Source organism: Bacillus cereus group sp. BfR-BA-01381 (assembly GCF_022663555.1).
Taxonomy (GTDB): domain Bacteria; phylum Bacillota; class Bacilli; order Bacillales; family Bacillaceae_G; genus Bacillus_A; species Bacillus_A pacificus.
In genome coordinates this window covers 1-49,866 of record NZ_JAKUFR010000035.1, presented here as the reverse complement: position 1 = coordinate 49,866, position 49,866 = coordinate 1, and the positions used below count along the sequence as shown (strand labels likewise).

Below are 49,866 nucleotides of genomic sequence, written 5' to 3'. Positions count from 1 at the left end.
AAAATGAACGATACAGTAAAAGTTGCATAAGAAATAATAGCCATACCAACATGTACGTATACAAGCTCCGAAACTAATTGCTCTGCAAGTACCGGCGACATCTTTCCAAGCGGCGTAAAAATAGAAAAAGCGCTTACGCCAAATGCAACAACATTTGTAAAAAAGACTAAAAAATCGATTCTCATAAATCGATTAATGACTAACGACATCGTAATCAATAGCCAAACATAAAAATAAATGCCCGATAATAAGGTTAAAAGAGGGTTCGTTTCTGAATCTGTAGCTCTAAGCAACATAAAAATAGAATGCAGAACCCATACAATCGAAAGTAACCAAAAAGCAAATCGGTTCGCCTTTCGGTTACTTTGGAAATAATCTATAAAATATAAACTAATGCTACAAGCATATAAAATAATTGCGATATGATAAATAATACTGTTATTTAAAAAACTCATCCGATCATCCTTCCAAATTATAAAGATGGAACGGATGGTGTCCACGCTCTTTTATGTTCTACTTCTTCCGCACGACTCTCTACGTCTTCCATTTCTAAATCGAAAATCTTTGCAAATAACGCTAATTTTTCGTCTGCTCCCTCTTCAGCAGCTATTTCTTTCGCTACTAGAATTGGGTCTTTTAATAATTGATTAATAATACTTTTCGTATGCTTACTAATTACTTTTCTCTCACGATCACTAAGATTTGGTATTTTTCGTTCCAGACTTTCCATCGTTTCACTTTGGATAGCAAGTGCCTTATCACGAAGAGCTGATATTAACGGAACGACACCAAGTGTACTTAACCACGTTTTAAATAAAACAATTTCCTCTTCAATCATAAATTGAATTTTCTCTGCTTCTTTCAAACGCTCAACACGGTTTGCTTCTACTACTCCTTGCAAATCATCAATGTCATACAAGAAAGAACCTTCTAGCTCATCAATTGCTGGATCAATATCACGCGGCACTGCAATATCAACCATAAATAATGGCCGACCAGAGCGCATTTTCTCTACCTTTGTCATCATCTCTTTCGTAATGACATAATCCGATGCACCAGTTGAACTAATTAAAATATCAGCTTCTAATAATGCACATTGTAATTCACTTAAAGGTTTTGCGTGTCCCATATATTTCTCAGCCATTATTTCTGCTTTTGAAAGCGTTCTATTCATGACTGTTACTTTACGAGCACCACTTCCATATAAGTTTTGCAGTGCAAGTTCACCCATTTTACCAGCACCGAGAATAAGCACGTGACAATCTGTTAACTCGCCGAATATTTTTTTCCCTAGCTCAACAGCAGCATAACTAACAGACATCGCACTTTCACCAATTGTCGTTTCTGAGTGAGCACGTTTCGCTAATGTAATGACTTGCTTAAACAATTCATTAAAAATTGTCCCTGTTGCTTTTACTTGCTGCGCTTCTAAAAAGCTATCTTTTATTTGACCTAAAATTTGCGTCTCTCCAACTACCATAGAATCTAAACCGCACGTTACGCGGAATAAATGATCTATTGCACCATCTTGTTCAAAAATAGTTAAATATGGTGCGACTTCTTCTATTTCAAGCTGAAACCAATCAGCTAAAAACTTCTTAATATAATACCGTCCCGTGTGTAATTGATCGACAACAGCGTAAATCTCAGTGCGATTACAAGTTGATACAATGACATTCTCTAACACGCTCTTTTGCTTTTGTAATGTCGTCATTGCTTGCTCTAGTTCTGCTGCCTGAAATGTGAGTTTCTCACGAAATTCTACAGGGGCTGTTCGATAATTTACACTAACAACAAGAATATGCACGCAGCATGTCCCCCTTCACCCGTTTTATCACTTTATCTACTATCATAATACAACTTTCCTCTTATGAATCTGACAATCGTGTGAACAACCGATTATTTTTTTATTTATTCTCCATATGTAAGAAAGGAGATTCTGTAAAATAAATAAAAATTTTCTACTTTATAATGATTATAAAATAATAACTCTATTTGTACGTTACCAAAAAAAGTCCTCATAATCAAGTGATGGAAACTATTCCATATGAATTATAACATCATCTTTCCTATCTTCTTTCATCATGAAGAAAAATATGTATGATTGTTCCAAATTGTAGCACAAACTTTCTCAATACAATGTATTTGACATTGTATTTCTTTTTCGTTATATTGGTTTTACAAAATTAAATTGCGCACAACTTAATTAGAAAGGAGTTATGTATGACAGAGGATTCTTTACATCTAGATAACCAACTTTGTTTTTCTATTTACGCCTGTTCTAGAGAGGTTACACGCTTTTACCGACCATATTTAGAAGAAATGGGCATTACGTATCCACAGTACATTACTTTGCTCGTACTATGGGAGCAAGATGGACTAACAGTAAAAGAAATTGGAGAACGTCTATTTTTAGATTCCGGTACGTTAACACCTATGCTAAAACGAATGGAATCATTAAACCTTGTAAAACGCGTTCGTTCCAAAGAAGATGAACGAAAAGTATGTATTGAATTAACGGAACAAGGTAAAGATTTACAAGACAAGGCTTGTTCGTTGCCGACAACGATGGCAACCAATTTAGGAATTACAGAACGAGAATATCGTTCTTTATTAATTCAATTAAATAAACTAATTGAAACAATGAAAACAATTAATGATAGAAAAGGGGAATAAACATGGATAAATTATATACTGCTTCAGTAACTGCTACAGGTGGAAGAAACGGAAAAGTAGTTTCAGATGATGGCATATTAAATCTTGATGTAAAAATGCCGAAAGCACTAGGTGGTGCAGGCGGAGAGGCAACAAATCCAGAACAACTATTTGCTGCTGGTTATGCTGCTTGTTTTGATAGTGCATTACAACTTGTCATTCGTACAAAACGTGTAAAAGTAGAAAGTACAGAAGTAACTGCTCACGTTTCTATCGGAAAAGATACAGACGGTGGTTTCGGCCTATCCGCTGTACTTGATGTACATGTTGCCGGCATCTCACATAGCGAAGCACAAGAACTTGTAGAAGCCGCTCACGGTGTATGTCCTTACTCTAAAGCAACACGAGGAAATATTGAGGTTACATTAAACGTACGCTAAAAAAATTAATAAATAAAAAAAACGCGCGACATTCGTCACGCGTTTTTTGTTTTTGTCATTTTATGAATAGCCTTCCATGCTTCTTCTTTTCCAAGTCCTGTTTCAGAAGAGAATAGAACAATTTCATCGCCAATTTCAACAGCAAGCGTTTCTTTTACAACTTTTAAATGCTTTTGCCATTTCCCTTTCGGAATTTTATCGGCTTTCGTCGCAATAATAATTGTTGGGATTTCATAATGCTTTAAGAAATCATACATCATCACGTCATCGCTTGTTGGTTTGTGACGTAAATCAACTACTAATACAGCTGCGTCCAATTGTTCACGCGTTGTAAAGTAAGTTTCAATCATCTTGCCCCATGCTGCGCGTTCTGATTTAGATACTTTCGCATATCCATAACCTGGAACGTCAACAAAATGCATCATTTCATTGATTAAGAAAAAGTTCAACGTTTGCGTTTTTCCTGGTTTAGAAGAAATACGCACTAACTTTTTACGATTTAAAATTTTATTAATAAAGGAAGACTTCCCGACATTTGAACGACCTGCTAATGCAATTTCCGGTAAATCACTGTCTGGATATTGTTCTGGTTTAACAGCACTAATTACAATATCTGCTTTTGTTACTTTCATTGTTTCACTCCTACTAATGCGTGCTCCAATACTTCATCTAAATGAGATGCAAGCACAAACGTAAGGTTTTCTTTTACGCTCTCTGGAATATCATCTAAATCTTTCTCATTTTCCGCCGGTAAAATAATCTTTGTTAAACCTGCGCGGTGAGCACTTAATGTTTTTTCTTTTAAACCACCAATCGGTAATACACGACCACGAAGTGTAATTTCACCTGTCATCCCCACTTCTTTACTTACAGGAATACCTGTTAGTGCAGAAATAAGTGCTGTTGCCATCGTAATACCTGCTGACGGTCCATCTTTTGGAACTGCTCCTTCTGGAACATGAATATGAATATCATTTTTCTCATGGAAATCAGGATCAATCTGAAGCTCTTCTGCACGAGAACGAATATAGCTAAACGCTGCTTGTGCAGATTCTTTCATAACATCCCCAAGTTTCCCTGTTAAAATTAATTTCCCTTTACCTGGCGCTACAGACACTTCAATCGCAAGTGTATCGCCACCCGCTGCTGTATACGCTAACCCTGTTGCCATACCAACTTGGTCTGTTTTCTCAGCTTGCCCATAACGGAATATGTGCTTGCCAAGTAAATCAACAACATTTTTCTCTGTTACTACAATACGCTTGCGCTCTGCTGTAACGATAATCTTTGCTGCTTTACGACAAACTTTTGCAATTTGGCGCTCTAGTGTACGAACACCAGCCTCACGTGTATAATAGCGAATCATTTCAAGAAGCGCTTCATCACGTACTTGTAAATTACCTTTTCGTAAGCCATGCTCTTTTAATTGTTTCGGCAATAAATGTTCACGGGCAATGTGTACTTTTTCAAGTTCAGTATAACCAGCAATCGAAATAATTTCCATACGGTCAAGCAATGGACCTGGAATACTTGAAAGTGTATTTGCAGTTGCTACAAACATAACCTTGGATAAATCATATGGTTCTTCAATGTAATGATCACTGAAGTTATGGTTTTGTTCTGGATCTAACACTTCAAGTAATGCGGCTGATGGATCTCCACGGAAATCGTTAGACATTTTATCAATCTCATCTAATAAAAAGACTGGATTAACTGATTTCGCCTTTTTCATACCTTGAATAATGCGTCCTGGCATTGCTCCAACGTACGTACGGCGGTGACCACGAATTTCAGATTCATCACGTACACCACCAAGGGATACACGGACAAAATTACGATTTAATGATGTTGCAATGGAACGCGCTAACGAAGTTTTTCCGACCCCAGGAGGTCCTACTAAACAAAGGATAGGTCCTTTTAATGAATTTGTTAACTTCTGTACCGCTAAATATTCAAGTACGCGCTCTTTCACTTTCTCAAGACCGTAATGATCTTTGTTTAAAATCTCTTCAGAATGAGCAAGATTAATCATATCCTCTGTTGCTTCTGTCCACGGAAGCGCTAATAACCAATCGATATAATTTCGAATTACACCGCTCTCCGCAGAACTTGCTGGTAACTTTTCATAACGATCTAATTCTTTCAGCGCAGCCTTCATTGTTTCTTCAGGCATTCCTGACTGTTCAATTTTCTCACGAAGTTCTTCAACTTCCCCGCCCTTACCTTCTTTATCGCCAAGTTCAGTTTGAATCGCCTTCATTTGCTCACGTAAGAAATATTCTTTTTGCGTGCGCTCCATTGAACGTTTCACTTTTTGTCCAATTTTCTTTTCTAAACTAAGTAATTCTTGTTCATCTTGAATAATTGAAATAAGTGTATGTAATCGTTCTTTCACAGATATAATCTCTAAAATCTCTTGTTTCTGCTTCGTTTTAATTGGCAAGTGAGAAGCAGTTAAATCAGCTAATCTTCCTGGCTCTTCTACATCAGCTACCGTTGCAAATGTTTCATTTGAAACTTTTTTCGAAACTTTAATATATTGTTCAAAATGCTCCAGTAATGTACGCATAAGGGCTTTCTCTTCTAAATCAGCTTCCACTTCTTCCGTTATCGTTTTAATAGAAACTTGCACTACATTTTCTTCTTCGATAAACTCTACTACTTCTGCTCTATGTAAACCCTCTACAAGGACACGAAGCGTACCGTTCGGCAATTTTAACATTTGCTTCACTTTCGCCACTGTACCTACACTATATATGTCATCTTCTTTCGGATCATCGATATTCATTTCTTTTTGCATTGCTAAAAAGATGATATTTTCATCCATTGCCGCCTGCTCTAGTGCTTGTATCGATTTATCACGTCCTACATCAAGATGCAGAACCATCGTTGGATATACGAGAACGCCTCTTAATGGTAGGAGGGGCACGATTCTTTCATTCGTATTCATACTAGACATAGCACCTCCATAATAAATTAAACTCCTGTTCAACTATTTTATATTACAATACATCTAGATGCAATTGCAGAGATTCTCCGCAACTGTAAATCCCTCGTTTTTTCTCCCTTGTAAAAGAAAAAAGACCCCGCTTAAGCATACAAACTTAAACGAAGTCTGGCAAATACTATTATCGTTCATTCTCACATTGATTGTGCATCTGTTTCGTCTATCGTAGTATGTACATCAAGCTCTCGATGTATATTTTCCTGTATAAACGTTAGCTCAAATACTTCCTTCAACTTCCGAACAGGAATAATTTCAATTCCTTTTATTGTGTACAAAAATGGTTGCATGTTTTCAGCAGGAATGATAACTTTCTTAGCTCCTGCCTTTTTCGCAGCTTTTATTTTTGCGTACACACCACCGATAGGTTTCACTTCCCCGTGTATACTTATCTCACCAGTCATCGCTACTTCATTATTCACATACGTATGATGCACTGCTGAATACACGCCTGTTGCCATAGCAATTCCCGCCGAAGGCCCATCAATCGGGATACCACCTGGAAAATTAATATGTATATCGTATCCTTCTGGCAACACATCTAGAGATCGAAGTACTGTTAATACATTATCTACAGAACCTTTCGCCATACTTTTACGACGAATGGATTTCGTTTGACTACCAATACTTTCCTCTTCAACAATTCCGGTAACATTTACCGATCCTTTATCTTTCGCCTTGATTGCTGTTACTTCAATTTCTAATAATGCGCCTGTATTGGGTCCGTATACAGCAAGTCCATTTACAAGACCGATTCTCGGAATAGGGTAAATGCGTTTTTCATACTTCGGTGTGAGCTGACTAGAGTGAACAACCCACTCTATATCTTCATCTTTAATGAAAGGACGTTCTTCATTTATTGCCATTCCAGCAGAAATTTGTACAAGATTAATCGCTTCTCGTCCATTTCTCGCATACATCCCAATCATTTCAATACCATTTTCACCGATTTGCATTTCCACTTTGTCAGCCGCATTCTTCGCTACTTTTTGAATTTCTTCTGTATCTAACTCACGGAAGAACACTTCTAAACAGCGCGACCGAATAGCAGGAGGTATCTCATCTGGCGAACGTGTCGTCGCCCCAACTAAGCGAAAATCGGCTGGTAAACCTTTTTGAAAAATATCATGTATATACGTTGGAATCATCGTATTTTCTTCACTATAGTATGCACTTTCCAAAAACACTTTTCGATCTTCTAGCACCTTTAACATTTTGTTCATTTGAATCGGATGTAGTTCACCTATCTCATCAATAAACAAAATACCACCGTGAGCATCTGTTACCGCACCTTTTTTCGGTTGCGGAATACCTGCTTGCCCCATCGCACCAGCACCTTGATAAATTGGATCATGCACCGAACCAATTAAAGGGTCTGCAATACCACGTTCATCAAACCGAGCTGTCGTCGCATCCAGTTCAATAAAAGTTGCATTTGTGCGAAATGGAGATTTTGGATTTCGTTTTGCTTCTTCTAATACAAGACGTGCTGCCGCTGTCTTTCCTACACCTGGTGGACCATATATAATCACATGTTGCGGGTTTGGACCACAAAGAGCCGCTTTTAACGACTTAATCCCGTCCTCTTGCCCCACAATATCTAAAAAGGATGTAGGACGCACCTTTTCCGCAAGCGGCTCTGTTAAAGAAATCTCACGCATTTTACGAAGCTGTTCTAATTCTTTTTTTGATTCTCGATCAATTGAAACTTTTTGTGTTCGCTGATTTCGAAGTAAATGCCAAAAATACAATCCGACAATTACACCAAAAACAAGTTGAACAAGTAAAAATATATTTGTCCAGCTCATCATTTATTTCCTCCCGCAATGTTTTATCTCTTAGTATTTCCGCGGAGGAACATAGCTAAACATAAAGAAAAACAGCAATTATAAAAATTGCTGTTTCCCCTTCGCATTATGCAGATGTTTTTGTATCAAGTACAGTACCGTCTTGTAACACCAATTTTGGCGCTGCGTTATCAGCTACTGTTTCTTTTGTAAGAATACACTTCTCGATATCTTTGCGAGATGGTAGCTCGAACATTACCTCAAGCATCAAGCCTTCAATAATAGAACGAAGTCCACGAGCACCTGTTTTACGTTCAATTGCTTTTTTCGCAATCTCAATTAGTGCGCCTTCTTCAAACTCTAACTCAACATCGTCAAGCTCCAATAGTTTTTGGAATTGCTTAACAAGTGCATTTTTCGGTTTCGTTAAAATATCAACAAGAGCATCTTCATCAAGCGGCTCTAGGTTCGCAATAACTGGAAGACGACCGATAAACTCTGGAATTAAACCAAATCTTAAAAGGTCCTCTGGTAATACGTGAGATAAAACATGCTTCTCATTTACATCAGCATTTTTCTTCTCAGAACCAAATCCAATTACTTTTTCACCAAGACGACGTTTAATAATTGGCTCGATGCCATCAAACGCTCCACCACAGATGAATAAGATATTCGTTGTATCAATTTGAATAAACTCTTGATGCGGATGCTTACGGCCACCTTGAGGTGGAACGCTTGCTACAGTACCTTCTAAAATTTTCAGAAGTGCCTGCTGCACACCTTCACCAGATACATCACGTGTAATTGATGGATTTTCGGACTTACGTGCCACTTTATCAATCTCATCAATATAAATGATTCCTTTTTCCGCTTTCTCTACATCATAATCAGCTGCTTGGATTAATTTAAGTAAGATGTTTTCTACATCTTCCCCAACGTAACCAGCTTCAGTTAAAGATGTTGCGTCCGCGATTGCAAATGGAACATTTAAAATACGCGCTAACGTTTGTGCCAGTAATGTTTTACCACTACCTGTTGGCCCGATAAGTGCGATATTACTCTTCGCTAATTCTACATCATCAATTTTGCTGTTAGAATTAATGCGTTTGTAATGGTTATATACCGCTACCGCTAGTGCTTTTTTCGCGTTATCTTGTCCGATGACATACTCATCTAAGATTTCACGAATTTCTACCGGTTTCGGTACATCTTTGAATTCTACTTCTTCGTCTTTCGCAAGCTCCTCTTGTACAATTTCAGTACAAAGTTCGATACACTCGTCACAAATGTAAACACCTGGACCTGCAACTAACTTTCGAACTTGCGTTTGTGTTTTACCACAGAAAGAACATTTTAATTGCCCTTTTTCATCATTAAATTTAAACATATTTTCACACCCCTTACAAAGTGCTAACCTCTTGCCTTCGTATGTACACGATAAATGTATCGTATGTAAATACATATTATGTCACTACGTGGCGAGAAATACAAATAATATGACTAGTTATGTACAAATAAAAAGTTTTTAAAACTTTTGAAATATGTATATTCGACTCATTAAGGAAGTTTTCCTTCTTCATCGAAAAGTTTTATAAATATATTTCTATATTTATAAAACAAGGCACGATTAAAATCGCGCCTTGTTATTTTATTATGCAGCGTTTTCTACTAAGAAGTCTACAGCTTTACGAACTTTAAGATCTTCAGCTAAAGCGTCTACGCTTCCAAGAGCTTGCTTGATAGCGTCTACTGGCATACCGTACATTTCAGCCATTTTTTCAACTTCTGCAGTTACTTCTTCTTCAGTAACTTCGATGTTTTCAGCTTCAATGATAGCTTCAAGAACAAGGTTGATTCTTACGCGTTTTTGAGCGTCTTCTTTCATTTGCTCTTTTAACTTGTCAGCATCAGTACCTGTGAATTGGTAGTAAAGCTCAAGGTTCATACCTTGTTGGCTTAAACGTTGCTCGAATTCACGAACCATACGATCTAACTCAGTGTCGATCATAGCTTCTGGAATGTCGATTTCAGCGTTAGCAGCAGCTAATTCTACTACTTCGTCACGTACTTTGTGCTCAGCTTCGTGCTTTTTGCCTTCTTCTAAGTTTGTGCGAAGTTTTGCTTTTAATTCATCAAGAGTTGCAACCGCTTCGTCAGCTTCTTTAGCGAACTCGTCGTTTAACTCAGGAAGTTCTTTTGTTTTGATTTCATGAACTGTTACTTTGAATGTTGCTGGTTTGCCAGCTAATTCAGCAGCATGGTACTCTTCTGGGAATGATACTTCAACGTCTTTAGACTCACCAGATTTAAGACCAATTACTTGCTCTTCGAAACCTGGGATGAATGTACCAGAACCGATTGCTAGAGAGTAGTTTTCGCCTTTTCCGCCTTCAAATGCTTCGCCATCAACGAAACCTTCGAAGTCGATTACAGCTGTATCACCGTTTTCAACAGTTCCTTCTTCTTTAACAACTAGCTCAGCTTGACGCTCTTGTAAAGATTTTAATTCGTTCTCTACATCTTCGTCAGTTACAGTTGTTTCAACTTTTTCTACTGCTAAACCTTTGTACTCACCTAATTTAACTTCAGGTTTCACTGTAACTTTTGCAGTGAAGATAAGGTTAGCATTTTTTTCGAACTTCTCGATGTCGATTTCAGGATGAGCAACTGGGAAGATACCAGCTTCATCGATTGCTTCACCGTATGCTTTTGGTAAGATGATATCTAAAGCATCTTGGTATAAAGATTCAACACCAAAGCGTTGTTCGAATAACGGACGAGGCATTTTTCCTTTACGGAAACCTGGTACGTTGATTGTTTTTACTACTTTTTTGAACGCAGCGTCGATAGAGTTGTTTACTTCTTTAGCATCAACTTCGATTGTTAAAACGCCTACGTTACCTTCTAATTTTTCCCATTTTGCAGCCATTTATTCTTTCCCTCCAACTATAATAATGTATGCACATACCTCTATAGATTAAGATCTTCATTATCTCTTTTTTTGAAATAACAAAAGTACAAATAATCCTCTAGCAAAAGCTTTCAGATATAATGTTCCAATCTACTAATTGCCTAAAAGACAACTACGGTATATTTTGTTCGAGAATAATATGAAACATATTAAGTAAGAGAATTACACTTCTCTTCTCTTACAAACAGGCAGATTTCTGCCTTTTGCAACCCTTACATTATAACATAGAATATGCTCGTTTCAAGAACCGAACGATTCTTTTTCATAATTATACGGGCAAATATCCTTCTCTTTCAACACGTAATAACCATTGATAGGCAATATGAAACTCTTCTAATTCAATATTATACCCTGTCATAAGCTCTTCTTCATCAATAGTCAACCCGAAACGCTTTCTACCAATTCTCTCTAAAACAGCAGCCCAAATCTCCACTTTATCCATTAATAGAGCGAATGGGAAAATGCTAATTTGCAATTCTTTCCAATATGTAACCATCGCATCAAATATATCAGGATAATTTTGCTCTAATCGACTTGATAATCTATGTATAACGTTATCGGATTGCTCCTCATTATGACCTGTAAATGCCGGAATTACCTTGATCGTATTCCCAAACTTTTCTACCTCTATCTCTTCTTCTATTTGATTTTCTATCATTTTATATAAAATAGAAGTTTTCAAATAAGGGTGCTGTTTTTCGTCTATTAAAAATTTCTTTAAAATAGGTAATGCAAGATCCAAGTCTTTTAACGAAAGTTGCTGAATCGCTCTTAGCTTTTGCCCAAAGCTTTCTCCAAATATTTCATTAGTAAATTCATCTAACTCAAAATTCGAATCAACTCGTGATGTATCCACTTCATTTAACATACCTTCTGCAAATAAAGCGAGCTGCGCTAACTTTTCCTTTTGTTCAGGCATTATATCTTTCGTTTGCAAAACTTTTTCAACAGTTTCAATAACACCTTCATAATCATTTGTTTGAACTAAAATTGTCACATACGTTTCAAGAATATCACCAAATAAGACAGCTCCCGTTTCCAATAACTGTTCACATTTCTCTTTCGCTTCTTCCATATGTTTTAATTCTAACAAACAAATAACCGAAGCTAGTTCCGTTTGTTCCGTTTCTGCATTATACTGACGTAATATTTCAAAGCAGCGCAATGCATCTTCGAATTTCCGCTCTTTCAGCGCTAAAAAACCTTCATCAATATAGCGCTCTGATAGTTGCGGAAACAATACGACCGTATTTTCTTTTTTATCCATACGTCCGCCTCTTTTTCTAGATTTTAATTATCTTTAAAGTAAATATATCAAATGAGTAATGAGAACACAACATCCCGAAACCCTTTGTTTGAAATATAGAAATATTTAATTTTTACATTTCAATACAAGTGAATTCCTACTCAAAATTAAAAATATGCAAATAAAAACCCTCAGCAATTCAAGCAGAGGATTCATCATTAATGGAAAGCGTTTATAATAGTGGGGTATATAACAAGGGTAATAATTTGGAGAACAATAATTGCCATAACAATCATGCTAAAATAGAAGATTGGTTTACTTCGCTTCATTAAAAACATAATGATGAGCATCGTACAAGCAAACAAACTTAAGAAGAACAAACTCGTCGTCGAACTAAGTATACCACTTGGGACAAAGAACAATAACACTACACTACAAGTACCTATAATTCCAAATAACCATTCCATTCATTCACTCATTCCCTTTCCCTCTCATGGTAGTTTCCTCTACGCAATTAAATGTTTTACAACATCAACTACATACGTTAATTTCTCATACGCTACAAATCCAAAAGCAACTGTTAAACCTGTTACGATTAATCCCTTCATTATTTCTTCCTCCTCGTTTTATCGTTGTTACCTTCATTATAGAGGATTAACAATTTGTTACCATCGAACTACCTTACAGTTACCTTACAGAATTGTAAGATTTCAAAGAGAGATTGAAAAAACACCTCATATCACTTGAGGTGCTTTCACGGAATTTCTCTATAATCACTTGCAAAATTAACTTTTTTCTCTTGGTTATTTTTCGGAGAATCCACTCTTAAACTAATAGATTTACTAAATAATTTCGGGCTGAAATAATAACAAAAATCCGTTTGAGGACAATATACACAATACACATCTATTTCTTCTTTATTCACTTCTTTTGTAGTGACTCCGCTTGCTGTAGAATAACTAGATCGAAATCTTATTTCTAGTATCCCTCTTGCATTCAACTCTCTATATTTCACTTGCACCCTGTTAAATATCCCATCTTTATACACTACAAGATCAAACGGTGAATGCTCTGTTTGTGGCATTAAAATCATATATCCTTTTTCATACAAATCAACTTGTGCCTTTAAAACAGCTAAATCTCCTTTTGTTTTTGTATGATGGTACACTTTTTCTCAGCACCTTTTTACATATTTTCAAAATAATATTCGTTCCTTTTCTCAACTTACCTCCCAACATTTTCTCATTAAAAGAAAACTCTTTGTTAAAATCATGTTAATATATTTTTGTGCAATTAAGAATTTTTTCACAAGGGGGATTTTATATATGTTCAAAAAAGTAGCTGCTGATGTTTTAGGGTTAAGCGATGTAGGTTCTGTCATTACACCGAAAGATTATGATAAGGTCGATGCTGATGATTACGTAATGCATGAAGATGGAGAGAAAATTTATTTTCTAATTAAATCGAAATCAGATGAATATTGCTTCACAAACAAAGGATTACTTCACCTAGACGGGACAAGTGCGACAAGTAAAAAACGTACACTACGCCGCTTTAGCTATAGTAAATATCAAATTAAAAATGTAGCACTTGAAACTGCGGGAACAATTGATTTAGATGTAGAAATTAAATTTCAAATGGGAGATGAGCATTACTCAATTGATGTTCATAAAAAACATATTGAAGAATTAAAAGATTTATACAAGGCTTTACTTAAAATCGAAGAAATTTCATACGACAACGACATTACATTGCAGTATGCACATAAAAGTCTAGATATGGCCTCTAACGCTTTTAGCCGTATTTCAAACGCACAAGTAAATTTAGCAGAGCAGTTTAAAGAAATGAATGAAATCGCCTTTAACTGGCTCGTTGATACGAAGAAACAATATAATGTGAAAGATTATGGTTTTGTGTTTGAGAAGTTTATTAATAACTAAATAAGAAACCCTTGTTATCAAAAGATAACAAGGGTTTCTTAACGTCCCAGGAGAGATTTGAACTCCCACTCCGCCCATTTCCGTACTATTTTATATATTTTGATCGCAGTCTTAATATATCTTCTCCTTCGCGAATGCCTGCCGATCCCTTCCTCACATTTTTTACGACAGTCCAATTCGGATTAGTTTCATCACCGATGTTCTGTACTGTAAAGTTGCCATCACCATATTTCCGTTGACCTTCTGCCAATTTCTCCGTTAACTCATTCTCATTTGATCTCGCCATCTTTGCGCCATCTCCCTTTTTTATACGACCTTCTTAAACCATCTAACCAATCACAGGTCCAGTCAATTGGAGATTCTCGTTTTCCGCTTCTATCCATTGTAACACACTAACGGGGATAAGTTTCGATAACGGTTGCTCAATCGTACTAGGACGGTAAAAAGTTTTATAATATTGTAAGTGAACAGTTAGGAGAATCTGGATATGGATTTGAGTTCCATCATAAACCTATTGATTCTTGAAATGAAATAAGAGGAATCGGGCGCATAAATGGCGCTCTTTTCTTCATGCACTTCAATCCGTTACACATAATAATTACCATATATTACGTTGTATTTTTCACACCTTTTGCACATACATCAATTTGTAGACAAACAAAAAACCTTGTTATCAAAAGATAACAAGGTTTTTTTAGCGTCCCAGGAGAGATTCGAACTCCCGACCGACGGCTTAGCTTACCACCATAGCTTTCGCTACCAGCAATTACTGTTTGTAGTCTGGACTATATCTTCACCATTTCAGGTGCGACACGTGTAGTCTCTACGGAACCTCACGATGATTTTCATCATACTTCAGAGTCTTTACCATTAAGTTTCACTTAATCATTCAAAACTCCTTAATCTTTTTCAAGATCGTAAGTTTCCTCGGTATTACCATCAGCCGAACTGTTAAGGCTTCACCGATATAGTGTCGTCCACTTTATAGGTTCTTGTTTCCCTATAAAGGCTCCTATTTTTCTTGAAGGCCGTTGCTCTATCCTGCTGAGCTACTGGGACATGGAGCGGGTGAAGAGAATCGAACTCTCGACCAGAGCTTGGAAGGCTCTTGTTTTACCACTAAACTACACCCGCATATGTTATTTTATTTTCATTCGTTAGCGCCGTTGCCCTATCGACAATATTTATTATATGTATAACCATACATAAAGTCAACACCTTTTTTAAAAGAGGATAATTTTTCTTATCCTCTTTTAAAAACTGCTTGTTCAACTAGCTGTCCGTCTAGTGTTTCAAAACGAACTTCCATTTGATTTTCATCCATTTCTAATAAAGCAAATGTCTTTTCTACACGCTGACGCGGTAATAAAATACTGCCTGGATTAATAAATAAGACGCCGTCGATTAATTCCGCACCTAATACGTGAGAGTGTCCGAAGCATGCAACTTGCGCCCCTACCTCTTCAGCACGGTACGCTAATGTTTGTAACGTCATTTTCACGTTATGACGATGTCCGTGCACAACTATGAAACGAATACCATCTACATCCGTTACAATTTCGTCTTGAAAGTTAGCATAATCACAATTCCCTTTTACAACATGGAAACCTTGCAGCTCTTCATGAGCAGGCGTTAGCTCTGAATCACCGCAATGAATCATGATATCTACTTTTCCTTCATACTTCTCTTTTAACTGCTGTAATTCCTTCACAGAGCTATGACTATCGCTTACGATTAAAGCTTTCATCAATCTCTCTCCCTTATTCTCCTAAAAACCATTCAGGGATTTTTTCTTCTAGCTTACGTAGAGCACGTCCGCGGTGACTAATAGCATTTTTCTCATCTGAGCTTAGTTCGGCCATCGCTTTTTTATATTCTTCCACATAAAAAATCGGATCATATCCGAAGCCGTTTTCCCCGCGGCGTTGTTCTAAAATAAACCCTTCGCACGTCCCATTTACAATGACAGGCTTTTTATCCCCTTCAGGGAAAGCCACTGCTAATGCACAGTAGAAACGAGCTTTACGCTTTTCAAACGCTACGTCATTTAATTCTTGTAAAACTTTATCAATATTTGCTTGATCATCTTTCGGCTCTCCAGCAAAACGTGCTGAATACACACCTGGTTTCCCGTTTAAAGCATCTACAATAAGACCTGAATCATCCGCAATTACAATTGCATTCAATTGTCTACTCAAACTGTCCGCTTTTAAGATTGCATTTTCTTCAAATGTTTCACCAGTTTCTTCGACTTCTTCAATATGAGGAAAATCGTGTAATGATTTCACTTCTAAATCAAATCGCTCAAATAACTCAGCAAATTCACGTACTTTCCCCATATTTTTTGTCGCTACAACAACTTGTTTCATACTTTCCACCTCTACTCTATATGAGATACGATGTCACCTAACGCTTCTTTTTGCATGTCAATCAGTTGGAAAATGCCTTGTTCCGCAGCATCAAGTAATTCATTTAACTGCGCTCTACTAAACGTCGCTTCTTCTCCAGTTCCTTGCACTTCAACGAACTGACCTTTTCCAGTCATAATCACGTTCATATCAACGTCTGCTTTAGAATCTTCTGCATAGTTTAAATCTAAAACAACACCTTGTTCTTCAACAATTCCTACTGACGTTGCTGCTAAATAATCTTTTACTGGAATTTTAGATACTTTTTCTGCTTGTAATAACTTCTCAAACGCTAATACCATTGCTACATATGCACCTGTAATAGAAGCTGTTCTCGTTCCACCATCCGCTTGAATAACATCACAATCAATCCAAACCGTTCTCTCACCAAGCGCTTCTAAGTCAACTACCGCACGTAATGCTCGTCCAATTAAGCGTTGGATTTCCATTGTACGTCCTGTTACTTTCCCTTTACTCGACTCCCTAATTGTACGTTGTTCTGTCGCACGTGGAATCATCGCGTATTCAGCTGTTACCCAGCCCTTTCCTTCGCCACGCATAAAAGGCGGGACACGCTCTTCAATTGTCGCTGAGCAAATTACCTTTGTATCCCCAACCTCAATTAACACTGATCCTTCTGGATGTTTTAAATAATTCGTATGAATATGTATATGGCGTAATTCTGTTTTCTCTCTACCATCTACTCGCATAAAAATAACCTCCTCATAACTACTTGTTAGTATAGCCAAATTTAAATGTATGATATGTATACAATAAAAGAAGGGGAACCCAAAAAGCCATTCCCCTTTCTTACTTAAGTATATCAAATTATTGGCGATTAAAAACTACCTGTATTCACGTTTTCTGGACGATCTACAGGTTTTATTAACTTTCCGCCCTTTTCATCTATAAGATTCGCTTTACCATTTACTTCAATAGAAACGCTTTTCACGCCTTTCTTTTCTGTTAAAGATAAAACTAATGACTTCAATACGTAATTTGAAATCATATTTTTATCTGGGTTTATAAATATATTTTCATTAAAGTTTAATGTAAGATTTCCATCTTGTAATTTCGGATTCGTAATGAGCTTAACTCCTGGATTGAAATCGTTCAGAAGAGATTGATGAATCGGTCCTTTTACAAGTTCATCTACAATTGCTGCATAATCATTTTCTTTTCCTTCTACAACGCGGCGTGTTACTGGTACATAGTATTGCTGTTTATTATTATTTTGTGCCATAAAATAAAGTGTTACTGGTTTTGTATTTGTTACATCCGCTACTTGCTCATCATCGAAGTTAATACCGTTCGCACGGCTCACCCCTTCACCAAGCGGTGTACCACCAACAGGCATCTTCGCTAATTTTTCACCATTTATTTGGAACTGCACTTGTTTTATTTCTTTAAATTGCGTCAACGTCCATGCAATAGATTCAACGATTTGACGTTCTTCCTCTTTTGCATAGTTTTTCATTTCTTTAGAAAAATCAATGACTGCCGTCCCATCTTTTTTCAAGTTTAGGGTCATCGATGTATTCGCTGGAATGACTGCACGGAACCCATTCGGTAACAAATTCGTTACCGGTCCATCTTTCACAAGGTACTCTAACGTTTGCTGAATAACCTCATTTGCTTTCGGAGTAGGTATAGCTAACGTTTGCGGTACAACATAGCCATTTTTATCAACAAGGTATAGTTCTCTATTCACCGTTTGTCCTTGCTTATCTTTCTTAGATACTTCTTTCTTTCCACCCTCTGTATACGTAACTTGTTTTGGCGGATCAATTTGCTCCGTTGCTTTCTCTTGATTTATAAAGCCACACCCTGTTAGTAAAACAGCGCTCACAGTAGCACCAACAACCCATTTAAAAGTGGATTTAGGCATGCCATTCCCCCCTAAAATCTAAGTTTGTACTATTATGTATACGAGCTGTTTCATGTTTTAGAACAAGCTGTGCTCCCTATAAACAAAAAAACTCCTGATTTCTCAGGAGTTCACTTATATGAATTCTATTATTATTCTTTTTCTAAATAAATATGTTTCACATTTTCAATCGGTTGACCGAACCATTTTGATGCAATTTCTTTAAATAGACCTATTTTCCCTGTTGTTAAGAAGAGATGATCACTTTGTTCCTCTCCCTCATTCAACATTTTACTATGGTATAAAATGGTACTTACTTCACGCGCCGTTTCATCACCAGAACTAATGAGTTGCACTTTATCTCCCATTACTTGTTTAATAACAGGACCTAAAATTGGATAATGTGTACAGCCTAAAATAAGCGTATCAATATCAGTGTTTTTCAGCGGTTGCAACGTTTCTCTTACAACTTCATACGCCATTTCACTTTCGAAATTACCGCTCTCTACAAGCTCAACAAAAGGTGGACACGCTAAACTTTCTACCATAACACGATTATTAATAGACTTTAACGCTTCTTCGTATGCACCACTTTTCACCGTTCCAATCGTTCCAATAATCCCAACATGATACGTGTTTGTCATTTTTAAAGCTGTACGTGATCCTGGGTGAATAACTCCTACCACTGGAATTGGTAATTGTTTCTGCATCTCTTCTAATACAACTGCAGTTGCTGTATTACATGCAATAACTAACATTTTGATATTTAAATCTAGTAAATGCTCCGTCATTTCCCACGTAAATTGACGCACTTCTTCTCGAGAACGTGGACCATAAGGGCAACGTGCTGTATCCCCTAAATATATAATGCGCTCTTTCGGCAACTGACGAATTAATTCCTTCGCCACTGTTAAACCGCCAACTCCTGAATCGATAACACCGATTGCTCTATTCAACTTCATCACCCGTTTTCTCATTCATCATCTTATTTTATCATTATATTTTACACACTTTAAGTTCGCTCACTTAAACTGCTTCTATATGAAAATTTTCATTTGTACCTGTATAGACTAGGACCTTTTTTATTTTGCTCCTTTTTTTCATAATTTGCAAGACAGAAAAACAACCGACCTTCTATATGAAAGTCGGTTTCTTCTATAATAAAGTACATCTTTAATGCTCCATCTTTTTTTGGAAAGAAGACATTCCTATTAATAAGAAAAAATGGGCAGAAATTAACATGACGATTAAAATAAAATTGAAACGATAACTATTTGTAGATTCCATAATTTTGCTCGCAACAGCTGGTCCAAATGCCATACCGAAAAAGTTAATTAAATTATATAAGCCAAGACCGACTCCAACTTTAGCTGCATGTAATGTTTTCGGTATAAATGTGTTCAATGATACTTGAATGGCAGAATAACTGATAAATGTCAAAATAATCGCCAATACAATAACGACTATACTTCCATTCGGAATAAACCCTAAAATTAAAAAGCCAACAATCATAATGACAGACGCTACATAAATTATATTCACGTTTCCAAACGAAGGGACAATCTTTCCAGTAATAAAACTAGACACAATACCAAAGAGTGATGCAACAAATAATACAATTCCGATAACAAACGGAGACAATCCGTGCTCTCTTCCTAACAGTAATGGCAACAATAATAAATTAGCACATAACGCCACATTAATTATAAATCCGACTGTTATTAAACGAAGAAATGCTTTGTTCGAAAACAACTCAATATCGATAAATGGATGCTCCGCTTTCTTCATACGAACCGTGAATAAAAATAAAGAAATTATCGATAACACAAATAGCCAACTATTCATATTGACACCTAATAAAACAGTCGTAATGAATGCAAATAGTAACGCCGCTCCAATGTAATCAAAATGAAACGCTTCATCCGTGTGCCGTGCTTCTTCTGGCATAAATTTTATAAGCAAGAAAATCCCCACTACTGAAATAACCATAAATAAAAATAAATATGGCCACCCTAGTGTATTTGTAATAGCCCCGCCAACTAAAGGGCCAATACCTACTGCTAATGCAATAGAAGAACTAATCATCGCTAACGCACCAGGCTTCTTATGAGGAACAACTAATTTGGCCACTGCAATCATACTAAGCGCAATAAACGCTGCACCCCCGCTCGCTTGCACTAATCTTGCAAGAATGGTAATCACATAAGATTGATTCATAAATCCAATAATAGAACCCACTACAAATATGATAATCGAAATAATTAATAGTTTTTTTACACTGTAACGATCAGCAAGCTTCCCATATATCATTGAACCAATACCGACAACTAAAGAATAACCTACTACAACCCAACTTACTTTCGATTGACTAATAGATAAATCATGAGCAATATCCTCTAACGCAACATTAAATAAAACCGCATTCATCGGTCCCAATAAAACGATAAAACATAATGTGAAAACAAACCATTTTGAATGGTTACTTATATCTTTCCCCATGTGTAACACCTCTCCTGATTGTAGTAATTGAAAACGAAAAATGAAGTTGTTTAGCTCTTCTATTATCACTAGACAACTTCATCAAATGTATAAATGTATCGCGCGACAAATTGAATTCGAAACGAAACATGTACGTTGTTCGATATTCATGGAACTATCATAGTTTCAGCATTACAGTTTGTCAACGAAAAATATACAAAGTAAACTAATTTAGTGTTTTTAGTTTACTTTGTTCAAAAATTGTTATACACTAATTTCGAATCCGATATAAGGAGGACTGACACGGTTATTCAAATTTGCAATTTCTAACTTAATAAAATAATGAACTTGTATATAGAAGAAACATTACAGGAGGATTATGATGAAGAAAAAAATGTTAGTTGTATTAACAAGCGTTGAAAAATATCCAAATTTAAATCGAGCTACTGGCCTTTGGCTTGGTGAAGCTGTTCATTTCGTAAAAAAAGTTGAAGAAGCTGGTTACGAAGTAGATTATGTTAGCCCACAAGGTGGTTATACACCGATTGATCCGCATAGTTTAGCAATGGCGGAGAGCATCGATTGGGAATGGTATCAAAAGAAAGAATTTATGAATCGCCTCGGTTCTACACTGAAACCGAGTGAGGTGAATCCGGAAGACTATGCTGTTATTTATTACGCAGGTGGTCACGGTGTGATTTGGGACTTCCCTGAAAATAAAGAACTCCAAATGATTAGCCGTAGCATTTATGAAAATGGCGGAATTGTTTCCTCTGTTTGTCATGGAGCTGCTGGTTTATTTCATATTACATTAAGTAATGGAGAACGTTTAATTAGTGGTAAAAAAGTAACAGGATTCTCAAATGAAGAGGAAAAACTAGCTGAATTAGATCAATTCGTTCCATTTTTAACAGAAGATGAACTTATTAAAAATGGAGGACTTTACGAAAAAGCTACGCAGCCTTGGGAAGCTTTTGCTGTAGAAGATGACCGTGTTATCACTGGTCAAAACCCGGCTTCAGGTGGTTCAGTAGCCGAATTAGTATTGCAACACATAAACAAATAACATGTAATAAAAAAGCAGATTTTCCATTCATATAGGAAAATCTGCTTTTTTACGAAATCATTTGCAAAATAGCCATAACTTCTTTTTCAATTTCCGAATCATCAATTGCTTCTATATACTCCGGTTTAAACAGTTGGTATTTCTTTAATTGATAAAAATCAAGTATCGCTTTTTTTAACGTAATATCGTACTGAATGCAAAAAGAATGATCTATTATACGTCTTAACATCACATCATCTTGCACCATAAATAATTGTGCGTTCATTTTATTAAAGTAACCTTGTTCCATACCCGCTTCAAAAAACATTTGCAAATTATGATTACGATTTTGTTGTGCAGCGACTAACTGATCAGATAAGTGCGGATATGCCTCTTTCAAATCCTGTAAAAAGACATCTGAAATATACGTCACACATTTTAAAGAGTGAATAAACGTCTTTTGGAAACGTTCTGCAAAAGACATACTTTCATCTTGATTATCCGCATCCCCTTCAAGAAGGTAGTTCATAAAATCTTCTACCACAGCTTCAATAATCTCATCTTTTGAAGAAAAACGTTTATATAAAGTAGCTTTACTAATATCCATATACTTCGCAATTTCATCTATTTTCAATTGACTAAAACTCGTTTTTCTAATAACGGGCTTTATTTTATTAATATAAGTATTTGCACACGCAACTTTTCTCATTAAAAGAGCCTCCCCTTTTGTCCATACAAAATAGTATAGCAAATTCACGATTAATTATAAATGAAGTCATTATACTCGATACATCTTTTTAGTTTAAGTGGTTTTCAATTTACACTATAGAAAAAAATGCCCGCTACCTTTATGAGTAACGAGCACTTTCTCTATAATTTATTTACAGCTCTTCTTATAGCTTTCCCTATTTCCATACTAGACTGCGGATTTTGCCCTGTAATTAAACGCCCATCTACTACGACGTGCGGCGTAAAGTTTGGAGCAACATAAAACAAAGCCCCTTCTTCTTTCAATTTACTTTCTAACAAAAACGGCACTCGCTTTTCTAAATGTACAGCTTTTTCCTCATCATTTGTATAACCTGTTATATGCTTACCCGCACTAAAAAACGAGCCGTCCTTATTTTTCACACCGACTAAGGAACTTACTCCGTGACAAACAGCCGCTACAATTCGGTTGTTGTTGTACATATTCACAATTAAATTTGCAACATATGGATTACCTGGAAAATCTACAATCGCCCCGTGTCCACCACCAAATAAAACTGCATCATAATCCGAAAAATGAACCGTTGAGATCGGCTTCGTATTTTGCAATAAAGAAGCGACATGCTTAAATTCACGAGGTATCCCGTTCGGAATAGAAACTCTATCAATCGGCACTCTACCGCCCTGTATCGACACAATATCAACATCGAACTTAGCCTTTTTAAACAAATTATAAGGAGCTGCGAGCTCTTCCAGCCACAAACCAGTCGGGTGTCCATTCATATCATGAGCGCTTGTTGAAACTAACAATATCCTTTTCAACATATCCCCTCCTTACTACCTATTTATGTATGGAGTGTTCTTATCATTCATATAGCAAGCGAAAAAAACGAGAACAACTAGCTGACCTTTTTTATAAAAGTCGGCTTATTGTTCTCGTTTGAATTCTTTCATACAAAGATGTTCACAACCTGATAACTTTATCTCCAGCGCCACGCAATCGTGTTATCCTCCATATGAATAGCAGGTATATCAATCCCTAAATACCGCTGAGCATCCTCATCAAAAATAGCCCAATTTTCTTCATATAAAAATTCAGGGTCTATGCTTTCAAAATCAAATATACTATCTTCGTCTACCATCTCACGAAAATATTTTTGGAAAGGTTTACTATTCTCGAATAAACGAATTGTTCCATACATCCATGGCATGTCTCCAAAAACATCTTTAATTTCACCTATCTCCATACCCTTAAAATACAACTTCATATGTGCACCTTCTTATTTATAAATGACAAAAATACCTATCCTGCATACCTCATCATGTTCTAAAACAGTTATTTTAACATTTCTTCCTGAAACATATCTTCCCTCTCCAAGTCTGAGATACCTTTTTAAATTCAAAATATAAGCAAAAAAATAGCCGACTCTTTATATAAGTCGGCTTTCTTTTTATAGTTCGAGCTCTCCCATGCGAAGAAGCTCAACAACTGCTTGTGAACGTCCTTTAACCCCTAGCTTTTGCATTGCGTTTGAGATGTGGTTACGAACTGTCTTTTCACTGATAAAAAGTTCACCTGCAATTTCCTTCGTTGTTTTATCTTGAACCAGTAATTCAAATACTTCTCTCTCTCTCTTTGTGAGTAAAGGTTTAGATTGATACGCTTTTTCCTTCAACTGGTATAACCCTCCTTGCTTAAGCCAGAGCTGTGTATGTGTAAGTTGGGTGTTTATTTAGTCAAGATATTGTATGAACGAAATGTGCGGGTGGTGAATGAAAATGGGCTTTATTTCACATGTTATTTTAGACTTTTATACAGTGCAGACACTCCTTGCATCCACTCACTTTTCAGTACGCCATATTTGTTCTAGCAATATACTTACAACAGTACCTACAAATAAACCATTTCCAAATATATATTGCATAACAGATGGCAATGATTGGAGCGCTCCAGACGGTAGAAACATAACGCCGCTGCCAAATAATACTGCAACGCCTAAAATTGTTACATTCCTTTCATTAAGCTCCACTTGTTTTATATTATTGAATCCAATTCCAATTAGCTGTACGAATGAAGCCATTAAAACCGCAGATGCGACGGCCGATGGTAAAGATGCTAAATAACGAATAATACTTGGGAACATCGACATTACGACTAGTAACATACATGCTAGTAAGAACGATCGTATATATTTTTGTTTCGTTAAACGTATAAATCCTGCCGTTGCTGGTAACGGCACGACACCTACAGTTGAAAATACAGAAGAGATGATATGTGAAATCCCCCCAACCCATGTTCCATCTTTCAACTGTTTTTGTTCAATAGTCGCTTTATGAATAGTTGCTTGATTAATCGCTATAATAGCTGCCACTGTATTTGAAACTAAAATACATACCATAACGAAGCTCGATACAGCCATACCTGTATTCCATTTTGGAAGTCCCCAAGCAAATATTTGCGGAAGTTGCACAAAATGAGTTACTTGAGCTGGAATTGTCACTTTTCCTGCAATGAGAAAAAGAATCCATCCACTAATTAATCCTATTAAAACTGCATAACTTTTGACAAAACCTTTTCCAAAATTAGATAGTATAATAACGAACAGAAATATACTAAAAGCGATTATTGCTGTAAATCCGTCGATTTGAGAAATAGTAGCTGTAATTCCTAACATTCCTTTTAAAAATACACCACTTAATTGTAAGCATAATAAAAGTAAAAACGTCCCTGTCACAAGCGGCGTAAACAAAAATAAAATACGTCCGATAAAACCAGTTACCCCTAACCCTATTAAAATAACACCGGAAATTATCATTCCTAATTCTAAAATTTGCAATGTACTATGTAATTGATCTTGTCCGGCCGTTGCGTAAGCAAGTACGGTAAATACTCCAACCCAAGATCCAGCTGGCCCATCCGCAATTGGCAGTCTATGCCCAATCCACCCTTGTAAAAAAGATGATATACCAACTACAAAAAATGTACGCTGCATTAAATAAAATATTTCTTCCGTCGTAAGATGAAATAATCCGCCAACGACAATTGGTAGTGCAATTGAATTCGCTAATAAAAAGATAAACCATTGCAAAGTTCCCATAATATGATTTTGGTTATGTTGATTGTCCAAATTTTTCATCCCTTCTAGCTTCCTATAAAAAATATATTGTAAGAATAAAAAAGAAGGGTTCTCTACTCACCATTAGAACCCTCCTCAAAACATTTAAACGATTCTTTTACACAAGATTATTTAATTTAACCTCACTTAAACTTCCAACAACAATATTTCCTTTATGCACGACTAAATGCTTCTCTGTTTGACGCGCTACTGCTTCAGCGACGCATGTTGCATTCGTCAAAACAAAACTCGCTTCATCTCCTACATTCGGCCAAGCTCGCTTCCCTTCACTGTTTAACGTTTCTTTTCCTCCCGTAATAAAGCGAAGTGCTTTTCCTAACGATCTTTCATCACTCCATCCAAAACGTTCCGCTAATCGATTTGCCTTTTGCAACATATCACCTGTTCCAAACGGTGACCAATGATCTGTAATACTATCATTCCCTAACGAAACTTTCACACCTTTTTTATCTAATAACGGAATTGGTATTACTTGTTTCCCAATTGGTACTGTTGAAGTAATATCAATATGTAAAGTTGCTAGTCTTTCCGCCACTTCTTCAACTTCTTTATCTGTAACACCACCAAGTCCAAGCGCATGACTAATCGTTACGCGACCTTGCCATCCCGCTTCTTCTGTTAAACTTGCCAATCTCTTCATCGTAAACGTCCCAAGATTATTCGCATCATGCAGATGAATATCAACGTCCGCATTAAATTCTACTGCGATATCCATAATGGTATGTAATGATTTTTCAATATCATTATCCACTGTAGCTGGATCCACTCCACCGACTAGATGCGCACCCATACGCATCGCATCTTTCACAAGTTGCACAGAATTACTGCGCAATAATCCATGTTGCGGAAAAGCAACAATTCTACCAGAAACCTGTTTTTTATATGTTTCCAACGCCGCTAACGTCGCCTCCAAATTACCAAGTCCAATAATCGGATCAACATTACAATGCGTTCTTATATTCGTTGCACCATTTTGAAGCAATAACGCTAGCATATTTTCCGCCCTATCTTGAGCAGTTGCTAATTGCTTCGGCAAAATTTCCTCTTCTTCATGAAAACGTGTAAAAATACTTTCTGCTGGCATACAAGCTTTCCAAGGACCACTATAATATGTTTTATCAATATGAATATGCATCTCTTCGAAAGCAGGCAAAATTAATAAACGATTGGCATCAAAAATTGATGCCCCTTCCTCTTGAATAGCCCCTGTTATCATTTTTTTAATTCTTCCATCTTCAATGAGTAAACTACATAATTCTGTTTCTGTTTGAGAAATTCTACCCTCTTCATATGTATACCCTGATTCAAGCATTACATTAGTCAGCCAATATACTGTCATCTCTATTCCTCCCACCCTTTATTGAAACTCACCTCATGATATAATTTTAATATCCACTGAAAATTAAGACAATTAATACGACTGTTTCCTAAAAAAAAATGTAATACAACCTCATAGTCTTCTCATAAATTTCCATATAGAATAGAAGTATATAGCTTGTCATAAAAAGGAGTGGATTGGAAGATGTCAAAAAGGTTATGTAAATCCGAAACTGATAAAATGCTATTTGGTATATGCGGTGGTTTAGGAGAATATTTTGATATTAGCTCTACTCTCATTCGCATACTTTGGGTCATTGCTGTTTTATGTTTTGGGACGGGGTTTTTAGTTTATTTTATTTGTTTATTACTTATGCCACGCTCTTACTAATAACTTTCTTTCATATATTTGAGCATAGCGTATACAAAATCCCCTATAGATTTTTCTATAGGGGATTTTTTCATGAAGAATATTTCATCGTTAAATGTAATACCGCCACTTCATCTTCTTCATTCTTATAACTATGTTTCTTATTCGCTTCAAATTGAATCGAGTCAAACTCATTTAATTCGTATACATCGCTTTCTACTTGAATCGATACTTTCCCTTTCATTACCGTTACAAGCTCAATAGCACCTTCATGATGCGCTTCTGGTTCATATATACTATTCGATCGTAAACAAGCACGGTGCATTTCCATCCCCGTTTCTTTCGTATAACGGAACATTGTTTCTAAATGCCATGCTTGTCCTACATCTACTGCAAATCCTTCTCCGCAGCGCGCAACAGCTACAGGTTCTCCAACAACCATCAATCTTGATAAAGGAATTGATAATCCTTTCGTTATTTTCCAAATGACAGCTAACGTCGGATTCGTTTCGCCTCTTTCAATCTTTCCTAACGTTAATTTACTAACTCCTGTTTTTTGAGCTAATTCTTCTAAACTTAATTTTTGCTCATTTCGAATTTGCCTTAATAACTGACCTACTTGCTGAATGACTTCTTTCGTTTGCATATCTTCATGTTCTTTCATCTATAAAACCACCTTAAAATATAAAATAGTTTACTTTTATAATAATAAAGTATATTATACTATACATATTATTCAAATTTCGAAAGGAGTGCTATACTTCATGCGCGCAATTTTATTAGGCCTTTTATCATCAGCCTTTTTTTCCGCAACCTTTATTATTAATCGAGCGATGAATGTATCTGGAACGAGCTGGGCTTGGACAGCTTCCTTCCGCTTTTTATTCGCTCTCCCTATTTTATTCCTTATCGTTTTATTTCGCAAAAACTTAAGGGGGTTATGGGAAGAATTAAAGAAACATCCATTGGCTTGGATCGGGTGGGGGTCTGTTGCTGGTATAGGTTTCTATTCTTTATTAAGTTTTGCAGCTGTCTTTTCTCCCGCTTGGCTCGTTGCTGGAACTTGGCAAGTTACTATATTAGCAGGCTTACTACTCTCGCCATTATTTTTCGTTAAAATAGAAACAAAATCAGGTACGAAACTTGTACGCGGAAAAATTCCACTTCGTAGTTTATATGTCGCATTATTTATTTTACTTGGTGTAATTTGTATGCAAGCAACTGCAGCAGGTCACATTACAATGACTCAGTTCATTTCAGGATTTTTACCTGTCGTGTTAGCTGCTTTCTTATATCCATTCGGTAACCGAAAAATGATGGAACTTGTTGGCGGGCGTCTTGATACATTCCAACGTGTATTAGGAATGGCAATAGGCAGTCTTCCTATAACAATTTTACTTGGTATATACGGATTTTCTACTACAGGTATTCCAACATCAAACCAAATGCTGCAAGGATTTTTGTTAGCATTATGTTCTGGCGTTATAGCGACAATGACATTTTTCTTCGCTACTGACTTAGCCAAAGATAATCTCGCTCTACTTGGAGCTGTTGAAGCAACGCAGGCTGGAACGATGGTCTTTACCGTGCTTGGCGAAATTGTTTTCTTGAATGGTTCATTTCCTGGTGGGCTTTCCCTACTTGGAATGATTATTATTATGTTAGGAATGGTTGCAAATAGCATTTTAAACCGTTCTGTTCCAGTCGTTAAACAGAAAAAAACAGCATAAAAAAAGAGTATGGTTCTGTGACAAAGAACCATACTCTTTTTTTATTGTCCCCCTATTGCGCCTTATCAGAATAGTATTTCATTAACGGTTTATACTAAAACCTATGTTATAATACGGTTCATGCGCAACAATAGGAGGTAAATTATGTTAAAAAAAGCAATCGCTGAATTTATTGGTACATTTGTACTAGTATTATTCGGAACTGGAGTAGCTGTCATTGGCGGCGGAATTGAAGGAATTGGAACATTAGGAATCGCTATGGCTTTCGGTCTATCTATTGTGGCTATGGCATATAGCATCGGAACAATTTCTGGATGTCACATTAACCCAGCAGTATCAGTAGCTATGTTCATCAATAAAAGAATGAACGCTATGGAACTTTGTTATTATGTATTAGCTCAAATTTTAGGTGCTTTATTAGGAACTGCAACGTTAGTAACAATTTTAAAATCTGCTAAAACACCTTTAGATAATTTAGGTCAAAACGGTTTTGGAACTCTTGGTTTATCTGGAGCATTTCTAGTTGAATTTATTTTAACTTTCGTATTCATTTTAGTAATCGTTGCTGTAACAGGTAAAAAAGGAAGTTCTTCTCTAGCAGGATTAGTAATTGGTTTCACATTAGTTTTAGTTCACTTATTAGGTATTCCGTTAACTGGAACTTCTGTTAACCCCGCTCGTAGTATCGCACCAGCTTTATTCGCTGGCGGAGAAGCACTTTCTCAACTATGGGTATTCATCATCGCACCAATTCTTGGTGGTATCGTAGCAGCTATCGTAGGTAAATTCATTTTAAATACTGAAAAATAAAATTTTCAATATTTCTAAATAAAAAAGGCGAGCCCTCATTATGAGGATGCTCGCTTTTTTACTCTTTCATTTTAGACTTTAAATTTGTAACTAATTGATCTACTGTTACATTTGCAAGTACATTTTCCATCGCTTCTTGCGCTTGCATTAAAATAATTTCTAATACTGATTGAATATTAGCTCCTACTGGACATTCAATGTTGGGATTTTCATGGAAGGAAAATAGCTGTCCTTCTTCTACAACTTCCACTGCTTTATATACATCAAGTAATGTAATTTCTTCTAAATCACGAGCAAGTGTCGTACCACCTTTACCAGCTTGTACATCAACAAGTCCTGCTCTCTTCAACATTCCTGTAATGCGACGAATCACAACTGGATTTGTATTCACACTACCGGCAATCCATTCAGAGGTACAGCGAGAGTTTCGATCTATCGCAAGTAATGTCAACATATGAACACCTACTGTAAAACGACTACTAATTCCCATCTGCACACCCTCCTTTTTATTCATTCTATTAAAAGACGACTCTTATTATTATATACTATTTTTAATTTATACATAAAGAAAAAGCATGATTTCAACAGGAAATCATGCTTTTCTCTCATTATTGACGCTTTATAAATTTCGCTAAATCTTTAAATTTCACTTTGTCTGAGTAATTCATTACACCATTTACGTAAATGCGGCTTGTAATAGCACTTAATATACCGATTGTCGCTAAAAGAACCGCCATTGTTATCGTAATTTCTAATATACCAGCTTCACCAGCTACAAAGCGTGAGAATGTAATCATTGGGGTGAAGAACGGAACATAAGAACTTACAACAACAACAGTACTATTTGGATCACCTAGCGATTTAATACTTATAAAGAATGCTGCCATTATTAAAATCGATACTGGTAAAATAACACCTTGCAAATCCTCAGTCCTAGAAACAACCGCACCAGCAGCCGCATACATCATTGCATAAAGGAAATATCCCGTAACAAAATAAATAAGGAACATACCGATAACTTGTGCATCTATCTTTGTAAAATCAATTGGCGCTCCAAATAATGAACCGTTTTCTAAATCTACCCATCCTAGTAACCAAGGAACCAAATAACCACATGCCAATATGGCAAGTTGTAATAACGCCGTTGAAACAACCGCTAAGATTTTCGCATACATCATCGTCAGTGGTTTTACTTTCGGAATCATAACTTCCATAACGCGAGAAGCTTTTTCAGAAGCAATGTTCATCGCAATTGTACTTCCGAACATGACAATAAACATATACAAAGCAAATGTAAAGAAATATGCAATTCCTGCCGAAGCAGAACGATCTTTTATCGCTTCTTGTTTCACAGAAATTTCGGTTTGCAATTTCTGTGCAATTTCTGGTGAAACATTATGTTTAGCAATTGTTACCGCCGTATATTGTGCTTTTAAATAACTAGCTATAATTGTAGAAGTTGTTTCACTAGGTAACTTATTAAACATATACTTAACTTCTGGAACTCCATTCTTTTCCGTTACATGAAATAAACCATCCAGTTCACCATCTTCTACTTGTTTATGCAGTTTATCAAAGTCCCCTTTTGAACCGATAGTTATTTTTGCTGATGGTAATAGTTTCATTAATTCTTCTTTTTGTACTTTATATGTGGAACTCTCTGTCACAACTGCAATTTTATCTTTATCCTTATTTTTATCATTTTCTGAAGTAAAATGATTAAATGCAAAAATCCCAAACACAACTAAAAACAAAATCGCACTCGTAATTAATGATTTTTTAGATAAAAATGCTTCTCTAAAATAAAATGAAAATACATGAGAAAATTTACGCATCGTTATTTCGCCCTCTCTACAAAGATTTCGTTTAACGTCGGCTCTAACATCTTAAATTGTCGTAAGGTAACACCTTGTTCTTGTAATTGTTGTAAAATGTTTAGAGCTTCTGCATCATCTTGTACTCGCACATAAAGAAGGCCTTGTTGTTTTTCATACGATACATGTATAGATTCTAATCCCTTCTCATTCGCTTCTGTATCTTCAATCGTTAAATTACGGAAACCATATTCTTTTTTAATATCACTTAATTGGCCTTTTACGACTGCTTCACCTTTTTTCAAAATACATACATGTTGGCAAAAAGCCTCTACTTGTTCCATACGATGACTAGATAAAATAATTGTCTTTCCGCTCTGTACTTGTTCTTCAATAATGCTAGCTAACATTCCAGCATTCACTGGATCCAGTCCGCTAAATGGCTCATCTAAAATGAGAAGTTCTGGATTATGAAGAAGAGCAGCAATTAATTGAATTTTTTGCTGGTTCCCTTTTGAAAGCTCTCCTGCTGTTTTAAATTTATATTCTGGTATTGCTAATCGATCTAACCAGTGATCAATAGCAAGATCTACTTCTTTTTTCGTCATGCCTTCTAATCTACCAAAATATCGCAACTGGTCTATTACTCTACTTTTAGTATATAAACCTCTTTCTTCTGGTAAGTATCCTATCGTTACCCCACTAGTCCCAAATGTTTTTCCATCCCATGTAATAGAGCCTTCATTAGGCGTTAATAATCCGAGAAGCATTTTGATTGTCGTTGTTTTTCCTGCACCATTTCGTCCAAGTAATCCTAACACTTCACCTTTTGGTAACGAAATTTGCAAGCCGTTAACTGCTTTTGATTCCCCAAATTGTTTCGTTAAGTTTTGAATTTGTAAACTCAAAGTATAAAGCCTCCCCTTTATTATCATTCATACTCTCTTTCAAAGACTATGTTTATACAAGATAAAATATAGCACTACACTTCATCCTCTTAATATGTAACATCTCCTTAATCCATCATTTGTTCTATTTAGTTAAAATTGTAAATATTATCGCATGATTTGTCAATTATTATTGTCATTTCGACAATTAAACTTGTCAAAAAAATTCCCACTATTTTTTCTCATCTTTCTAATATAGGACATACTACTATATATACAAAAGACAATATGCAAATGTTCATACGAAAAATATTATTTTTCGATATATAATATTAACTGATTTTCTAACATCAAGGAGGATACATATGAAGATGAAGAGGGGCATTACCACTTTATTATCTGTAGCGGTTCTATCTACATCGCTTGTAGCATGTTCAGGAACACAAGAGAAAACAGTGGCGAAAGAAGAGAAAGTAAAATTAACAGACCAGCAATTAATGGCTGATTTATGGTATCAAACAGCCGGTGAAACAAAAGCACTGTACTACCAAGGATACAATATCGGTCAATTGAAGCTTGATGCAGCTCTTGCAAAAGGAACGGAGAAAAAACCCGCTATCGTACTTGATTTAGATGAAACTGTTTTAGATAACAGTCCTCATCAAGCAATGAGCGTAAAAACAGGAAAAGGCTATCCGTATAAATGGGATGATTGGATTAATAAGGCTGAAGCTGCTGCCCTTCCAGGTGCAATTGATTTCTTAAAATATACAGAGTCTAAAGGTGTAGATATTTACTACATCTCAAATCGTAAAACAAACCAACTAGATGCAACAATTAAAAACCTTGAGCGTGTAGGCGCTCCTCAAGCAACGAAAGAACATATATTACTACAAGACCCGAAAGAAAAAGGAAAAGAAAAACGCCGTGAACTCGTTTCTCAAACACATGATATCGTCTTATTCTTCGGTGATAACTTGTCTGATTTCACTGGTTTTGACGGAAAGTCTGTAAAGGACCGAAACCAAGCGGTAGCAGATTCAAAAGCACAATTTGGGGAGAAATTTATTATTTTCCCGAATCCAATGTATGGCGATTGGGAAGGTGCTTTATATGATTATGATTTCAAAAAATCAGATGCAGAAAAAGGTAAAATCCGCCATGACAACTTAAAATCATTTGATGCAAAGTAAAGAGGATGGCATTCACCATCCTCTTTACTTTGCATTCTCTGTTAAAGGCAAGATAAACACTTCCACACGTCTATTCTTTGCCTTTCCTTCTTGTGTATCGTTTGGAGCAATTGAACGGTATTCTCCGTAACCAATCGCACTAAATTTTTCTGGTTGTAATTCTTTATTTTGCAGTAATACTTGCATAAAATTAACTGCCCGCTGCGTACTTAATTCCCAATTCGATGCAAACTGTGCATTGGCAATTGGGACATTATCCGTATGACCGGATACTGTAATTTCACGGGGTGATGCTGAAACAAGTAAGCTAGACATCTCTTTTGCAATCCCTAAAGATTCTAATTTCACATCTGCTTTCCCGGAATCAAACAACACATTCTCTAATATTGTCACCATTAATCCCTTTTCAGTTAATTTAGTTTGAAAAGAAGAGGATAATTGTTTCTCATTAATATATTGATCAATCTTTTTTTGTAATGCTTTCAATTCATCCATTTCTTTTTTTTCTTTGGCTCTAGCTTCTTCTTGTTTTTTTGTTTGTTCTGCCTCAAGGCTACTCGCTGATAATTCCTTTTCATCATTTGGCTTCTGATCACTTAAAAATTCTTTGTTGCCTGTTCCACCGGCTAATTCACTTCGAAAAGCAACAGCCATCTGTTTAAACTTCGCAGCATCTATACTACTCATTGCGAATAAAACGATGAACAATGCAAATAACAACGTTAACATATCAGAATATGGAATTAACCAAGTTTCGTCGATATGCTCATCGTGTTTTTTCTTTTTGCCTCTTCTATTTTTCTTACTCCGCATTGTTTTCTGCTCCTTTTTCTAGCTTTTTACGCTCAGTTGCAGAAAGTGAACCTAAAATGCGGTTCTTCATAATAAACGGATATGTACCTTCTTGTAACATTAATAAACAATCAATGATTAAACGCTTTTTCTCGATTTCAGCTGCAGATTTTTGTTTTAACTTATTTGCAAATGGATGCCATAATACATAACCTGAGAAAATACCAAAAATCGTTGCAATAAACGCACCTGAAATAGCATGTCCTAACTTTTCAATATCTGTTAAATTGCCAAGTGCAGCTACAAGACCGATAACAGCACCTAAAACCCCTAATGTTGGTGCATACGTACCAGCTTGAGAAAAAATTGCCGCTCCCTTTGCATGCCTTTCTTCAATTGCTTCCAATTCGGCTTCTAGAATCTGTTCTAAATCTTCTGCAGATACGCCATCAATCACAAATTTCATACCACGCAAAAGAAATTCATCTTGAATTTTGTCTAATTGCTGCTCTAAAGACAAAATACCGTATTTTCTACTTTCTGATGTCCAATGAACAAACAATTCTAGCAACTGTTCATAACTCAAATCCTTTTTATTTGAACCAAAAAGAACTTTAAATAATTTTGGAACCCTTTTTAGTTGATTCATCGGAAATGCGATACATACTGCAGCAAATGTACCGATAAAAATAATTAATGCTGCGGCAGGATTCAATAAGGCATTTACGTCAGCGCCCTTGACGACCATCCCTACTACCACTGCTACAAATCCTAAAATAAGTCCAATAATTGTTGCAAAATCCATTCCCATTCACTCCTAGTCTATACAAGAAGTTCTTTATTCTCGATAATCGCTACATCTTCTTATGTATATATATTACATAAAAAATTCATTTCATGAAAGATAAGAAATGAATTAAATGAAAAAATACTACAATTTCACACATTTTCTGACATTTTCTTTGCATTTCTATTACGTTACGACTCTTATATTTCTTTTTCAGTAAACTAGACTTATAATAAAAAACGATACACATTTTATTAAGAAAGGACTGTGATTACAAGGCATCATGAAAAAGATAATTATTATTTCTGCCACTACTATTGTAATCGGTATCACTTCTTTCGCTTACTTTAGTTCTAAATCACCACTACAAAATAATGCGAAAGCTGTCGAAAGTCAACAGCATAGTAACCACCAAAAAGAAGAGATTCCTGCTTTTCCAAAAGCTGATCATAATGCAAAGAAGCTAGACAATGATTTTTCCGTTGTAACAAATCCAGAGTCTAATCTTGTATTAGTTAATAAACATCGAAAACTACCAGACGGATACACACCTGAAGACTTAACGAGACCAAACGTACCATTTACTAGTCCAAAAGATAAAGAAAAAACATTGCTGCGCAAAGATGCTGCAGATGCGCTTGAAAGTATGTTTGAAGCGGCAAAGAAAGAAGGACTTGAACTTACAGCTGTATCTGGTTATCGTTCATACAAACGCCAAAAATCATTACATGATACATACGTTAGACGTCAAGGAAAAGCTGAGGCGGATTCAGTAAGTGCCATTCCCGGTACGAGTGAACATCAAACTGGTTTAGCAATGGATATTAGTTCAAAATCTGCTAAATTCCAATTAGAGCCTATTTTTGGAGAGACAAACGAAGGTAAATGGGTTGCAAAGCATGCTCATGAATTTGGCTTTGTCATTCGTTATTTAGAAGATAAAACAGAAACAACAGAATATTCATATGAACCGTGGCACTTGCGCTACGTTGGAAATCCATACGCTACATACATATATAAACATCATTTAACATTAGAAGAGGCGATGGAAGACAAAAAATAAGAGAGCAATTTGCTCTCTTATTTTTCTTTCACTCTATCATTGTATTAGTTTTTTCTTCCACTCTTCAGGCCACGGTTCGCCTCTTCCCGTTTTTTTCGACGCTTGGACCATCATACCACGACCAACTAAGCAAACTTCTCCTTCTGCATTCTTCACCATATAATGCAAATCTAATGAAGAATTCCCAACTGATCCCGCTTTTACATACACCTTCAACTGTTCATCAAAATATATTTGCTTAATAAAATTACATTGTAAATCCGCAACAACAATCATCGTTTCTGAAGATTCATGCGTCCATTCTTGCATAAATCCAAGTTCTTTAAACAATGCGATACGCGCTTCTTCAAAATAGGTAAAGGCAACGACATTATTTACATGTCCAAACATATCTACTTCACCAAAACGAACCTTTACAGGATTGTAAAACGAAAAACCACTTTCCCATTGCTCAAAGTCTTCAATATAAGAAATCCTCTTCATTGTTCCCTCTCCTTTTCACTTCTAAATAAACAGAATAAACAGAAAAATACAGTTATAAATATTGCCCCTTCGAAATGAAGAGGCAATATTTTTTAATAGTTATTGTCGCTACCAAAGAAATCTTTGAACGATTGAATTGTTGTATCACGGTTTAACGCCGCAATTGAAGTTGTTAATGGAATACCCTTTGGACATGATTGCACACAGTTTTGAGAGTTACCACAGTTTGCAAGTCCTCCATCACCCATAATTGCACGTAAGCGATCTGCTTTATGCATTTCACCCGTTGGATGTGAGTTGAATAGACGAGCTTGTGATAACGGAGCTGGTCCAATAAAGTCCGATTTACTATTTACGTTTGGACATGATTCTAAGCAAACACCACATGTCATACATTTTGAAAGCTCATAAGCCCACTGACGTTTCTTCTCAGGCATTCTTGGCCCTGGTCCTAAGTCATACGTACCATCAATTGGAATCCAAGCTTTAACACGTTTTAGAGCATTAAACATGCGACTACGGTCAACTTGTAAGTCACGTACAACCGGGAATGTCTTCATCGGCTTTAAGCGAATTGGTTGTTCTAATTGATCGATAAGCGCTGTACATGATTGACGTGGTTTTCCGTTAATCACCATCGAACATGCACCACATACTTCCTCTAAACAGTTCATATCCCATGCAATCGGCGTCGTTTGATTTCCTTTTGAATCAACAGGATTACGACGAATTTCCATAAGCGCCGAAATAATATTCATATTCGGACGATACGGAATTTCAAACTCTTGGTCAAACGCTTGCGCATCTGGTCCGTCTTGTCTCGTAATGATGAGGCGGATTGTTTTCTCAGACATGTTGTTTATCCCCCTTCTCTTCACTCTTAGCAGCTACATCGTGTTTTGAAGAATAGTCACGTTTACGTGGTTTAATTAATGAAATATCCACGTCTTCGTAATGGAATGCCGGTGCATTTCCTTCTCCTTCAAATTTCGCCATCGTAGTTTTTAAGAAGTTTGCATCATCACGATTTGGGAATTCAGGTTTGTAATGCGCCCCACGGCTCTCATTACGGTTATATGCGCCAATTGTAATAACACGTGCTAATTCAAACATATTTGCAAGTTGGCGTGTAAATGAAGCACCTTGGTTGCTCCATCTCGCTGTATCGTTAATATTAATACGTTTGTAGCGAGCCATTAACTCTTCAATTTTTGCATCTGTTTCTAATAATTTTTTATTTTCACGAACTACTGTAACGTTATCTGTCATCCATTCTCCAAGCTCTTTATGAAGAACATACGCATTTTCATTACCATCGAGCGTTAAAATATTGTTAAATTTCTCTGTTTCGATTAATTCATTTTGTTCATACACAGTAGATGAAACAGCATCTGATGATTTAGAAAGACCTTTCATATATTCAATTGCATTTGGTCCTGCTACCATACCACCGTAAATTGCTGATAATAGTGAGTTCGCACCAAGACGGTTACCACCGTGCATAGAATAATCACACTCACCTGCTGCAAATAAACCTGGAATGCTTGTCATCTGCTTATAATCAACCCATAGCCCGCCCATTGAATAGTGAACAGCTGGGAAGATTTTCATTGGTAGTTTACGAGGATCGTCACCTGTAAATTTCTCATAGATTTCAATAATTCCACCAAGTTTAATATCTAGTTCTTTCGGATCTTTATGAGAAAGATCTAAGTACACCATGTTTTCACCGTTAATACCTAGTTTTTGCTCTACGCAAACATCAAAGATTTCACGCGTTGCGATATCACGAGGTACAAGGTTTCCGTAAGCCGGATATTTTTCTTCTAAGAAGTACCATGGTTTACCATCTTTATATGTCCAAACACGTCCACCTTCACCACGTGCAGATTCACTCATCAGACGTAATTTATCGTCTCCAGGAATTGCCGTTGGGTGAATTTGAATGAACTCACCGTTTGCATAATATGCGCCTTGTTGATATACAGCAGAAGCTGCTGTACCTGTATTGATAATGGAGTTTGTTGATTTTCCGAAGATGATACCAGGGCCCCCTGTTGCCATAATCACGGCATCAGCTCGGAAACTTCTAATCTCCATAGTTTGTAAGTCTTGTGCAACGATTCCTCGGCACACACCTTCATCATCAACAACAGCTCGTAAGAAATCCCAACCTTCATATTTCGTTACAAGTCCTGCTACTTCGTGACGACGTACTTGCTCATCTAATGCGTATAGTAATTGCTGTCCAGTTGTTGCACCAGCAAATGCTGTACGGTGATGTTGCGTTCCACCAAAACGACGGAAATCAAGAAGTCCTTCTTCCGTACGGTTGAACATAACACCCATACGGTCCATTAAATGAATGATACCAGGTGCTGCTTCACACATTGCTTTAACTGGTGGTTGGTTCGCTAAGAAGTCCCCACCATAAATTGTATCGTCAAAGTGGATCCATGGAGAATCCCCTTCACCTTTCGTATTTACGGCACCGTTAATTCCACCTTGGGCACATACAGAATGCGAACGTTTTACTGGTACTAAAGAGAACAGTTCAACATTTACTCCTGCTTCCGCCGCTTTAATCGTTGCCATTAAGCCAGCCAAGCCACCGCCGACTACTATAAGTTTCCCTTTCATGCTCTCCCACTCCTTACTGGTTTGCTAGCTGTGGATCGATGAACGCTAATAATGCACTCACACCTACATAAGATAGACCTAAGAAAATAGCTAATGTTACATAAGTAGAGATTCTTTGTGAACGTGGAGATACTGTAATTCCCCAGCTGATGCAGAATGTCCATAGTCCATTTGCAAAGTGGAAAATTGTTGAAACAACACCAACTAAGTAGAATGCAAACATAGCTGGATTGTTTAAAATATCTGCCATCATATCATAGTTTACCTCTTTACCTAACATTGCTTGAATACGAGTTTCCCAGACGTGCCAAGAAATGAAAATCAGTGTAACGATACCTGAAATTCTTTGGAAGACGAACATCCAGTTACGGAAATAACCGTAAGAAACCGCATTGTTCTTAGCTGTAAATGCAATATATAAGCCATATATAGCATGGTACAGTATTGGTAAAAAGATAATGAAAATTTCTAGCGCATACCGGAATGGAAGGAGCTCCATAAAGCCTGCAGCTTTGTTAAAAGCCTCTGCTCCTCGTGTTGCAAAGTTGTTTACAATTAAATGTTGCGTCAAAAAGACACCAACCGGGATGACCCCCATTAATGAGTGCCACTTACGAAACGTATACTCGCGGCCTTTCATGTCCCCATTACCCCCCTTGAATGATTGACTGCTGTTTTCAGATTAGTTTATGGCAATAATGTTTTTTCACTATTGGCATAAGAAAAACTGAAAAAATTATTCGAAATATTTCAGCATAATTTGATACCAAGTTCATTTTACTCCTATTTTTGTCGAAGCGTCAAGAAAACGTATACATAATTTGCATATAATTTGCCAATTCTTTTTTTCTTCTTATATATTCAGATTTTCCCAAAGAAAAATCTGTTTTTATAAATGAGAAATGTTATATAATAATCCCTATAGAAAGAGGGGAATATTGTGAGTAAAAATACAATCGATACAACATCTTTAGAAGATGTTTCATTGAACGCCTTCGCTTACGAATTGCTACGTGAAGAATTACTACCTGATTTAATCGGTAACGATCTAGATGGTATTTTATACTGGTCCGGTAGAAACCTTGCAAGAAAATATCCACTAGACACAATTGAAGAAGTCATTCAGTTCTTTGAAAAAGCTGGCTGGGGCACTTTAAGCATTATTGAACATAAGCGTCGTGAAATGCAGTTCCAACTTAAAGGCACACTCATCGCTGAACGTCAAAAACAAAAAAGACATTCTTCTTATCAATTAGAAGCTGGGTTCATCGCTGAACAAATTCAAAAGCAACGAAACGTCGTTGCAGAGTCCTACGAAGAAAAGAAAAAACGTTCAGACTCTATTACATTTCTTGTAAAATGGGATATAAAAGATCTCATTGAAGTGTAGCATTACCCGCAGTCAACTAGACATATCAGTTTAGTTGACTTTTTGCATTTTCATTCATTTGAATTTATTTTAAATCTTCAGAAATTATACCAAAAAATAGAAGACGTTGTAAACTACAACGTCTTCTTATCCGCTAAATAAGTATAAATCGTCTCTGCGACATTTTTCGGCATACCCGCTTCGACAAATTCTGTTACAGAAGCCTCTTTCATCTTTTTTAGCGATCCGAAATGTTTTAACAATATCTTTTTTCTTTTATCTCCAATTCCAGGAATATCATCTAATGCCGATTGAATGACAGATTTCCCGTGTAATTGACGATGAAATGTAATTGCAAATCGATGCACTTCATCTTGAATGCGCTGCAATAAATAAAATTCTTGGCTATTTCTCTCAAGCATCACAGGTTCAGGTGGATCCCCAATAATTAAATGCGATGTTTTATGTTTGTCATCTTTTACAAGACCTGCCATCGGAATATATAAACCGAGCTCATTTTCTAGAATATCACTTGCAGCCGCCAGATGACCTTTTCCGCCATCAATAATGATTAAATCTGGTAAAGGTAAGTTCTCTTTCAGTGCCCTTGTATAACGGCGTCTCACAACTTCTCTCATAGACTCATAATCATCTGGCCCTTGAACCGTTTTAATTTTATATTTCCTGTATTCTTTCTTAGCTGGTTTCCCATCAATAAAAGCAATCATTGCAGAAACAGGATTTGTGCCTTGAATATTTGAGTTATCAAACGCTTCAATACGATAAGGCGTTTCAATTCCAAGCTGCTTCCCTAAATTCTCCACAGCTTTAATCGTTCGCTCTTCATCGCGCTCAATTAAATAGAATTTCTCTTCCAAGGCAATCTTCGCATTTTTATTTGCCAGTTCTACAAGATCTTTTTTCTTACCACGTTTCGGCTGTGTCGCTTCTACTTCTAAAAAGCGTTCTACTAATTCTGAGTCTATACTTCCTGGAACGACAATTTCCTTCGGCTTAAAATGACTGCTGTTTTCATAAAATTGACCGATAAACGTTAAGAACCCCTCTTCTGGTTCATCGTAGATTGGAAACATAGAAACATCACGTTCGATTAGCTTTCCTTTTCGAACGAAGAAAACTTGAACACACATCCACCCTTTATCCACTGCATACCCAAACACATCACGATCCACTAAATCACTCATAATCATCTTTTGTTTTTCCATAATCGCATCGATATGAGCGATTTGATCACGTAACTCTTTTGCACGTTCAAACTCTAGTTTCTCTGAAGCTTCATACATTTTTGTTTCTAATTCTGAACGAACTTCTTTATGCCCACCATTTAAAAACTTAATAATTTCATCTACAATTTCTTTGTTTTGTTCTTCCGTCACTTCTTTCACACAGGGTGCTAAACATTGACCCATATGATAATATAAACAAACTTTATCGGGCATATTTGAGCACTTACGAAGCGGATACATACGATCTAGCAGTTTTTTCGTTTCATGAGCTGATTGTGCATTCGGATAAGGGCCAAAATACTTTCCCTTATCCTTTTTTACATTTCGCGTAATAAGTAATCGTGGTTGTTTCTCAGCTGTAATTTTAATAAAAGGATATGTTTTATCATCTTTTAATTGAATGTTATATTTTGGATCATGCTTTTTTATTAAGTTCAACTCTAAAATGAGAGCCTCTAGATTTGAGGAGGTTACAATATATTCAAAATCTACAATTTCTCCTACTAGCCGAAGTGTTTTCCCGTCATGCGAACCAGTAAAGTACGAGCGCACTCGATTTTTAAGCACTTTTGCCTTTCCGACATATATAACCGTTCCTTGCTTATCTTTCATTAAATAACAACCAGGTTGATCTGGTAAAATAGCCAATTTTTCTTTTAAATGTTCGTGCACTCGTTACCCTCCATTTCTACATGCTTAGCATTTTTATTTTCACATGAAAACATACTATGCCAAAACACCCAACATACGTTCTTTTATTGTAACGGAAAGGTGTAAAAAAGGAAAATAAAAAAAGCTACCAAATGGTAGCCCTTTTATTTTAGAAGTGTTTAGAAACTAATTCTACTAACGCTTCTTTCGGTTTGTAACCTAACGCTTGATCAACTACTTTACCGTCTTTTAATACGAAAAGAGCTGGAATGCTCATTACTTCGAATTGACGAGCAGTTTCTTGATTTTCATCCACGTCTACTTTTACTACTTTTACTTTTTCGCCTAGTTCTGCATCAATTTCCTCTAATACAGGAGCGATCATTTTACAAGGTCCACACCAAGGTGCCCAGAAATCTAATAATACAACACCTTCGCTAGTTTCAGCTGCGAAGCTTTGGTCATTTGCGTTTACAATTGCCATTTTATTTCCTCCTTCAAGTATATTCTACCAAGAGTATATCATTAACTTATATACGTGGCGAATAATATGTATCGTTATGTATTGTAACAAAAAAGTGTTCCTTTATACTATATAAAAATACGGATTACATACTAAAAAGATGAGAGACAGGGGATCTCTCACCTTTTTCTATATATAGGGGTACTTCACTTGGAACTCAAGGGTACTCAAATCATGAATGTACTTTTAACTTTTTAAACTCTTCTGTTAAAAGAGGTACGACTTCAAATAGATCGCCAACAATACCGTAGTCAGCTACTTTGAAAATACTTGCTTCTGGGTCTTTATTAATCGCAACGATTATTTTTGAGTTAGACATACCAGCTAAATGCTGAATCGCTCCAGAAATACCACATGCAATGTATAAGTCTGGCGTAACAACTTTACCAGTTTGACCAATTTGTAATGAGTAATCGCAATACTCAGCGTCACAAGCACCACGAGATGCTCCAACAGCGCCGCCTAATACGTCAGCTAACTCTTTTAATGGCTTGAATCCTTCTTCACTCTTCACACCGCGTCCGCCAGCGATAATAACTTTTGCTTCAGAAAGATCAACGCCTTCTGCCGTCTTACGGACGACATCTTGAATGATTGTACGTAAGTCTTTCACATCTACTGTAATAGAAGACACGTCACCACTGCGAGACTCATCTTTTTCAAGCGTTGCGATGTTATTTGGACGCACTGTCGCAAATAAGATGCCGTCTGTTACAATCTTCTTCTCAAATGCTTTACCAGAGTAAATTGGACGAGTAAAGATAACATTTCCACCTTCAACTTCTAAAGCAGTTACGTCAGAAACTAGACCAGCTTCAAGCTTCGCTGCTAATTTTGGTGATAAATCTTTACCAAGTGCTGTATGTCCAAATACAATACCTTCTGGATTTTCTTCAGCATATACAGCTAAAAATGCTTGTGCATACCCATCAGATGTATATGATTTTAATTTATCATTTTCAACTGTCACAACGCGATCTGCACCGTAATGAATCAACTCATTTGCAAAAGAGGCAACGCTGTCTCCAACTAGAAGACCTACTACTTCACCGCCTTCTGCAATTGTTTTTGCTGCTGCTACCGCTTCAAATGAAACGTTACGTAGCGATCCATCACGAACTTCACCCATTACTAATACTTTACGAGCCATAGATTTTCCCTCCTGCATATATAATTTCGTATTTTATTAGATTACTTTCGCTTCTGTATGGAGCAACGATACAAGTTCTTTTACTTGATCTTGCAGCTCGCCTTGTAACACTTTTCCTGCATCTTTCTTAGGAGGCAAATAGATTTCAATTGTTTTTGTCTTTGCTTCCACATCATCTTCTTCTAAATCTAAATCATCTAATTCTAATTCTTCTAGTGGCTTTTTCTTCGCTTTCATAATACCTGGAAGCGATGGATAACGTGGTTCATTTAAACCTTGTTGTGCTGTTACTAAAACTGGCAATGAAGTTTCAATCACTTCTGTATCGCCTTCAACATCACGCTCAATCTTCACGTTTTTACCGTCAATTACAAGTTTTGTAATTGTCGTTACATACGGAATATTTAACGCTTCAGCTACACGCGGGCCAACTTGTCCAGATGCACCATCAATTGCAACGTTTCCGCCTAAAATTAAATCTGCATCTTTATCTTTTAAATACTCAGCAAGCACTTTTGCAGTCGTGAACTGGTCACCATTTTCTACATCATCTTCAATATTAATTAATACCGCTTTATCGCAGCCCATCGCTAACGCCGTACGAAGTTCTTTCTCGCTATCTTCGCCACCAACTGTTACGACAGTAACTTCTCCACCTTGTGCGTCTCTTACTTGAATTGCTTCTTCAATTGCATATTCATCGTAAGGGTTGATGATGAATTCCGCTTCGCCATCGTAAATTGCACCGTTTTTAATTACGATTTTTTCTTCTGTATCAAATGTTCGTTTCATGAGTACGTAGATGTTCATTCCATTTACCCCCTTGTTTTTCAGAAAGATTCTATCAATTCTAATTTTCTGTTAATTTATATTAAAAAAATAATTGAACTACCTGCCGCTAAATGAAGGCTTACGTTTTTCTAAAAACGCCGCTACACCTTCTCTTCCATCTTCACTCGTAAATACTTCACCAAAGATTTGAGCTTCGCGTTGTACACCTTCATAATAATGAGACGATTTCGTCGTTTGCAATAACTCTAGTACAGCACGAGTCGTCGCTGGGCTTTTTCCAGCAATCTGTTTTGCAACTTTAAGCGTATCATCTAAAAATGTTTCTTCAGCAAAAACTCCGTTAACTAGTCCCCATTTTAATGCTTCTGCACCAGTAATCGGTGTACTTGTTAACATCATTTCACAAGCTTTTGCTTTCCCAACATAACGCGGTAATCGCTGTGTACCTGCAAATCCAGGAATTAATCCAAGTGTTAATTCAGGTAAACCAAGTTTTGCACTTTCAGTTGCAAAGCGCATGTGGCAAGACATAGCAAACTCAAGGCCGCCGCCAAGTGCCGCTCCATGAATTGCCGCGATAACTGGTTTTGAACATTTTTCAACGCGCTCAAACGTAACTTGTCCAAGCTGCGCTAATTCAGTCGCTTGTTTCGCTTCAGTAACAGATGTAAATTCTTTAATATCTGCTCCCGCCGAGAAGAAGCGCCCTTCACCGTGAATAACAACAACACGAATGTTATCATCCTTCTCCACTTGATCAATTAATTCAGTAACGTCATGCATAACTTGTGAAGACATCGCGTTAGCTGGCGCATGATTTAACGTAGCCACCGCGATATGATCTTCAACTCTTACAGATAGGAATTTCAACATGATCCCTCCCATTATTGACGATAACCACAAGCTGCAATAAGTAGCCCATGTACCGTTTTTGAAAGTGCGACCAGATCATACTTATGATCGCTCATTACCCAATTGGTCACAACTTCATCTACTGTTCCAAAGATCATTTGTCTTGCCACGCGAACATTTAAATCTGCTTGGAATTCACCTTGCTTTATACCTGTCTCTAAAATCTCATCCATAACTTGTAAGTAGCCTTTTAATACTTCATTTATTTTCAGGCGTAAGTCTTGATTGGACTGTCTTAGCTCTAATTGCGTAACGATAGCAAGAGGATCATTTTGCGACAACAGCAAGAAGTGCGTTTCTACCAACATGAATAACTTCGATACAGCGCTTTCAATTCCTGCTGTTTTTTGACGAATTGTTTCGACAAATTCTCCCATCTTCTCTTGGAATAAGGATATTAATATATCTTCTTTATTTTTAAAATATAAATAAATCGTGCCATCAGCTACCCCAGCTTGCTTTGCTATTTTAGAAACTTGCGCTTGGTGGTACCCGTTCTCCGCAATCACAATGACTGCCGCATCAATAATTTGATTGTATTTCGGTCTATTTTTCTTCACTTTACTGTCCCCTTCAAGAAGATGACTGAATGAATAGTCATTCATATTCTTATAATACTGACTATTTAGAAAAGTGTCAATCCTATTTTTTCAAAAAGAAAGGGCCTTAGCCCGTTTGCTCATCCTCATTCTTTCTTTTCTCTTCATCAATTAGGACACGGCGCAAAATTTTTCCGACTGTCGTTTTAGGCAGTTCATCTCTAAACTCATATACTTTCGGCACTTTATAGGCCGCTAAATATTTACGAGCAAACTGATTTAATTCTTCCTCAGAACACTCCGTACCTTCTTTTAACACAATAAACGCTTTAACTGTCTCTCCTCGGTATGGATCGGGAACTCCAATCGTCACTACTTCTTGCACTTTTTCATGCTCATATAATACTTCTTCTACTTCACGAGGATACACATTAAATCCACTCGCAACAATCATATCTTTCTTACGATCTTTCACATAGAAAAAGCCATCTTCATCCATGTAGCCAACGTCCCCTGTATGGAGCCATCCATCTTGCAGTACAGCTGCTGTTTCTTCTGGCTTATTCCAATACCCTTTCATAATTTGAGGACCTTTTACAACAATTTCACCGATTTCTCCCGGTGGTAATGCCTCACCAGTTTCAAGCGACATAATCATTGCTTCTGTATCTGGCCACGGAACTCCAATGCTACCTGGCACTCGCTTTTCCCATAAAAAATTACTATGTGTAACTGGAGATGATTCTGTTAAACCATATCCCTCTACTAGTTTGCCCCCTGTAACTGTTTCGAACTTTTCCTGTACTTCTACTGGCAGTGGTGCTGATCCACTAATACAAGCACGAATAGAAGATATATCGTATTCTTTTAAAAGCGGGCTATTTAAAAGAGCGATATAAATAGTTGGTGCCCCTGGAAATAATGTCACTTTATGCTTCTTAATCGCTTCAAAAACCATTTTCATATCAAATTTTGGAATAAGAACCATTTTATATCCTTGCATAATACTTAAATTCATGACAGCCGTCATGCCGTACACGTGGAAAAATGGAAGAACCCCAAGAACGACTTCTTCTCCTTCTTTGCAATTATATAACCATTGAACTCCCATCAAAGTGTTAGAAACGAGGTTTTTATGCGTTAACATAACGCCTTTCGGAAATCCGGTTGTTCCTCCTGTGTACTGTAAAAGAGCTAGATCATTTTCAGGATCACAAGGCACTTCAACATCCGTATTCACTTCTTTTTCTACTGAATTCCAAAGATGAATCGTTTCACTCTCTGATACTTTCACAACTAAATTCGACTGTTTTTTCTGCACAAATGGATACAATAGATTTTTAGGGAAGGGTAAAAAGTCCGCAATACGCGTTACGATAATATGCTCAATTTTTGTAGCAGATTGAACATTCGTTACTCTTGGAAATACTAAATCGAGGCAAAGAATTACTTTTGCTCCCGAGTCATGAAGCTGATATTCTAATTCTCTTTCTGTATATAGTGGATTTGTTTGTACTACGATACCTCCTGCAAGTAATGTACCGTAATAACCAATTACAGCTTGCGGACAGTTCGGCAACATAATAGCAACTCGATCACCCTTTTCCACACCGAGCTTTTGAAGATAATTTGCAAACCTCTTCACCTTATCATGAAAGTCTGAAAATGTAATATTCTTCCCTAAAAAGTGAAGCGCTTTCTTTTCTGGGTAGCGAGAAGCCATCTGTTCTACATATTTATGAAGCGGCTGAATATCATAAGAAATCGTACTTGGAATTTCCTCTGGATAATTTTTCAACCATGGTTTTTCCACCTTCATTCCCCCTTCGAATACATAAAAAATAAATGAATGTTCATTCATGAGGTTGTTTTCATTATATTATAGTCACCACAACGTTACAATCATAATATTCTGACTTTTACATAACTATGCTTTACTTCATTAACTTCTTATTATATGTATAAACTCTCCTAATCTAAAAAAGTAAGAGAGTTATTATTTAGCTTAATCTTATTATCGTTAACACAGCTCCTGGTGTAGTTGTTGATAGTGTTGCAACAGCTAACACGCCAAATAGTTGCAAACTAATGGCATCTCCTGCTGCAAGAGTTGTAATAATTGTTGCGCTAAATGATGTCGTTGCTAACGCAGGAGCATTGATCGTTCCAGCAAGTGGTGCTCCATTAATTGTAATCCGTGAACTGACTAATAATGAAGCCGTTATATTAATCGTATATGAAATATAATAATTCCCAGCATTTGCAACCGTAAATACTGTATTTCCACCAGAAACAGTAATTCCGGGACCAATGTTTTGATTATTTGGAAGCGGAACATTCGTTCCACCAAGAAGTACTGATATCGCTGTTCCTGACGTATTATTTGCAAATGCATATGTCGCCGTGATACTTGTACCTGTAGCTCCGGTTGCCCCCGTTGAGCCTGTTGGACCTGTTGGACCTGTTGAGCCCGTTATTCCTGTCGCCCCGGTTGGACCTGTTGATCCTGTTATTCCTGTCGCTCCCGTTGGACCCGTTGATCCTGTTATTCCTGTTATTCCTGTCGCTCCTGTTGGGCCCGTTGCTCCCGTTGGTCCTGTCGCTCCCGTTGGCCCTGTTGCCCCCGTTCTTCCCGTCGCTCCGGTTGGTCCTGTTGCCCCCGTTGATCCTGTTGATCCCGTTATTCCCGTTGCTCCCGTTGAACCTGTTACTCCCGTCGCTCCTGTTGATCCTGTTGATCCTGTTGATCCTGTTGATCCTGTTATTCCCGTCGCCCCGGTTGGACCTGTTGCTCCGGTTGGGCCTGTTATTCCCGTTGCTCCCGTTGAACCTGTTGATCCCGTTATTCCCGTCGCTCCCGTTGGACCTGTCGCCCCGGTTGGACCCGTTGATCCTGTTGCTCCGGTTGGGCCCGTTGCTCCCGTTGGGCCTGTCGCTCCCGTTATTCCTGTTACTCCGGTTGGGCCTGTTGCTCCCGTTACTCCCGTCACTCCGGTTGGACCCGTTGATCCTGTTATTCCTGTCGCTCCGGTTGGGCCCGTTGCTCCTGTTATTCCTGTCGCTCCGGTTGGGCCCGTTGCTCCCGTTGGACCTGTTGCTCCCGTTGCTCCC

At 36.9% G+C, this 49,866-nt stretch carries 51 protein-coding genes, 1 tRNA gene and 1 pseudogene; 11 read left to right on the top strand and 42 right to left on the bottom strand.

The annotated features are described in order from the left end of the window. On the bottom strand, positions 1-455 hold a 455-nt coding region (locus MR079_RS14170), incomplete at its 3' end, for a cytochrome c biogenesis protein (RefSeq protein ID WP_242294170.1). A gap of 17 nt (positions 456-472) precedes the next feature. Further along, complete coding sequence (gene hemA, locus MR079_RS14165; RefSeq protein ID WP_139866511.1) at positions 473-1,807, bottom strand: glutamyl-tRNA reductase; 1,335 nt, start codon at positions 1,805-1,807, stop codon at positions 473-475. 416 nt (positions 1,808-2,223) lie between these two features. On the opposite strand from hemA, the gene MR079_RS14160 reads away from it, so the two are divergent. Both MR079_RS14160 and MR079_RS14155 read left to right on the top strand, forming a co-directional pair. Beyond that, positions 2,224-2,676, top strand: coding sequence for a MarR family winged helix-turn-helix transcriptional regulator (locus tag MR079_RS14160; protein ID WP_139866510.1), 453 nt, complete (start codon positions 2,224-2,226; stop codon positions 2,674-2,676). A 2-nt stretch (positions 2,677-2,678) separates the two neighbouring features. Continuing rightward, positions 2,679-3,095 carry an organic hydroperoxide resistance protein gene (locus MR079_RS14155; RefSeq protein ID WP_139866509.1) on the top strand — a complete coding sequence of 139 codons (417 nt, stop codon included), beginning with the start codon at positions 2,679-2,681 and terminating at the stop codon, positions 3,093-3,095. Between the two features lie 35 nt (positions 3,096-3,130). On the opposite strand, the gene ysxC is transcribed toward MR079_RS14155, so the two are convergent. From ysxC to MR079_RS14115, 8 genes are all read right to left on the bottom strand, one after another. Beyond that, on the bottom strand, positions 3,131-3,727 hold the full coding sequence (ysxC, locus tag MR079_RS14150) for a ribosome biogenesis GTP-binding protein YsxC (RefSeq protein ID WP_048531469.1): 597 nt from the start codon (positions 3,725-3,727) through the stop codon (positions 3,131-3,133). After that, a complete protein-coding gene (gene lon, locus MR079_RS14145) occupies positions 3,724-6,054 on the bottom strand; it encodes an endopeptidase La (RefSeq protein ID WP_139866508.1) in 2,331 nt (776 codons plus the stop codon). Before lon ends, ysxC begins: the two co-directional genes overlap by 4 nt. Before the next feature lie 182 nt (positions 6,055-6,236). After that, a complete protein-coding gene (gene lonB, locus MR079_RS14140; protein ID WP_029141203.1) occupies positions 6,237-7,907 on the bottom strand; it encodes an ATP-dependent protease LonB in 1,671 nt (556 codons plus the stop codon). Positions 7,908-8,013: 106 nt separating this feature from the next. Continuing rightward, on the bottom strand, positions 8,014-9,273 hold the full coding sequence (gene clpX / locus MR079_RS14135) for an ATP-dependent protease ATP-binding subunit ClpX (RefSeq protein ID WP_000472282.1): 1,260 nt from the start codon (positions 9,271-9,273) through the stop codon (positions 8,014-8,016). Positions 9,274-9,537: 264 nt separating this feature from the next. Next, on the bottom strand, positions 9,538-10,815 hold the full coding sequence (gene tig, locus MR079_RS14130; RefSeq protein ID WP_000729259.1) for a trigger factor: 1,278 nt from the start codon (positions 10,813-10,815) through the stop codon (positions 9,538-9,540). 310 nt (positions 10,816-11,125) lie between these two features. Further along, entirely contained in the window at positions 11,126-12,124 is a 999-nt protein-coding gene (locus MR079_RS14125; RefSeq protein ID WP_242294169.1) for a hypothetical protein, read from the bottom strand. A 197-nt stretch (positions 12,125-12,321) separates the two neighbouring features. Further along, positions 12,322-12,570 (bottom strand): hypothetical protein, encoded by a 249-nt coding sequence (locus tag MR079_RS14120; protein WP_002094402.1) that lies wholly within the window; start codon positions 12,568-12,570, stop codon positions 12,322-12,324. Between the two features lie 287 nt (positions 12,571-12,857). After that, positions 12,858-13,271 carry a group I intron-associated PD-(D/E)XK endonuclease gene (locus tag MR079_RS14115; protein WP_242294168.1) on the bottom strand — a complete coding sequence of 138 codons (414 nt, stop codon included), beginning with the start codon at positions 13,269-13,271 and terminating at the stop codon, positions 12,858-12,860. Between the two features lie 157 nt (positions 13,272-13,428). Between MR079_RS14115 and MR079_RS14110 the strand changes: the two genes are divergently transcribed. Continuing rightward, complete coding sequence (locus MR079_RS14110) at positions 13,429-14,043, top strand: PH domain-containing protein (protein ID WP_000475206.1); 615 nt, start codon at positions 13,429-13,431, stop codon at positions 14,041-14,043. 85 nt (positions 14,044-14,128) lie between these two features. Here the strand turns inward: MR079_RS14110 and MR079_RS14105 are convergent, their stop codons facing one another. Continuing rightward, positions 14,129-14,329: an SPX domain-containing protein gene (locus tag MR079_RS14105; RefSeq protein ID WP_000124462.1), complete on the bottom strand. Its 201-nt coding sequence runs from the start codon at positions 14,327-14,329 to the stop codon at positions 14,129-14,131. 152 nt (positions 14,330-14,481) lie between these two features. Between MR079_RS14105 and MR079_RS29555 the strand changes: the two are divergent. After that, a pseudogene (locus MR079_RS29555) lies at positions 14,482-14,568 on the top strand (DUF6572 domain-containing protein); the annotation flags it as partial. 535 nt (positions 14,569-15,103) lie between these two features. On the opposite strand, the gene MR079_RS14100 reads toward MR079_RS29555, so the two are convergent. From MR079_RS14100 to MR079_RS14070, 7 genes are all read right to left on the bottom strand, one after another. Continuing rightward, positions 15,104-15,177 (bottom strand) — tRNA-Gly (locus MR079_RS14100). A gap of 109 nt (positions 15,178-15,286) precedes the next feature. Continuing rightward, positions 15,287-15,790: a metallophosphoesterase gene (locus tag MR079_RS14095; RefSeq protein ID WP_016718612.1), complete on the bottom strand. Its 504-nt coding sequence runs from the start codon at positions 15,788-15,790 to the stop codon at positions 15,287-15,289. Between the two features lie 13 nt (positions 15,791-15,803). Next, a complete protein-coding gene (locus MR079_RS14090) occupies positions 15,804-16,412 on the bottom strand; it encodes an XTP/dITP diphosphatase (RefSeq protein WP_000815935.1) in 609 nt (202 codons plus the stop codon). An 11-nt stretch (positions 16,413-16,423) separates the two neighbouring features. Further along, complete coding sequence (gene rph / locus MR079_RS14085) at positions 16,424-17,161, bottom strand: ribonuclease PH (RefSeq protein ID WP_001261765.1); 738 nt, start codon at positions 17,159-17,161, stop codon at positions 16,424-16,426. 128 nt (positions 17,162-17,289) lie between these two features. Further along, positions 17,290-18,339 (bottom strand): spore germination protein GerM, encoded by a 1,050-nt coding sequence (gerM, locus tag MR079_RS14080; protein ID WP_001126762.1) that lies wholly within the window; start codon positions 18,337-18,339, stop codon positions 17,290-17,292. Positions 18,340-18,470: 131 nt separating this feature from the next. After that, complete coding sequence (gene racE / locus MR079_RS14075; protein ID WP_000773996.1) at positions 18,471-19,280, bottom strand: glutamate racemase; 810 nt, start codon at positions 19,278-19,280, stop codon at positions 18,471-18,473. A 211-nt stretch (positions 19,281-19,491) separates the two neighbouring features. Next, positions 19,492-20,817 carry an MFS transporter gene (locus MR079_RS14070; protein ID WP_242294167.1) on the bottom strand — a complete coding sequence of 442 codons (1,326 nt, stop codon included), beginning with the start codon at positions 20,815-20,817 and terminating at the stop codon, positions 19,492-19,494. Between the two features lie 361 nt (positions 20,818-21,178). On the opposite strand from MR079_RS14070, the gene MR079_RS14065 reads away from it, so the two are divergent. Further along, positions 21,179-21,862 carry a type 1 glutamine amidotransferase domain-containing protein gene (locus MR079_RS14065; RefSeq protein WP_242294166.1) on the top strand — a complete coding sequence of 228 codons (684 nt, stop codon included), beginning with the start codon at positions 21,179-21,181 and terminating at the stop codon, positions 21,860-21,862. Positions 21,863-21,911: 49 nt separating this feature from the next. Here MR079_RS14065 and MR079_RS14060 read toward each other — a convergent pair whose 3' ends face one another. The 6 genes from MR079_RS14060 to MR079_RS14035 all read right to left on the bottom strand — a co-directional run bounded on the left by MR079_RS14060 (position 21,912) and on the right by MR079_RS14035 (position 27,025). Then, positions 21,912-22,550, bottom strand: coding sequence for a TetR/AcrR family transcriptional regulator (locus MR079_RS14060; protein ID WP_001233021.1), 639 nt, complete (start codon positions 22,548-22,550; stop codon positions 21,912-21,914). Between the two features lie 161 nt (positions 22,551-22,711). Then, a complete protein-coding gene (locus MR079_RS14055; protein WP_139866502.1) occupies positions 22,712-23,374 on the bottom strand; it encodes a type 1 glutamine amidotransferase domain-containing protein in 663 nt (220 codons plus the stop codon). Positions 23,375-23,529: 155 nt separating this feature from the next. Further along, positions 23,530-23,817: a hypothetical protein gene (locus MR079_RS14050; RefSeq protein ID WP_242294165.1), complete on the bottom strand. Its 288-nt coding sequence runs from the start codon at positions 23,815-23,817 to the stop codon at positions 23,530-23,532. Positions 23,818-24,000: 183 nt separating this feature from the next. Beyond that, complete coding sequence (gene gerE / locus MR079_RS14045) at positions 24,001-24,225, bottom strand: spore germination transcription factor GerE (protein ID WP_000659484.1); 225 nt, start codon at positions 24,223-24,225, stop codon at positions 24,001-24,003. A gap of 165 nt (positions 24,226-24,390) precedes the next feature. Beyond that, positions 24,391-25,686: a purine/pyrimidine permease gene (locus MR079_RS14040; RefSeq protein WP_242294164.1), complete on the bottom strand. Its 1,296-nt coding sequence runs from the start codon at positions 25,684-25,686 to the stop codon at positions 24,391-24,393. Positions 25,687-25,783: 97 nt separating this feature from the next. Beyond that, positions 25,784-27,025, bottom strand: coding sequence for an amidohydrolase family protein (locus MR079_RS14035; RefSeq protein WP_242294163.1), 1,242 nt, complete (start codon positions 27,023-27,025; stop codon positions 25,784-25,786). Positions 27,026-27,208: 183 nt separating this feature from the next. Here MR079_RS14035 and MR079_RS14030 point away from each other — a divergent pair, with 183 nt between their 5' ends. Next, entirely contained in the window at positions 27,209-27,394 is a 186-nt protein-coding gene (locus MR079_RS14030) for a PspC domain-containing protein (RefSeq protein ID WP_000044337.1), read from the top strand. A 70-nt stretch (positions 27,395-27,464) separates the two neighbouring features. Here MR079_RS14030 and MR079_RS14025 read toward each other — a convergent pair whose 3' ends face one another. Continuing rightward, a complete protein-coding gene (locus MR079_RS14025; RefSeq protein ID WP_000658051.1) occupies positions 27,465-28,037 on the bottom strand; it encodes a helix-turn-helix domain-containing protein in 573 nt (190 codons plus the stop codon). Between the two features lie 100 nt (positions 28,038-28,137). Here MR079_RS14025 and MR079_RS14020 point away from each other — a divergent pair, with 100 nt between their 5' ends. Continuing rightward, on the top strand, positions 28,138-29,103 hold the full coding sequence (locus tag MR079_RS14020) for a DMT family transporter (protein WP_242294162.1): 966 nt from the start codon (positions 28,138-28,140) through the stop codon (positions 29,101-29,103). A gap of 144 nt (positions 29,104-29,247) precedes the next feature. Next, positions 29,248-29,913, top strand: a complete 666-nt coding sequence (locus tag MR079_RS14015; protein ID WP_139866497.1) for an MIP/aquaporin family protein — start codon at positions 29,248-29,250, stop codon at positions 29,911-29,913. Positions 29,914-29,971: 58 nt separating this feature from the next. Here MR079_RS14015 and MR079_RS14010 read toward each other — a convergent pair whose 3' ends face one another. From MR079_RS14010 to MR079_RS14000, 3 genes are all read right to left on the bottom strand, one after another. Beyond that, positions 29,972-30,403, bottom strand: a complete 432-nt coding sequence (locus MR079_RS14010) for an Rrf2 family transcriptional regulator (RefSeq protein WP_000512998.1) — start codon at positions 30,401-30,403, stop codon at positions 29,972-29,974. A 118-nt stretch (positions 30,404-30,521) separates the two neighbouring features. After that, a complete protein-coding gene (locus MR079_RS14005; RefSeq protein WP_242294161.1) occupies positions 30,522-31,748 on the bottom strand; it encodes an ABC transporter permease in 1,227 nt (408 codons plus the stop codon). A 2-nt stretch (positions 31,749-31,750) separates the two neighbouring features. Further along, a complete protein-coding gene (locus MR079_RS14000; protein ID WP_242294160.1) occupies positions 31,751-32,635 on the bottom strand; it encodes an ABC transporter ATP-binding protein in 885 nt (294 codons plus the stop codon). A 344-nt stretch (positions 32,636-32,979) separates the two neighbouring features. Here MR079_RS14000 and MR079_RS13995 point away from each other — a divergent pair, with 344 nt between their 5' ends. Next, positions 32,980-33,807 carry a 5'-nucleotidase, lipoprotein e(P4) family gene (locus MR079_RS13995; protein ID WP_242294159.1) on the top strand — a complete coding sequence of 276 codons (828 nt, stop codon included), beginning with the start codon at positions 32,980-32,982 and terminating at the stop codon, positions 33,805-33,807. 24 nt (positions 33,808-33,831) lie between these two features. Here MR079_RS13995 and motB read toward each other — a convergent pair whose 3' ends face one another. After that, positions 33,832-34,620 carry a flagellar motor protein MotB gene (motB, locus tag MR079_RS13990; RefSeq protein WP_087954168.1) on the bottom strand — a complete coding sequence of 263 codons (789 nt, stop codon included), beginning with the start codon at positions 34,618-34,620 and terminating at the stop codon, positions 33,832-33,834. Then, complete coding sequence (gene motA / locus MR079_RS13985) at positions 34,610-35,404, bottom strand: flagellar motor stator protein MotA (RefSeq protein WP_087954167.1); 795 nt, start codon at positions 35,402-35,404, stop codon at positions 34,610-34,612. The genes motB and motA overlap by 11 nt, the downstream gene beginning before the upstream one ends. Before the next feature lie 265 nt (positions 35,405-35,669). On the opposite strand from motA, the gene MR079_RS13980 reads away from it, so the two are divergent. Next, positions 35,670-36,449: a M15 family metallopeptidase gene (locus tag MR079_RS13980; protein ID WP_000720209.1), complete on the top strand. Its 780-nt coding sequence runs from the start codon at positions 35,670-35,672 to the stop codon at positions 36,447-36,449. Between the two features lie 36 nt (positions 36,450-36,485). On the opposite strand, the gene MR079_RS13975 is transcribed toward MR079_RS13980, so the two are convergent. The 4 genes from MR079_RS13975 to sdhC form a co-directional block, all read right to left on the bottom strand. Beyond that, entirely contained in the window at positions 36,486-36,932 is a 447-nt protein-coding gene (locus MR079_RS13975) for an acyl-CoA thioesterase (protein WP_000822739.1), read from the bottom strand. A 92-nt stretch (positions 36,933-37,024) separates the two neighbouring features. Next, positions 37,025-37,786, bottom strand: coding sequence for a succinate dehydrogenase iron-sulfur subunit (gene sdhB, locus MR079_RS13970; protein ID WP_001291827.1), 762 nt, complete (start codon positions 37,784-37,786; stop codon positions 37,025-37,027). Then, positions 37,779-39,572 carry a succinate dehydrogenase flavoprotein subunit gene (sdhA, locus tag MR079_RS13965; protein ID WP_000676754.1) on the bottom strand — a complete coding sequence of 598 codons (1,794 nt, stop codon included), beginning with the start codon at positions 39,570-39,572 and terminating at the stop codon, positions 37,779-37,781. Before sdhA ends, sdhB begins: the two co-directional genes overlap by 8 nt. A gap of 13 nt (positions 39,573-39,585) precedes the next feature. Further along, positions 39,586-40,212 carry a succinate dehydrogenase cytochrome B558 gene (sdhC, locus tag MR079_RS13960; protein ID WP_000678354.1) on the bottom strand — a complete coding sequence of 209 codons (627 nt, stop codon included), beginning with the start codon at positions 40,210-40,212 and terminating at the stop codon, positions 39,586-39,588. 300 nt (positions 40,213-40,512) lie between these two features. Here sdhC and MR079_RS13955 point away from each other — a divergent pair, with 300 nt between their 5' ends. Beyond that, positions 40,513-40,962: a YslB family protein gene (locus MR079_RS13955; protein ID WP_000042220.1), complete on the top strand. Its 450-nt coding sequence runs from the start codon at positions 40,513-40,515 to the stop codon at positions 40,960-40,962. 113 nt (positions 40,963-41,075) lie between these two features. Here MR079_RS13955 and uvrC read toward each other — a convergent pair whose 3' ends face one another. The 8 genes from uvrC to MR079_RS13915 form a co-directional block, all read right to left on the bottom strand. Beyond that, the gene (gene uvrC / locus MR079_RS13950) at positions 41,076-42,860 is read right to left on the bottom strand and encodes an excinuclease ABC subunit C (RefSeq protein WP_000544276.1); all 1,785 of its coding nucleotides are present in this window, start codon (positions 42,858-42,860) and stop codon (positions 41,076-41,078) included. 148 nt (positions 42,861-43,008) lie between these two features. Beyond that, the gene (gene trxA, locus MR079_RS13945; protein WP_001018943.1) at positions 43,009-43,323 is read right to left on the bottom strand and encodes a thioredoxin; all 315 of its coding nucleotides are present in this window, start codon (positions 43,321-43,323) and stop codon (positions 43,009-43,011) included. A gap of 211 nt (positions 43,324-43,534) precedes the next feature. Then, entirely contained in the window at positions 43,535-44,512 is a 978-nt protein-coding gene (gene etfA / locus MR079_RS13940) for an electron transfer flavoprotein subunit alpha (RefSeq protein WP_000101965.1), read from the bottom strand. A 36-nt stretch (positions 44,513-44,548) separates the two neighbouring features. After that, on the bottom strand, positions 44,549-45,322 hold the full coding sequence (etfB, locus tag MR079_RS13935; RefSeq protein WP_074615408.1) for an electron transfer flavoprotein subunit beta: 774 nt from the start codon (positions 45,320-45,322) through the stop codon (positions 44,549-44,551). A 78-nt stretch (positions 45,323-45,400) separates the two neighbouring features. Further along, positions 45,401-46,177: an enoyl-CoA hydratase gene (locus MR079_RS13930; RefSeq protein WP_000911295.1), complete on the bottom strand. Its 777-nt coding sequence runs from the start codon at positions 46,175-46,177 to the stop codon at positions 45,401-45,403. An 11-nt stretch (positions 46,178-46,188) separates the two neighbouring features. Continuing rightward, entirely contained in the window at positions 46,189-46,776 is a 588-nt protein-coding gene (locus MR079_RS13925) for a TetR/AcrR family transcriptional regulator (protein WP_000742223.1), read from the bottom strand. Positions 46,777-46,882: 106 nt separating this feature from the next. Continuing rightward, positions 46,883-48,568, bottom strand: a complete 1,686-nt coding sequence (locus MR079_RS13920) for a long-chain-fatty-acid--CoA ligase (RefSeq protein ID WP_139303026.1) — start codon at positions 48,566-48,568, stop codon at positions 46,883-46,885. 187 nt (positions 48,569-48,755) lie between these two features. Further along, positions 48,756-49,866: BclA C-terminal domain-containing protein (locus MR079_RS13915; protein WP_242294158.1), on the bottom strand; the 1,111-nt coding region annotated here is incomplete at its 5' end.

Coding starts and splice junctions, on each gene's coding strand:
- MR079_RS14160 (WP_139866510.1), top strand. CDS start 2,224: ATGACAGAGGATTCTTTACATCTAGATAACCAACTTTGTTTTTCTATT.
- MR079_RS14155 (WP_139866509.1), top strand. CDS start 2,679: ATGGATAAATTATATACTGCTTCAGTAACTGCTACAGGTGGAAGAAAC.
- ysxC (WP_048531469.1), bottom strand. CDS start 3,727: ATGAAAGTAACAAAAGCAGATATTGTAATTAGTGCTGTTAAACCAGAA.
- lon (WP_139866508.1), bottom strand. CDS start 6,054: ATGTCTAGTATGAATACGAATGAAAGAATCGTGCCCCTCCTACCATTA.
- lonB (WP_029141203.1), bottom strand. CDS start 7,907: ATGAGCTGGACAAATATATTTTTACTTGTTCAACTTGTTTTTGGTGTA.
- clpX (WP_000472282.1), bottom strand. CDS start 9,273: ATGTTTAAATTTAATGATGAAAAAGGGCAATTAAAATGTTCTTTCTGT.
- tig (WP_000729259.1), bottom strand. CDS start 10,815: ATGGCTGCAAAATGGGAAAAATTAGAAGGTAACGTAGGCGTTTTAACA.
- MR079_RS14125 (WP_242294169.1), bottom strand. CDS start 12,124: ATGGATAAAAAAGAAAATACGGTCGTATTGTTTCCGCAACTATCAGAG.
- MR079_RS14120 (WP_002094402.1), bottom strand. CDS start 12,570: ATGGAATGGTTATTTGGAATTATAGGTACTTGTAGTGTAGTGTTATTG.
- MR079_RS14110 (WP_000475206.1), top strand. CDS start 13,429: ATGTTCAAAAAAGTAGCTGCTGATGTTTTAGGGTTAAGCGATGTAGGT.
- MR079_RS14105 (WP_000124462.1), bottom strand. CDS start 14,329: ATGGCGAGATCAAATGAGAATGAGTTAACGGAGAAATTGGCAGAAGGT.
- MR079_RS14095 (WP_016718612.1), bottom strand. CDS start 15,790: ATGAAAGCTTTAATCGTAAGCGATAGTCATAGCTCTGTGAAGGAATTA.
- MR079_RS14090 (WP_000815935.1), bottom strand. CDS start 16,412: ATGAAACAAGTTGTTGTAGCGACAAAAAATATGGGGAAAGTACGTGAA.
- rph (WP_001261765.1), bottom strand. CDS start 17,161: ATGCGAGTAGATGGTAGAGAGAAAACAGAATTACGCCATATACATATT.
- gerM (WP_001126762.1), bottom strand. CDS start 18,339: ATGCCTAAATCCACTTTTAAATGGGTTGTTGGTGCTACTGTGAGCGCT.
- racE (WP_000773996.1), bottom strand. CDS start 19,280: ATGAAGTTGAATAGAGCAATCGGTGTTATCGATTCAGGAGTTGGCGGT.
- MR079_RS14070 (WP_242294167.1), bottom strand. CDS start 20,817: ATGGGGAAAGATATAAGTAACCATTCAAAATGGTTTGTTTTCACATTA.
- MR079_RS14065 (WP_242294166.1), top strand. CDS start 21,179: ATGAAGAAAAAAATGTTAGTTGTATTAACAAGCGTTGAAAAATATCCA.
- MR079_RS14060 (WP_001233021.1), bottom strand. CDS start 22,550: ATGAGAAAAGTTGCGTGTGCAAATACTTATATTAATAAAATAAAGCCC.
- MR079_RS14055 (WP_139866502.1), bottom strand. CDS start 23,374: ATGTTGAAAAGGATATTGTTAGTTTCAACAAGCGCTCATGATATGAAT.
- MR079_RS14050 (WP_242294165.1), bottom strand. CDS start 23,817: ATGAAGTTGTATTTTAAGGGTATGGAGATAGGTGAAATTAAAGATGTT.
- MR079_RS14040 (WP_242294164.1), bottom strand. CDS start 25,686: ATGAAAAATTTGGACAATCAACATAACCAAAATCATATTATGGGAACT.
- MR079_RS14035 (WP_242294163.1), bottom strand. CDS start 27,025: ATGACAGTATATTGGCTGACTAATGTAATGCTTGAATCAGGGTATACA.
- MR079_RS14030 (WP_000044337.1), top strand. CDS start 27,209: ATGTCAAAAAGGTTATGTAAATCCGAAACTGATAAAATGCTATTTGGT.
- MR079_RS14025 (WP_000658051.1), bottom strand. CDS start 28,037: ATGAAAGAACATGAAGATATGCAAACGAAAGAAGTCATTCAGCAAGTA.
- MR079_RS14020 (WP_242294162.1), top strand. CDS start 28,138: ATGCGCGCAATTTTATTAGGCCTTTTATCATCAGCCTTTTTTTCCGCA.
- MR079_RS14015 (WP_139866497.1), top strand. CDS start 29,248: ATGTTAAAAAAAGCAATCGCTGAATTTATTGGTACATTTGTACTAGTA.
- MR079_RS14010 (WP_000512998.1), bottom strand. CDS start 30,403: ATGGGAATTAGTAGTCGTTTTACAGTAGGTGTTCATATGTTGACATTA.
- MR079_RS14005 (WP_242294161.1), bottom strand. CDS start 31,748: ATGCGTAAATTTTCTCATGTATTTTCATTTTATTTTAGAGAAGCATTT.
- MR079_RS13995 (WP_242294159.1), top strand. CDS start 32,980: ATGAAGATGAAGAGGGGCATTACCACTTTATTATCTGTAGCGGTTCTA.
- motB (WP_087954168.1), bottom strand. CDS start 34,620: ATGCGGAGTAAGAAAAATAGAAGAGGCAAAAAGAAAAAACACGATGAG.
- motA (WP_087954167.1), bottom strand. CDS start 35,404: ATGGATTTTGCAACAATTATTGGACTTATTTTAGGATTTGTAGCAGTG.
- MR079_RS13980 (WP_000720209.1), top strand. CDS start 35,670: ATGAAAAAGATAATTATTATTTCTGCCACTACTATTGTAATCGGTATC.
- MR079_RS13975 (WP_000822739.1), bottom strand. CDS start 36,932: ATGAAGAGGATTTCTTATATTGAAGACTTTGAGCAATGGGAAAGTGGT.
- sdhB (WP_001291827.1), bottom strand. CDS start 37,786: ATGTCTGAGAAAACAATCCGCCTCATCATTACGAGACAAGACGGACCA.
- sdhA (WP_000676754.1), bottom strand. CDS start 39,572: ATGAAAGGGAAACTTATAGTAGTCGGCGGTGGCTTGGCTGGCTTAATG.
- sdhC (WP_000678354.1), bottom strand. CDS start 40,212: ATGAAAGGCCGCGAGTATACGTTTCGTAAGTGGCACTCATTAATGGGG.
- trxA (WP_001018943.1), bottom strand. CDS start 43,323: ATGGCAATTGTAAACGCAAATGACCAAAGCTTCGCAGCTGAAACTAGC.
- etfA (WP_000101965.1), bottom strand. CDS start 44,512: ATGGCTCGTAAAGTATTAGTAATGGGTGAAGTTCGTGATGGATCGCTA.
- etfB (WP_074615408.1), bottom strand. CDS start 45,322: ATGAACATCTACGTACTCATGAAACGAACATTTGATACAGAAGAAAAA.
- MR079_RS13930 (WP_000911295.1), bottom strand. CDS start 46,177: ATGTTGAAATTCCTATCTGTAAGAGTTGAAGATCATATCGCGGTGGCT.